56 protein-coding genes, 5 pseudogenes and 2 riboswitches (1 of these 63 running past the window's edge) are annotated in these 54,368 nt (G+C 60.1%); of the genes and pseudogenes, 39 read left to right on the forward strand and 22 right to left on the reverse strand.

Annotation, left to right across the window (positions count from 1 at the left end; all coding sequences use genetic code 11):
* From AC1RKI_RS26355 to AC1RKI_RS26440, 18 genes and pseudogenes are all read left to right on the forward strand, one after another.
* Positions 1-186, forward strand: a pseudogene (locus tag AC1RKI_RS26355) (hypothetical protein); the annotation flags it as partial.
* Position 187: 1 nt separating this feature from the next.
* A complete protein-coding gene (locus tag AC1RKI_RS26360) occupies positions 188-517 on the forward strand; it encodes a conjugal transfer protein (RefSeq protein ID WP_008649455.1) in 330 nt (109 codons plus the stop codon).
* Positions 511-2,967 (forward strand): VirB4 family type IV secretion system protein, encoded by a 2,457-nt coding sequence (locus AC1RKI_RS26365; protein WP_008649457.1) that lies wholly within the window; start codon positions 511-513, stop codon positions 2,965-2,967. The genes AC1RKI_RS26360 and AC1RKI_RS26365 overlap by 7 nt, the downstream gene beginning before the upstream one ends.
* A gap of 16 nt (positions 2,968-2,983) precedes the next feature.
* Positions 2,984-3,742, forward strand: a complete 759-nt coding sequence (locus tag AC1RKI_RS26370; RefSeq protein ID WP_008649459.1) for a TrbJ/VirB5 family protein — start codon at positions 2,984-2,986, stop codon at positions 3,740-3,742.
* A 12-nt stretch (positions 3,743-3,754) separates the two neighbouring features.
* On the forward strand, positions 3,755-4,807 hold the full coding sequence (locus AC1RKI_RS26375; protein WP_008649461.1) for a TrbL/VirB6 family protein: 1,053 nt from the start codon (positions 3,755-3,757) through the stop codon (positions 4,805-4,807).
* Complete coding sequence (locus tag AC1RKI_RS26380) at positions 4,807-6,048, forward strand: TraI domain-containing protein (RefSeq protein ID WP_008649463.1); 1,242 nt, start codon at positions 4,807-4,809, stop codon at positions 6,046-6,048. The genes AC1RKI_RS26375 and AC1RKI_RS26380 overlap by 1 nt, the downstream gene beginning before the upstream one ends.
* Positions 6,048-7,913, forward strand: coding sequence for a conjugative transfer system coupling protein TraD (gene traD, locus AC1RKI_RS26385; protein WP_008649464.1), 1,866 nt, complete (start codon positions 6,048-6,050; stop codon positions 7,911-7,913). Before AC1RKI_RS26380 ends, traD begins: the two co-directional genes overlap by 1 nt.
* Positions 7,914-7,919: 6 nt before the next feature.
* Complete coding sequence (locus AC1RKI_RS26390) at positions 7,920-8,426, forward strand: hypothetical protein (RefSeq protein WP_008649465.1); 507 nt, start codon at positions 7,920-7,922, stop codon at positions 8,424-8,426.
* Entirely contained in the window at positions 8,401-8,697 is a 297-nt protein-coding gene (locus AC1RKI_RS26395; protein ID WP_150982632.1) for a hypothetical protein, read from the forward strand. The genes AC1RKI_RS26390 and AC1RKI_RS26395 overlap by 26 nt, the downstream gene beginning before the upstream one ends.
* A gap of 3 nt (positions 8,698-8,700) precedes the next feature.
* Positions 8,701-9,318 (forward strand): DUF4400 domain-containing protein, encoded by a 618-nt coding sequence (locus tag AC1RKI_RS26400; protein WP_008649469.1) that lies wholly within the window; start codon positions 8,701-8,703, stop codon positions 9,316-9,318.
* A 55-nt stretch (positions 9,319-9,373) separates the two neighbouring features.
* The gene (locus tag AC1RKI_RS26405; RefSeq protein ID WP_008649471.1) at positions 9,374-10,207 is read left to right on the forward strand and encodes a hypothetical protein; all 834 of its coding nucleotides are present in this window, start codon (positions 9,374-9,376) and stop codon (positions 10,205-10,207) included.
* A 278-nt stretch (positions 10,208-10,485) separates the two neighbouring features.
* Positions 10,486-12,225 carry an ATP-dependent helicase gene (locus AC1RKI_RS26410; protein WP_008649473.1) on the forward strand — a complete coding sequence of 580 codons (1,740 nt, stop codon included), beginning with the start codon at positions 10,486-10,488 and terminating at the stop codon, positions 12,223-12,225.
* A 246-nt stretch (positions 12,226-12,471) separates the two neighbouring features.
* Positions 12,472-13,662: a ParA family protein gene (locus AC1RKI_RS26415; protein ID WP_008649475.1), complete on the forward strand. Its 1,191-nt coding sequence runs from the start codon at positions 12,472-12,474 to the stop codon at positions 13,660-13,662.
* Complete coding sequence (locus AC1RKI_RS26420) at positions 13,659-14,657, forward strand: ParB/RepB/Spo0J family partition protein (protein WP_008649477.1); 999 nt, start codon at positions 13,659-13,661, stop codon at positions 14,655-14,657. The genes AC1RKI_RS26415 and AC1RKI_RS26420 overlap by 4 nt, the downstream gene beginning before the upstream one ends.
* 238 nt (positions 14,658-14,895) lie before the next feature.
* Positions 14,896-16,074 carry a helix-turn-helix domain-containing protein gene (locus AC1RKI_RS26425; RefSeq protein WP_008649479.1) on the forward strand — a complete coding sequence of 393 codons (1,179 nt, stop codon included), beginning with the start codon at positions 14,896-14,898 and terminating at the stop codon, positions 16,072-16,074.
* Positions 16,075-16,188: 114 nt separating this feature from the next.
* Positions 16,189-16,380: a hypothetical protein gene (locus tag AC1RKI_RS26430; RefSeq protein WP_080710358.1), complete on the forward strand. Its 192-nt coding sequence runs from the start codon at positions 16,189-16,191 to the stop codon at positions 16,378-16,380.
* Between the two features lie 867 nt (positions 16,381-17,247).
* Positions 17,248-17,955, forward strand: a complete 708-nt coding sequence (locus AC1RKI_RS26435; RefSeq protein WP_008649482.1) for a hypothetical protein — start codon at positions 17,248-17,250, stop codon at positions 17,953-17,955.
* Positions 17,955-18,611: an RES family NAD+ phosphorylase gene (locus AC1RKI_RS26440; RefSeq protein ID WP_008649485.1), complete on the forward strand. Its 657-nt coding sequence runs from the start codon at positions 17,955-17,957 to the stop codon at positions 18,609-18,611. The genes AC1RKI_RS26435 and AC1RKI_RS26440 overlap by 1 nt, the downstream gene beginning before the upstream one ends.
* Before the next feature lie 30 nt (positions 18,612-18,641).
* Here the strand turns inward: AC1RKI_RS26440 and AC1RKI_RS26445 are convergent, their stop codons facing one another.
* Positions 18,642-19,838, reverse strand: coding sequence for a tyrosine-type recombinase/integrase (locus AC1RKI_RS26445; protein WP_008649488.1), 1,197 nt, complete (start codon positions 19,836-19,838; stop codon positions 18,642-18,644).
* Positions 19,839-20,063: 225 nt separating this feature from the next.
* Here AC1RKI_RS26445 and AC1RKI_RS26450 point away from each other — a divergent pair, with 225 nt between their 5' ends.
* The 5 genes from AC1RKI_RS26450 (at position 20,064) to AC1RKI_RS26470 (ending at position 24,091) form a co-directional block, all read left to right on the forward strand.
* Positions 20,064-20,894, forward strand: coding sequence for a hypothetical protein (locus AC1RKI_RS26450; RefSeq protein WP_011239987.1), 831 nt, complete (start codon positions 20,064-20,066; stop codon positions 20,892-20,894).
* Between the two features lie 487 nt (positions 20,895-21,381).
* Positions 21,382-22,020 carry a hypothetical protein gene (locus AC1RKI_RS26455; protein WP_227461529.1) on the forward strand — a complete coding sequence of 213 codons (639 nt, stop codon included), beginning with the start codon at positions 21,382-21,384 and terminating at the stop codon, positions 22,018-22,020.
* A gap of 441 nt (positions 22,021-22,461) precedes the next feature.
* Positions 22,462-22,629, forward strand: coding sequence for a hypothetical protein (locus tag AC1RKI_RS26460; RefSeq protein ID WP_227461530.1), 168 nt, complete (start codon positions 22,462-22,464; stop codon positions 22,627-22,629).
* A 13-nt stretch (positions 22,630-22,642) separates the two neighbouring features.
* A complete protein-coding gene (gene istB / locus AC1RKI_RS26465) occupies positions 22,643-23,275 on the forward strand; it encodes an IS21-like element helper ATPase IstB (protein WP_238487049.1) in 633 nt (210 codons plus the stop codon).
* Positions 23,276-23,431: 156 nt separating this feature from the next.
* A complete protein-coding gene (locus tag AC1RKI_RS26470) occupies positions 23,432-24,091 on the forward strand; it encodes a phosphopyruvate hydratase family protein (protein WP_227461531.1) in 660 nt (219 codons plus the stop codon).
* Between the two features lie 65 nt (positions 24,092-24,156).
* Here AC1RKI_RS26470 and AC1RKI_RS26475 read toward each other — a convergent pair whose 3' ends face one another.
* The 9 genes from AC1RKI_RS26475 to AC1RKI_RS26515 form a co-directional block, all read right to left on the reverse strand.
* On the reverse strand, positions 24,157-24,507 hold the full coding sequence (locus AC1RKI_RS26475) for a DUF190 domain-containing protein (protein ID WP_227461532.1): 351 nt from the start codon (positions 24,505-24,507) through the stop codon (positions 24,157-24,159).
* A 46-nt stretch (positions 24,508-24,553) separates the two neighbouring features.
* Positions 24,554-25,600, reverse strand: coding sequence for an MFS transporter (locus AC1RKI_RS26480; protein ID WP_227461607.1), 1,047 nt, complete (start codon positions 25,598-25,600; stop codon positions 24,554-24,556).
* A gap of 210 nt (positions 25,601-25,810) precedes the next feature.
* Complete coding sequence (locus AC1RKI_RS26485; protein WP_227461533.1) at positions 25,811-26,281, reverse strand: HAD family hydrolase; 471 nt, start codon at positions 26,279-26,281, stop codon at positions 25,811-25,813.
* Positions 26,282-26,296: 15 nt separating this feature from the next.
* The gene (locus tag AC1RKI_RS26490; protein WP_227461534.1) at positions 26,297-26,716 is read right to left on the reverse strand and encodes a universal stress protein; all 420 of its coding nucleotides are present in this window, start codon (positions 26,714-26,716) and stop codon (positions 26,297-26,299) included.
* A 14-nt stretch (positions 26,717-26,730) separates the two neighbouring features.
* Positions 26,731-27,930 (reverse strand): cation:proton antiporter, encoded by a 1,200-nt coding sequence (locus tag AC1RKI_RS26495; protein WP_227461535.1) that lies wholly within the window; start codon positions 27,928-27,930, stop codon positions 26,731-26,733.
* Between the two features lie 131 nt (positions 27,931-28,061).
* Positions 28,062-28,122: riboswitch (Fluoride riboswitch) on the reverse strand.
* Positions 28,123-28,170: 48 nt separating this feature from the next.
* Complete coding sequence (locus tag AC1RKI_RS26500; RefSeq protein ID WP_227461536.1) at positions 28,171-28,503, reverse strand: DUF190 domain-containing protein; 333 nt, start codon at positions 28,501-28,503, stop codon at positions 28,171-28,173.
* Positions 28,504-28,511: 8 nt separating this feature from the next.
* Positions 28,512-28,895 carry a fluoride efflux transporter CrcB gene (crcB, locus tag AC1RKI_RS26505; protein WP_227461537.1) on the reverse strand — a complete coding sequence of 128 codons (384 nt, stop codon included), beginning with the start codon at positions 28,893-28,895 and terminating at the stop codon, positions 28,512-28,514.
* Positions 28,896-29,013: 118 nt separating this feature from the next.
* Positions 29,014-29,379, reverse strand: a complete 366-nt coding sequence (locus tag AC1RKI_RS26510; protein ID WP_227461538.1) for a DUF190 domain-containing protein — start codon at positions 29,377-29,379, stop codon at positions 29,014-29,016.
* A complete protein-coding gene (locus tag AC1RKI_RS26515) occupies positions 29,376-30,707 on the reverse strand; it encodes a voltage-gated chloride channel family protein (protein ID WP_227461539.1) in 1,332 nt (443 codons plus the stop codon). The genes AC1RKI_RS26510 and AC1RKI_RS26515 overlap by 4 nt, the downstream gene beginning before the upstream one ends.
* 76 nt (positions 30,708-30,783) lie before the next feature.
* A riboswitch (Fluoride riboswitch) is annotated at positions 30,784-30,850 on the reverse strand.
* A gap of 145 nt (positions 30,851-30,995) precedes the next feature.
* Here AC1RKI_RS26515 and AC1RKI_RS26520 point away from each other — a divergent pair.
* Positions 30,996-31,298 (forward strand): transposase, encoded by a 303-nt coding sequence (locus tag AC1RKI_RS26520; RefSeq protein ID WP_477147881.1) that lies wholly within the window; start codon positions 30,996-30,998, stop codon positions 31,296-31,298.
* Here AC1RKI_RS26520 and AC1RKI_RS26525 read toward each other — a convergent pair.
* Positions 31,189-31,968 (reverse strand): hypothetical protein, encoded by a 780-nt coding sequence (locus tag AC1RKI_RS26525; protein WP_227461540.1) that lies wholly within the window; start codon positions 31,966-31,968, stop codon positions 31,189-31,191. The genes AC1RKI_RS26520 and AC1RKI_RS26525 overlap by 110 nt on opposite strands.
* Positions 31,969-32,440: 472 nt before the next feature.
* Positions 32,441-32,999: pseudogene (locus tag AC1RKI_RS26530) on the reverse strand (ATP-binding protein); the annotation flags it as partial.
* Positions 33,000-33,892: 893 nt separating this feature from the next.
* Between AC1RKI_RS26530 and AC1RKI_RS26535 the strand changes: the two are divergent.
* Positions 33,893-34,078 carry a hypothetical protein gene (locus tag AC1RKI_RS26535; protein WP_227461541.1) on the forward strand — a complete coding sequence of 62 codons (186 nt, stop codon included), beginning with the start codon at positions 33,893-33,895 and terminating at the stop codon, positions 34,076-34,078.
* 415 nt (positions 34,079-34,493) lie between these two features.
* Complete coding sequence (locus AC1RKI_RS26540; protein ID WP_227461542.1) at positions 34,494-34,721, forward strand: hypothetical protein; 228 nt, start codon at positions 34,494-34,496, stop codon at positions 34,719-34,721.
* Positions 34,722-34,891: 170 nt separating this feature from the next.
* Here AC1RKI_RS26540 and AC1RKI_RS26545 read toward each other — a convergent pair whose 3' ends face one another.
* The 3 genes from AC1RKI_RS26545 to AC1RKI_RS26555 are packed head-to-tail and all read right to left on the reverse strand — an operon-like array spanning position 34,892 to position 37,150.
* Positions 34,892-35,803 (reverse strand): LysR family transcriptional regulator, encoded by a 912-nt coding sequence (locus tag AC1RKI_RS26545; RefSeq protein WP_227461543.1) that lies wholly within the window; start codon positions 35,801-35,803, stop codon positions 34,892-34,894.
* A gap of 20 nt (positions 35,804-35,823) precedes the next feature.
* The gene (locus AC1RKI_RS26550; protein WP_227461544.1) at positions 35,824-36,120 is read right to left on the reverse strand and encodes a YciI family protein; all 297 of its coding nucleotides are present in this window, start codon (positions 36,118-36,120) and stop codon (positions 35,824-35,826) included.
* A gap of 10 nt (positions 36,121-36,130) precedes the next feature.
* A complete protein-coding gene (locus tag AC1RKI_RS26555; RefSeq protein ID WP_227461545.1) occupies positions 36,131-37,150 on the reverse strand; it encodes an alcohol dehydrogenase catalytic domain-containing protein in 1,020 nt (339 codons plus the stop codon).
* Positions 37,151-37,499: 349 nt separating this feature from the next.
* On the opposite strand from AC1RKI_RS26555, the gene AC1RKI_RS26560 reads away from it, so the two are divergent.
* The 4 genes and pseudogenes from AC1RKI_RS26560 to AC1RKI_RS26575 form a co-directional block, all read left to right on the forward strand.
* A complete protein-coding gene (locus AC1RKI_RS26560) occupies positions 37,500-37,745 on the forward strand; it encodes an antibiotic biosynthesis monooxygenase (protein ID WP_227461546.1) in 246 nt (81 codons plus the stop codon).
* Positions 37,746-37,843: 98 nt separating this feature from the next.
* Positions 37,844-38,155, forward strand: a complete 312-nt coding sequence (locus tag AC1RKI_RS26565) for a cupin domain-containing protein (protein WP_227461547.1) — start codon at positions 37,844-37,846, stop codon at positions 38,153-38,155.
* A gap of 242 nt (positions 38,156-38,397) precedes the next feature.
* On the forward strand, positions 38,398-38,808 hold the full coding sequence (locus AC1RKI_RS26570) for a GFA family protein (protein WP_227461548.1): 411 nt from the start codon (positions 38,398-38,400) through the stop codon (positions 38,806-38,808).
* Between the two features lie 93 nt (positions 38,809-38,901).
* Positions 38,902-39,367, forward strand: a pseudogene (locus tag AC1RKI_RS26575) (transposase); the annotation flags it as partial.
* 22 nt (positions 39,368-39,389) lie between these two features.
* Here AC1RKI_RS26575 and AC1RKI_RS26580 read toward each other — a convergent pair.
* Together AC1RKI_RS26580 and AC1RKI_RS26585 are read right to left on the reverse strand one after the other, a co-directional pair.
* Positions 39,390-40,361 (reverse strand): quinone oxidoreductase family protein, encoded by a 972-nt coding sequence (locus tag AC1RKI_RS26580; protein WP_227461549.1) that lies wholly within the window; start codon positions 40,359-40,361, stop codon positions 39,390-39,392.
* 625 nt (positions 40,362-40,986) lie between these two features.
* Positions 40,987-42,261: an MFS transporter gene (locus AC1RKI_RS26585; protein ID WP_227461550.1), complete on the reverse strand. Its 1,275-nt coding sequence runs from the start codon at positions 42,259-42,261 to the stop codon at positions 40,987-40,989.
* A gap of 74 nt (positions 42,262-42,335) precedes the next feature.
* On the opposite strand from AC1RKI_RS26585, the gene AC1RKI_RS26590 reads away from it, so the two are divergent.
* Positions 42,336-42,914 (forward strand): TetR/AcrR family transcriptional regulator, encoded by a 579-nt coding sequence (locus AC1RKI_RS26590; protein ID WP_227461551.1) that lies wholly within the window; start codon positions 42,336-42,338, stop codon positions 42,912-42,914.
* Between the two features lie 136 nt (positions 42,915-43,050).
* Here the strand turns inward: AC1RKI_RS26590 and AC1RKI_RS26595 are convergent.
* Positions 43,051-44,170, reverse strand: a pseudogene (locus AC1RKI_RS26595) (ISL3 family transposase); the annotation flags it as partial.
* 543 nt (positions 44,171-44,713) lie between these two features.
* On the opposite strand from AC1RKI_RS26595, the gene AC1RKI_RS26600 reads away from it, so the two are divergent.
* Both AC1RKI_RS26600 and AC1RKI_RS26605 read left to right on the forward strand, forming a co-directional pair.
* Complete coding sequence (locus AC1RKI_RS26600) at positions 44,714-45,004, forward strand: H-NS histone family protein (RefSeq protein WP_227461552.1); 291 nt, start codon at positions 44,714-44,716, stop codon at positions 45,002-45,004.
* A gap of 74 nt (positions 45,005-45,078) precedes the next feature.
* Positions 45,079-45,349 (forward strand): annotated as a pseudogene (locus tag AC1RKI_RS26605) (H-NS histone family protein).
* 838 nt (positions 45,350-46,187) lie between these two features.
* On the opposite strand, the gene AC1RKI_RS26610 reads toward AC1RKI_RS26605, so the two are convergent.
* Positions 46,188-46,697, reverse strand: coding sequence for a hypothetical protein (locus AC1RKI_RS26610; RefSeq protein WP_251165292.1), 510 nt, complete (start codon positions 46,695-46,697; stop codon positions 46,188-46,190).
* Positions 46,698-47,329: 632 nt separating this feature from the next.
* On the opposite strand from AC1RKI_RS26610, the gene AC1RKI_RS26615 reads away from it, so the two are divergent.
* The 5 genes from AC1RKI_RS26615 (at position 47,330) to AC1RKI_RS26635 (ending at position 50,420) form a co-directional block, all read left to right on the forward strand.
* On the forward strand, positions 47,330-47,776 hold the full coding sequence (locus AC1RKI_RS26615; protein WP_251165291.1) for a universal stress protein: 447 nt from the start codon (positions 47,330-47,332) through the stop codon (positions 47,774-47,776).
* 195 nt (positions 47,777-47,971) lie between these two features.
* The gene (locus AC1RKI_RS26620) at positions 47,972-48,406 is read left to right on the forward strand and encodes a YeeE/YedE family protein (RefSeq protein ID WP_251165290.1); all 435 of its coding nucleotides are present in this window, start codon (positions 47,972-47,974) and stop codon (positions 48,404-48,406) included.
* Position 48,407: 1 nt separating this feature from the next.
* Entirely contained in the window at positions 48,408-48,839 is a 432-nt protein-coding gene (locus AC1RKI_RS26625; protein WP_251165289.1) for a YeeE/YedE family protein, read from the forward strand.
* A gap of 175 nt (positions 48,840-49,014) precedes the next feature.
* Positions 49,015-49,779, forward strand: a complete 765-nt coding sequence (locus AC1RKI_RS26630) for a sulfurtransferase (RefSeq protein WP_251165288.1) — start codon at positions 49,015-49,017, stop codon at positions 49,777-49,779.
* A gap of 86 nt (positions 49,780-49,865) precedes the next feature.
* Positions 49,866-50,420 (forward strand): Spy/CpxP family protein refolding chaperone, encoded by a 555-nt coding sequence (locus tag AC1RKI_RS26635; RefSeq protein WP_251165287.1) that lies wholly within the window; start codon positions 49,866-49,868, stop codon positions 50,418-50,420.
* Between the two features lie 35 nt (positions 50,421-50,455).
* Here AC1RKI_RS26635 and AC1RKI_RS26640 read toward each other — a convergent pair whose 3' ends face one another.
* Positions 50,456-50,764, reverse strand: coding sequence for a hypothetical protein (locus AC1RKI_RS26640; protein WP_251165286.1), 309 nt, complete (start codon positions 50,762-50,764; stop codon positions 50,456-50,458).
* Positions 50,765-51,077: 313 nt separating this feature from the next.
* Between AC1RKI_RS26640 and AC1RKI_RS26645 the strand changes: the two genes are divergently transcribed.
* Complete coding sequence (locus AC1RKI_RS26645; protein ID WP_492797965.1) at positions 51,078-52,946, forward strand: lactonase family protein; 1,869 nt, start codon at positions 51,078-51,080, stop codon at positions 52,944-52,946.
* 70 nt (positions 52,947-53,016) lie between these two features.
* Here AC1RKI_RS26645 and AC1RKI_RS26650 read toward each other — a convergent pair whose 3' ends face one another.
* A complete protein-coding gene (locus AC1RKI_RS26650; protein WP_061959616.1) occupies positions 53,017-53,820 on the reverse strand; it encodes a sulfite exporter TauE/SafE family protein in 804 nt (267 codons plus the stop codon).
* A 3-nt stretch (positions 53,821-53,823) separates the two neighbouring features.
* On the reverse strand, positions 53,824-54,368 hold the final stretch of the coding sequence (locus AC1RKI_RS26655) for an ABC transporter ATP-binding protein (protein WP_099047648.1). Its footprint extends 580 nt past the window's final position; the window shows 545 of its 1,125 coding nt (coding positions 581-1,125); the start codon falls outside the window, past its right edge; it ends in the stop codon at positions 53,824-53,826.

Below are 54,368 nucleotides of genomic sequence, written 5' to 3' on the forward strand. Positions count from 1 at the left end.
CAGGCATTGGAACACGTGGGTCAAATTTCGATGAAAACTACGTACGGCAGTGGGTCAGTTTTGCGTGCACATCAACAGTCCCTCTCCAAATTTATCTCCGGCGCCTGCGTCGGCGTGGGTCTAGCGGCCGCTGCCCCTTCCATCCTGAAGTCGCTAGGCCTGATCGCCTCCTGTGTCGGTTTCTGACATGCGCAAGCACCACGTAAGCATCGGCCTGTCCATGCCGCGCCTGATCGCTGGCGCAGTACGAAGTCTGGCTATCGCCAATGGGACGATTGTCGCGCTCCTGATCTACGTCACATATCGGAGCGGCTGGCAAATCCCGCTGGCAGTTTTCGTCTATGGCCTGTGCAGCCACGCACTGCTGGCGTGGCTGACGAGTCGTGATCCGTGGTGGAACCAGATCCTGAACGTCTACAACCAGTACGGAGACCTGTACGAGTCGCTGCCATGGCACGGCAAGTCTCACGCGGTGTTCCGCCGCCCCTATGGCTTTGACAGCGACCTGCCATGCTGAAGCTGAAACGACGGCCGCTGGCGGAAATCGCGCCGTGGCTCACCTCGATTACTCCCGAGCTCATCCTGAACAAGGACGGATCACTGCTCGCTAACTACGAATTCCGTGGTGTGGATGCCGATAGCGCGGACGCGAGCGACATCACCTCCGCGCGAGACCAGCTCGACCAAGCGTGCCGCTCCTTTGACAACCGCATCACAGCTTGGTGGCGCCTGACGCACCGACGTACCAAGGGATACGTCGACGGCGAGTTCAGCAACGGAACGGATGCACGTCTCGACGCGCTCAACCGCGCCCACATGACCACGGGCAGGTATTACCGCAATGCGCATTCGCTGAGCATCGCCTATACCCCCGAGACGGGCGTGGCCAAGTTCTTCGAGAAGATTGGGCATCACATGACCGTGGGCGGTAAGCCGATTTTCGCCGCCCTGCTCGAAGCGACCAAGGATACGGTCCTTGCCCGCAGCGCGTTCGCCTTCGACATGGAGAAAATCCGCTCCGACACGCGGCGCTTCGAAGCCATGCTGGACGCATTTACCGGTGGGATTCCGCGCATCAAGCCAACGCGCCTTGCGATGCAGGACAGCTACGCCGCGCTCCACCAGGTCGCCAACCCCAGTGTGCCGAAGCGTCGCATCCGTTTCCCGGTAACGATGCTCGACACCCATCTGAGTGAGTCGGAAATTACGGTTGGCTCCGAGCGCCTTCTGTTCGAATCCGCACATGGCAAACGCTATGCCGCTATCGTTGCCGTCAAGGAATGGATGAGCTTCCAGGAAGCGGCGCTCGACACTCTGCTGCAAGTCGACGCCGAGCTGGATATCTGCATCATGTACCGCTTTCTGGACACCGCCCGGGCAACGGCCTATATCGAGAAGGTGCGCCGCTTCTACAAGATGGCGGCGGTCAACCTCCGTTCGATGGTCCAGCAATATATGTCGAAGGAGGAGAACGAGAATGACGAGGGGCGGGAGGAACTCGCCAAGGAAGCGGGCAAGGCACTAAAGCGACTGACCGCTGAAGGCGTACAGCACGGATTCGCCAACATCTCCATAGTCGTCTACGCCGACACCGAGGCGGAATGCGAGGATGCCGTCAGCGAGGTGGTAGGAACACTGACGAACGCTGGCTTTGGCGCGATTCGGGAGAAGACCAATCTGATGGCGGCGTGGAACAGCACGCTGCCCGGCCGCTGGGACCGCCAGCGACGCTTGCAGTTTGTCGAGACACCCGCGGTTTCCGACATTGCTCCTGTACGGTCGGTGCTCGAGGGTCCGACGCGCAACGACTGGCTGTCGGAGAAGACAGGCACGGAAGTGCCGCCACTCACCTGCCTGCCCACCCGTCATCGGACTGGCCAGCGCGTCGATATGCATCAACCAGGCGGCAATGGACACCTGTTTGTAATCGGGCCCATCGGCGCGGGGAAGTCAGTTTTCCTCAACTTCCTAGTGTCGCAGGCGGATCGGCACAAGGCGCGTCGCATCCGTTTCGACAAAGACCGCTCCACGCGTATCCCCACGCTGCTGAGCGGGGGGGCATTCATCGACGTAACCGGCAAGTTCCAGGCGAGCACACCGGTCAATCCGCTGTCTCTGCTCGCCGACCCGGGCAGCTTTACCTACGTCACCGAATGGCTAACGCTGGCCCTCGAAGACGACGATTTCTCCCTTTCTCCGCAACAGAGTCAGGACATGTTCGAGGCAGTGAAGCTGCTCGCGAGCTATCCCCGCGAGCGGTGGACCCTCAGTGCCCTCTCCACGATGCTCCATGCCGATCTGCGCGAGCGGCTTCAGATCTGGCTGGTGGGCGGGCAGTACGGCCACTTCTTTGATCACGTCGAGGATGCGTTCGCAGTGAGCGACAACCTCTGCATCGAGTGCGGCGAACTGTTCCAGAAGTTTCCTCGGGCGGCAGCTCTCTTCACCGACTATGCGTTCTACCGGATTAGCCAGTCGATGGACGGCATCCGCTACACCGTCATCGAAGTGGAGGAATGCGGCTTCTTCTTTCAGAACGAGCGCTTCTATAAGCGTTTCGAAGACTGGATCACCACCATCCGGAAGCTCAACGGAGCCATCTGGGCGGCGACGCAGTCCCTGCGGCAAATCGCGCGTGTGGCGAATTTTGAAATCCTCAAGGAAAACATCGCCAACTGGATCTATCTGCCGAACAGCCAGGCAAAGACGAGCACGGACCTTTACGGAGACATGTTTGGCCTGACCAAAGACCAGATCCAGATGATCTCCGATGCGGTACCGAACCGTGACTACCTCTGGATCACCAACGTCCAGACCCGCATGCTCCAGACCGCTTTCAACGACGAGATGGTGGCGATGCTGCGCTCGGACGGTGTGGCGCAATCCATCTGCGACACCCATTACGCGTCGGGCGAGCCCGACTGGCAAGACCGCTACGTGCGCGAAATGCTCGCGCGCGCAGCCTAAACAGGGAGATATAAGAGTGAAGAAGTGGATCGCCAACCTTGCCGTCGCCGCGTCCGTGCTCGGCGCCGCCCCCGCTCACGCCGCCCTACCCGTCACCGACTGGGTGGGTCTGGTGCAAACCACGATCTCGGCGTTGCAGTCCATCAAGTCCGAGGTGTACGAGAACACCAACATCGTCTACCAGTACCAGATGATGGCGAATCAGTTGCTGCAAGCTACAGGTCTGGATGCAGAGGCCATCACCGAGCAGTTCAACAGCATCAAAGACGAGATCGGAAAGTACGAGGTGTACGGCACCACGCTCAAGGACCTCTATGGCACCGTCTCCGACAACGCCGACTATCTGAAGAAGATTCAGAGCATGGTCGTCTCGTCCGGCAAGACGAAGGAACAGTGGTTCGAAGATCAGCGCTCCCTCCTGACCAACGGCGACAAAACTGCCAAGGCGCTCTTCAGCCTGGGCGAGCAGATCTTCAAGAACACACAATCGGTCGCCAAGCGCCGCCAGAAGATCCAGTCGCAAATCAAGCTTTCGGCAACCGCGCAAGCTGCCGCGCAAACCACGAACCAGATGCTCGACGTATTGGCGAGCCAGAACTCCGATTTGCTACAGCTCATGAGTGTGCGTGCCCAGGCCGACGCCGATCGGGACCAACAGACCGTTGCCAAGGAGACCCAGAGCGCAGAAGCGATGCGATCACTGGCAGCCGCTCAAGATGAAGAGCTCAAGAACCTCCGGGCCCGCGTCTTCTCCCGCAAGCTGCAGTCCAACTGACCGTCACACACTATGCAGATCGCCCGCTTCATCGTCTTGCTTCTGACGGCCCTTCTATTGCATTCGCCGCCGGCTTTCGCACAAGCGTCCGCCCCTGAAGCGGGCACCGACACCGCACAGCAAACTGCCCCGAACAAGGGTGGCAAGCCCGGGCTATTCGCGCAGCCGGGATCGATTGGTGAATCGCTCAAGAGCTGGCTCAGCCAGTTCGAATCGTTCCGTACCGGTCTGATCGGGGGCGCCACCACATTGAGCAAGACCCTCACTCCGGACGCGGACAAGATCGCCTTCGGGCTTGCCGTCATTTCGCTGACGTTGGCTGGAATTCGTTTCGCCGCGGCGTCGCAACCTGTCGCGGCCTGGACCGAGGTCTTCGAGACGCTCCTTATGCTTGGCATCTTCGCGTCCCTCTACACCGGATATGACAAGTTCGGGCCTGGCATTTACGAATACTTCCAGCATCTCGCCGACAAAATCGCAGGCACACAAGCGATGTCACCTGCGATGACGCTCGCTTCCGTCGGCGCCGGATTCATTGATTCCTATATTGAGTCTATGAAGGCGGCAAGCGGTATCTCAGACGTCTTGATGATAGCGTTTGCTGGAATGCTGTTGCTGGCTGCGTTCGTTTTTTGCGCCCTCGCAGCTCTTCTCTACACGTTTTTCATATCCCTGGGCGAGATTGCGGCAGCCATCGGAATTGTAATTGGACCTATCGCAGTCGCCCTCGGATTCTCCGACTATAGCCGTCGCTACTTCTCTTCGTGGCTGGACTATATGATCGGCGCATCGATGTATTCGGTCGTTGCCGCTGTGATGGCTCGCCTCGTCTCGAGTGCACTGGTGTCCACGCTTATCGATCAGAAGAGCGCCGGCACAGCGACGCTGGCTGGTGCCGTGTATGCCATGAGCATTGCGCTGTTCATGATTCTTGTCGCCTTCGAGCTTCCTAAAATCGCCGGTGCGATCTTCGGCTCCGGTGGTGGCATCAGCGGCGGTGGGGCCATGCGGGTTGGCCTCAAGGCCGCCGGCGGCATCGGCAAGTTCCTTGCGAAGTTGAAATAATGAGTACGCACACCCATTCCTCGATGCCGGCAGCAGCGCTTTTGTCAGCTCACGAGAGCCGGATCGCGTTGATTCGGCAGTATGCAAACGAGGTGTCCGGCGACTTGTTCGCCGTAAAGTGGCTGAGCATTCTGACGCGGTGCGCGGACTGGTTTTCCAGTATGCCCCTGCGCTTCGCTGAACATGCGGAACCGGGCGGTGCATTCCGCGCTACGGTCGAAGCGGCGTACTTTGCGATGCGCCTGTCCGGCGCGCAGAAGTTCGGTGCAGACCAGCCGTCTGAGCGCCGGCGCATGCTCGAGCCTCAGTATCTCTACGCCCTTTTCCTTGCAGCGTGCTGCTCGCGGCTCGACGAGCCGTGCCGTCACTTTCAGTTCTATCGCGACAGCGATGGTGCAGAGTGGATCCCCGCTGCCCACGGCGCCTTCGGTCCCTGGGTCGGCACAAGCAATTACCGTGTCACGAGACGCGAGGCTATCCAGCCCATTGAGCGTATGCGCACCGCACTTCTCGCGCGCGAGATTCTTGGTAGCGAACGATTAAGTGCCTTCGACAGCCAGGTGCTCACCGAGCTTTTCGGTGCGATCAATCCGGATCCTCGACCGACCGGACTCGAAACGCTGCTGCATAAGGTTGTACGGCAATCCATCGACACACTGACCCAGTTCGAGATCAAGGCCAGAAAAGCAGAATTCCCCCCGGACTCGACGCCCGTTCCGACAGCCGAGAGGCTGGAGAAGGCTGTCAATCCGTCCTTGGCTCAGGCTGACGCACCGGTGCCGGCGCCGCCGCCGGCCACTTCCACGCAGCACGCCGACGGAAAGGGTAACGTCTCGCCAGCGGAATCCGCGGGCCTTGGTTCGCAGGCTCAGGTCGAATCGCCGGATGCCACGGCCTCGGATGCCTCGGCGGCGCGAAATGTGGTTCAGCTCGACGGAGCGCGTTCGTTGCGCAAGGAGTTATCCGCCGACGATCCCTTCAAGGCTTTGGCCGGCAGCTCTAACTTGATGCGGGAGTTCTTCAAGGCGCTGGCCCAGGACGTTGCCAGCGGCAAAGCCAAGGTCGCGCGGATCGACGGCAAAGTCTCGATTAGCAAGCGCTCGCTCGGCAACTTTGGCCTGGCGTCCGACACCCTTGTCGAGCATCTGCGAAAGGGCAAGCACCTATACAAGGTCGATGGCCAGAATATTCTGTTGGTCGACGAAGTAGGACGTCTCATCGCGCCGGAGACTGCATCATGATGAATCACTACATCAACCATTTCCGGCCCATTTACGAATTTCGCGCGGCCGTTGGCTGGACCGTCGCAGCTTTGTTGATTCTGTTGAGCGGCATGCCGCACGCTGGCTATTTCGCGCTCTTGTGCCTATGTGCCCTACTGCTACGGTCCGCGCAGGTTTGGCGCGCCCTCAGATTCCGACTCGCCATTTCCACCAAGTGGCTTACCGTGGTCAAGATCGATGATCTTCTCGATGCCAGCCGCGGTCTCCGCTCGAAGGACAAAGACGTGGACGCCATGTACCTCGGCACCGGCTACGAATGGACCCAGAAGCACTGTCAACTTGCGCACGATATTCTGCGCATGCCGTCCACCGATATTCCCGGCTTGCCAAAATGGTTGCCGAACGAAACGGTACGTGCCATCGAAAAGGCCTTTGCTCCCGCCAACAGCATTGCGGACCATTCGCCTCAAGGCAAACCTTGGATTGCGGGTCTGGAGACCAAGAAGCAGCCAGTGCCGTTTCACTACAAGGCGATGGGCGGCCACACGTCCATCAGCGGCACCACCGGTGCGGGCAAGACGCGCACATTCGAACTGATTTCCACGCAGGTTATTCATAACCCTAATGACGTTTTGATCGTGATCGATCCGAAGAACGACGTCGAGTGGGTCGCAAGATGCCGGCGAGAATGCGAGCGTACGGGTCGGAAGTTTCTGTATTGGAAGCAGGCGGCGCCGTCCCAATCCATCCGTTTGAATCCACTGGAAAACTGGTCGCAACCGTCGGAGATACCCACGCGCGTCGCCCAGCTCATGGAGGAAGGCCCGTTCCGGCAGTTTGCGTTCCTGTTCATCGATCGTTCTGTCAAAGGCGAGCTCTACGTCGGCGACAAGCCCAACCTGCGCTCCATCCTCCAATACGCACAGAACGGTATCAACAACCTGCTCGAGCGTGCGCTTCAGCGCTTTTTCCCCGAAGCCGGCATGACGGACTGGGAAGACGAGGTCGCCGGATACATGCAGCAAGTCGGTCAGAAAGGTGGCGGTACCCGTCTGGACGCTATGGTTCGACTGTATATCGACCGCTTCTCGAATCTGGGCAAGGGCCACGAGTCGATCGACGGTCTCATCTCGACGTTTCAACACGATCGAGACCACTACGGCCGTATCATCGCCTCTGCCCTGCCCCTCCTGCAGATGCTGGCCACCGGCGAGACCGGCCTCATGCTAGCGCCCAAAGCGGATGACTTCGAGGACGATAGAGAAATCTGGGATATCGACAAGGTCATCAAACAGAAGGCCGTGCTCTACGTCGGTGCGGACTCCCTGTCGAACTCCATGGTCGCGCAAGCGGTGATGTCCATGCTGCTCGCGGACATCGCTTCGGTCGCTGGCGCGATCTACAACTTCTACGCGAAGCCTCCCGAGATCGTCCTTCAAGTTGACGAAACGGCTGAGGCCATCAACGAGCAGTTGCTCCAGCTTCTCAACAAGGGGCGTGGTGCAGGCTTCAAGGCGTTCGTTGCTTACCAGACGCGTTCCGATTTCACGGCAAAACTTGGAAACGTGGCCAAAATGCAGCAGGTTTTGGGCAATCTGAACAACCAGATCGTTCTACGCTTGGAAGACATCGACACCGCGCAGTGGTTCGCCGAGAAGGCCGGGACGACGGCTATCCGCAACCTGGTGATCTCCAGCAGCACGAGTACCGGCACGGAAGCGCACGTAGGTGAATTTAGTGGCTCCGTTTCGCGATCCGCACAGCTTGAAAAGGTACCCCTGATTCCGCATGACCTGGTCATGCAACTGCCGAACCTCCAGTACTTCCTACGGATATCCGGCGGCGCCGTCTACCAAGGTCGTATTCCAATTATTCAGGACTAACCATCCATGCGCAGCAGCCTGTTCCGCGAAGTTATCAAGCAACACAATTTGTCGGCGAAGCTCTCCCCGGTGTTCACCCTCTCTCCGGACCTCGATGAGATCTGTGCCCGCGTGGTCGACTACATCGGCACGAACTACCGTGTGCGGGAAGAGCCTTTGATCAAAGAAATGCTGACGGACGGCATCGCAGCATGGCGCGCCGCGCGCAAGCATGGTGATCCGTCTGTCGCGTTCATGAAGGGCCTCTTCTCGCGCGCGCATGACCTGTACAACAAGCGCTATGCCGCATTCAAGGGCGAAAAGTACAACGTCTGGTACCCGTTCCACGAATCGATCCCGGCATTCGAGCAACGGCAGCTGGCGGGCTACGTCTGCCAAGTCGTTGACGAGCCGGTCCCCGGCGAGGTTTCCCAGCGCTGTGCTGCGTTTCAACTCGCGGCCCGGGTGCTGACCGGATACGCCTTCTCCCGTTACTTCGAGAGCTACGATGTCGCTGGCAACTTTGCACACTGACGCCCGCTGGGTCGGGCAGCGGCTTCGCCGTATTCCGGCTATGGTGGCCGCACGCATCTGTAACGTCGACCCGGCCCTGGCGCTGGCCATGCAAGATTGGTTGGTCTCGCATGCTTACCCGGACGAGACGCCGCCTGAGGCGTTCACAGCCACCAAGGCCGCACCTTGCTTCGCGCTTGTGAACATCTCTCTCGCCAAGCCGGGTGTGTTCTGGGCCGCGCTTGTTGCGATCCCCAGCTTCCCCGTCCTGCTGCTACTGCGGTGGATCTGAACCATGGCAAGTAGCCGATTCGCATCCCACGTCCGTCTTTGGCTGATTATTTCGCCACTCATGATCTGCACGCTGGCGCCATTCATTCAGGACCAGACAGCGTTCGAAATCAGTCGTTCCGAAAGGGCGTCTGTGGAAGGGGTCCTTGGGACGGAGAAGGCCGATATCGCGGTGGCATCGGCAAACGCTCGCTTTCGCGAGTGGTTCATCGACTCTGGGGCGGTGAAAGCATCCTTCGCCGGTTCCGATGCCCCAACTGCTTTCTCGGACGGGGGCGCGTCAACGTTCGGCCGCGGCTGGATGCAGCACTTCTGGCTGACCATCTATCGGGCGCTATACCGTTCCGCGGTTGCCCACCACTGGCTCTTGGGCGCGACAGTGTTGATTCTGGCGATTTTCAATGACGGATCGGTATCGCGAAAGATCCACGCTGCAAGCGCGGGATTCGCCAATCCCGTGTCATTCCATGTCGCAGCCCACGGCCTGATGCTTTGCTTCGGGATTGGAGCCTCCGCTTTGCTTCTCCCGATTTCCCTGCTCGCCAATTGGTGGACCTATGTGGTGTGCCTGGTGGGCCTGCTTTGCTGGCGCCTCGCGGCGTCGTTCCATGTCGGCAAATAGTCCGGCCACTCAATTACGACGAGGCCATGTGGATGGCCTTCCAAACGGAGAAATCATGACCACGACCGACCTGATCCCCGCCGATGAGAGCAGCCTTGACGCTTCGGTAGCGGCTTCCCCTACCCCGAGCACGCTCGGAACCATCGACAGCACCGGGGACGTCGAGCACGAGCTCAACGAGATGGACGCGTCCGCCGATGCGCTGCGCAATGAGGGGCTGCTCTCGCCGGCCGATCATGAGCAACGCAAGGCTGAGGTCGAGCGAACCCGGAAGCTCTTTCGCGAACTTCAGCCGGAACAGCGCCAGGCAATCATCCGCCGGCGTCGCGAGCTGGGCCTGCAGATCCTGGACCGCGAACTCGCGGGCGCTGCCGTCGTGTCTGTCGCCCTGAAGCTGAATCACACGCGCCTGCGACCCCTGTTCGAACAATGGTGGCCCTACATGAACAGGATGTCGCTGAATCTCCAGCGCTTCGGCCAGAGCACCTTCACGCGAACGGAGTTGTCCACACTGGAGACGTTCCTGGAACGCGAACTGTCGAAGCTCGAGGACTATGTGGACGAGCAGGTGCGAGTGGCCAGCGCATACCGAGAGCAACGCGAAACCGAGATGCGGGGGGCCGGGGATATCGTATTTGTACCTACGATCCAGCGCCCGTCGGTCTCCCTTGAGGTCCAGGCGTACTCCCGGTTCGCGGTGCGGGCGTTGCAGGTGCTGATCAAATTCGACCAGACGATGGACCAGTTCGACTTCATGGTGTGGAACGGCATCCGCGACCAGAGCGACGTCAATGAAGAGGTGTCGCGGTTCTTGCGTAAGTTCCAGCCTTTGGGCCTGCGCAGCTACACGACGCACCTGAAGCTCATGACAACCGTGCGCGGCATCTAGTGCTTCCGGCGCGACTATGGTCGCACCAAGTCCGTCGCCATCCGACATGGTTGGACGTGGTGCCATTAGGTGCCAGATGACGGATCGGAGTTACCCACAGCGTAAGTCGGACATTGTGTCAGCACGTGCCACCAATTGGGGCTAAGTCTTACATGGTGCCTGTTTGCATAACGGCACAAGTCAAGCAACAGGCAGTTGGTGGCACTTCCTCTTCGTTGCTGGCACCAAGTCCGACCAAGTCGGTCAATGACCATCCCAGGCATTCGCCACACCGAGTTATGTCTCTCGCAGAAGTTCTCGAAAAGCTGAATCCGTCCCAGCGGGAAGTCGTTGACTGCCGCGACCATTGCGTGGCCGTCGCTGTGCCTGGTGCAGGGAAGACAGCGACGATTGCCGCCAAAGCCGCGTTGCTTCTGAGCAACCCAGCCCTTACCGTAGGTGCGGTCACTTTTAGCAAGGATGCTGCGATTGAGCTTCGCGATCGGATTCTCAAATTGGCGGGTCCTACGGCAAAAAAGCGGCTGGTCGCAGGCACCTTTCACTCACTCGCATACAAGCAATTGGGCAAGAATGGAGGCAAGTTGAACGACATCGTCACCGACGGTGTCCGCGCAGCGATCGTTGGCCAGATCCTTCAGGAGCGCGGCATCGATTGGAAGGTGGAGGATGCGCTGGCCTCCATAGAACGTTCGAAGCATCATTTGGACGATCCGAAGCCCGGTACTGTAGACGCACAGATCTTCGAGGCATACCAAGCCGCTTTGTCACGAAACGGGAAGATCGACTTTCAGGACATGCTGCGCATGGCGGTGGCCGGCATGCTAACGGGTGGCATCCGGCCCTACTCCGTTCACCACCTGCTGGTCGACGAATATCAAGATTGCGATAGCCTGCAATCGCGGTGGACTTCATTGCATGCGGCGGCCGGCTCTGTTGTGTGTGTCGTCGGGGACGATGATCAAACCATCTTTGGCTTTCGTGACGCCCTCGGCTATCAGGGCATGGAGGCGTTCATCAAGGAGTTTGATGCTCGCGCTATCGTGCTCGGCAAGAACTATCGCTCTCATTCCGAGATTCTGAGTGCCGCTGACAAAATTATCCGTAACAACGCGCAGCGGATTTCGAAGGACCTGTTGGCACATCGGGGCTCCGGCGGCTCAGTCGAATTCAAGAGATTCGACGACGAGTACAAGGAAGCGGTTGCCGTAGTTGAAACGCTGGCGCCGGCGATTCGTGCTGGGAAGACCGCCGCGGTGCTCGCTCGGACTAATCGCATTCTTGATCCCATAGAGGCGGTGTGTAGATCCCATGGAGTGAAGTACTACCGTGCCGCCGGCAAATCGATCCTCGATCGTCCCGAGGCAGCACTGATGGGAGATATGTTGGAGCTTATACAGCGAGCAAAGTTGACTGGTGTCGATGCTCTACTTGGATACTCTGGCATCGGAACCCTTGAGCTTCAACAGCTTCACGCCCAGGAAGCCGCCGAGGGTGAGTTGATCTCTGCCCCGCGCAAAAAGGACCTGGTCGAATCGGGAATATCAGAGGAGACGGCCGAGAAGTACAGGGATTTCTTGAAACGACTCGCCGAATGGCGTGCCCTATACGATCGCGAATTCCATGCGCTGACGTTGGATGGGGTCCGCGAATGGATGCTCAAGTATGTGACTGAGGACGCCGGCAAGCGTGCCATCAACACCTGCTACGACGTCCTCAGCCAGCTCAACGGACCATTCGTGGCCCGCCTTGAGTATCTTCGACGGAGAAACAACGAACCCGCCGCCGACGCCCTCGTGCTAACCACCATGCACGCCTCAAAAGGACGGGAGTGGGACAGCGTAGCCATAGTCCGAGCCGAAGAGACAATCGTTCCCGACAGCGAAAGCCCAGAAAGCGAAGAAAGGCGCCTCTTCTACGTCGCCGTCACGCGCGCCAGGGATTGCCTGTTTATCTCAACGGCGAAGAAGAACCCGACCTCGCGCTTCGTCCTTGAGGCTGGCCTAAGCCTTACTTCCTGAGGCGCGCATTCTTTGTGCGTTATATGGCACTTTCGTAGAATTCCTCGCCTTTTACTTTAACAACGACCCGTAAGTACCGGGGGAACAGCTCGATCTCTCGGGTACAACAGGCACAAAGTTAACTTGCGTATACGTCTAAGGGCCGCTAACCTTCACGGCAACGCAACCGCGGACGTCATTTTTGCCGAAAACGGTTGCACGATCCACCGGCGGTTCCGGTGAACAGCTTAAAGGTTTTTGAACCGAATGGATATCAAGCTAGCCCACCCCAGCAAGACGACGCCTGAGGATTTGAAGCAGTTGGCAAATCTCTCCGCGGTGATGCTGCAGAAAATTCGGGATGAGATGCTGGAGCCATTTCCTCGGAAGGAAGCCCCGCTGATCCCGTCTGGCCGCCTACAAGAATTGTGTGGCATCGACAAAACGCGGATGAACCGGTCCCTCAAAAAGGGGGATCTCCCTCAGGGCCAGCAATCGCGACCCGGTGCAGTGCGCTATTTCAGCCTCAGCGAGGCAATGCAATGGATCCGAGCGGAACTTAAGCCTGTCCCGCGAAGGGGACCAGGTAAAGTCATTGCAGTTGCGAACTTCAAGGGCGGTGTCACGAAGACCACTATGTCCACCCTCCTCTGCCAGGGCTTGAGTCTGCGGCGAGGTCGGAAGGTGTGCCACGTTGATCTGGATCCGCAGGGAAGCGCAACCACGCTGTATGGCATCAATCCACATGCCGAGGTGTCGTCCGAAAACACCATTATGCCGCTCATCGAGGCGTATTTGGCGGGCGAGTCCTTCGATATGCGAGGGCTTCCTCAGGAGACTTACTGGCCTAACCTGGATTTGATTCCTTCGTCTACTGAGCTTTTCAACGCGGAGTTTATGCTTCCGGCTCGGGCGACGGCAGAGGAAGGCCATATTCCGTTCGAGCGCGTGTTAAGTAACGGCCTCGATTCGTTGAAAGACGAATATGACTACATCATCCTCGACACGGCTCCTACCCTCAGCTACCTGACCATCAACGCGATTTTCGCTGCCGATGGCGTCATCGTACCGGTGGTCCCGGACACCTTGGCTTTCGCGTCTATGGTCCAGTTCTGGCAACTCTTCTCGGACCTAGTAACAGGCATGGAAGAGCAGAGCGAGGGATCTAAAAAGGAGTTCGACTTTCTCGATGTTCTCATGACACGCATGGAGAAAAAGAACGCTCCTCGCCTGGTGGCAGACTGGATTCGCGGCGTCTATGGGTCGCGCGTGCTGCCGATTGAGATCCCTGAGACGGACCTCGCCCGTAACAGCAGCATTCAATTTCGCACGGTCTATGACCTCTCCTCTAGCGAGGCGAACACCGAGACGATGCGACGCATTCGCCAACCCTGCGATGAGTTTGTCGACTATGTGGACGACAAGGTCAGCGCGCTTTGGCAAGGAATTGAAGAATGAGTTTGAGAGAAAAGCTTGCCGCAAAGGCTGGGAACATCAAGGTCACGGCGGAAGACTTGGAGAAAGCCGCTGCGCGCGGTCCGCAAGCGCCGCGAACTGCGCCCGGTCAGTTAATGCATATGCAAGGGAAGGTTGAGCGACAGGCTAACGAGATCGCGCAACTAAGAGCAGAACTTGAGTCGGCCCGCGTCAGCGGCGGCGCAGTGGATGTGCCTATCGACCAACTGCATGAGGTCCCAGGCCGCAGACGCTTCATGCCTCCCGAGAAGTATGTCGAATTGAGGGAAAACCTCAGGCACAACAAGCTCGTTCATCCTGTGATTGTATGCCCTCGGCCTGCGGGAGGCTTCGAGATTGTCTCCGGGCATCACCGGACAGACGCGTACCGCGAGCTTGGGCGCGATCACATACGCTGCGTGCTCGGCGAACTTAGTTCAGACGAGGCTGACACGGGCGCGTTCTACGCGAACCTTATGCAGTCAGATTTAACGGATTTCGAGAAGTTTCGGAAGTTCGACGAACTGCTGCTTCGCAGCCCAGACAAGACTCAAGCCGCAATAGCTGAACAGGCTGGTGTACCTGTCTCGACTCTCTCAGAGATTTTGTCGTTCCGGAACTTGCCTCCCGAGGTCCTAAGCCTTCTCGATAGCCGCCCAGACCTGCTCGGGTCGAATGCTGGCGCCGAGTTGGCAAGGGCGACCAAAGACGGTCGCGGGGATCGGGTCGTCGAAGCGGTTAAGTTGTTGGCCGAGAAGAAGATCGATCAACAGCAGGCCGTACGGATGACTAAGGCCGAGCAGGTTAAGACCAGGCCTGCCGCATCTACCGGCTTCAAAATCAAGGCGGGAAAGGCGACTTGGTGCGATGTTCGTATCGCAAAGAAAGTCATGCGCATTGAGTTCCGCAGCGAGGAAGAAGCGGAAGCGGCCCAATCGGCCATTCGCGAACATCTGGAAGGGTTAGCTAAAGCTGCGTCGGAAGACGCAAAAAGCTAAGTGCTTGTTTTTTAAGGACTTCGTACTACGAATCGAGGTTTTAAGCCATGTCTAGACTGTAATCCTACAAAAACAAAAGCCCACGGCGGCAACCGTGGGCTTTTGAGAACTTCAAGCTGACCAGTTTCCCGGCCGCTACACACCGAAGCCACTCGACATGGATTCGTTAGTCGGAGTGTAGCGGAACGCGAACCTGAGTCAAGCGACTTCAACCATTTTTTACGAATGGGAAGGTCATATGACTTTCGCGCAACGCTCCGTTGCTGGCGAGGATGTTGCTCGCCCACAAAAACACCTTAACCAGACAGACGCTCTGATTGCTCCGGCGCCCAAGCGCCTCAAACGCAAGACTATCGAAGCAGTCGAGCGCGCAACTCGAATCGTCGGGATCGGGCGTAGCGCCCGATCAGCTCTTGCCGCCCTCGCCCGCACGGCGAATAACGATGACCCCACCGGTAAGATCTTTAAGCACCGGGAAACGCTTTGTGCCGAAACCGGAATGTCGCCGGCTACTTGGTACCGTGCTCAACGAGAACTGCTCGACTTGGGCCTAATTACCGTCGACGTTCAAGTTCGGAAGCGATTTGGCCGATTCGCAGGAGCCTACATTTACCTGACGGAAAAAGCGACGGAGATGCTCGGCTTAAGCTCGCGAAAAGAAGAAGAAACCACGGGTACGGGCGAGGACGACACAGCGCAGCTCGGCGAGCCGGCCGTTCCACCACCCTCTTCTATGGCGCAACCGTCTCTCAAAACGAGAGTCCTGTTTACAGAAGATCGTGTCCCATACTCCTTTCAAAAAAGACAGCAGGATCGGCTCCCCCAGGACCTGACACGTCTGCGCGGCCTGGGTCTTGATGTAAATTTAATTTTTTGGTTGATGCGAAAGGCTAAAGAGCAAGGCCACTTTCTCTCAGATGTCGTAAGCGCGACATGGGAGAGTCTTGCGAAAGCACGCGTGCCAAAAGCGTATCTGCTTGCCCTACTCACCGCCCGCACCGATTTCAGTGCTGTCTGCAAAGCAAAGGCACTCAAAGAAGACAAAGCCCGAATCCAAGTGCAGGACCGCGATTTCGTGCGTTCGATACTCGCAGGGGCAGCGCGGCAGTGTTTCGTGGACGAAAAAGGCAACCATTTCGAAGTCGAAAGCGACGGAAGCTCAGTGCTTGTCACCGAGGTCCAAAGTGCGGTCACTTCCCGCTTGGTAGGAACTTCCCTCGCCGAATTTGCAAGGCGACTACACGCTGGTGCGTACCAGAAAGCTGAGGTCTACGCTGCTCCCCAGAGAGCAAGCGGCCGGCTCGAGAAACGGGGAAAGGAGGCGGCTTCGACGTTATCGGCGTTGCGAGCGATGCTGCGCGACCGCAGGTCAGCCAACGCGGCAAACACGACGAACAATGCTCATGCCATGGCCTAGGGTGTGTTTTGCGCTGAAAGAATCTCCGAACGAACACGGAGCCCGTCCTTCGACCAGGCCCCGCCTGAAAAGCAGTAAGCTGCATAACTTGTGACGACTTCGAATGGAAGCTTCATGCCCGACCAAGTCTTGTACGTCTACCGTTGCTCTGCCTGCGACCATCGCGGCCAGGTTCATTTTGACGATGACACCCACGATGGCGACGCCGGGCACTGCAGCACTTGCCATGCCACGGTTACGCTCGAATGGGACGGCGGCGTGACGCTCGATTTCGAACCTTCCAAACCGGGAAGCCCACGTGCCTGAGATCGATCCCACTGTCACCGTTACCCTGGAACTTGCCTACCACTAGGCATTTTCGCGGCCCGCTTCGACATTCGCGAGTGGGCCTAGATCACGACGAGGCTTCCGTGAAGATCGAAGCCATAGGGAGTCCGGCAAGCCTTGGCAGATCAAGGCTTCACGCCTTGTTGAATGCCGATCCGGGCGTTTCTGTCGCCCGGAAATCAATGCAAATTATTTAAGCGCGGCCGCATGAGACGGGCATATGTCCGATTTGACAGATTACGTAGTCGTCCTGCCCACCGTGGCGAACATGGTCATGGGCTTCTTGGGATTCCAGCTCACCAATCAGATCAAGAGGACAGACCTGCTGCTAAAACTGCGCAAAGGCCATGGAGAAGCTCGTTTCGCCCTACCGTGCGCTACGCGGCCTAGCTGATCACGGCAGTCGTTCCAAGTGAGCAGTGATAGCAGCTATCGGCAATAGGGCAGGGCAAGAGGTACGCTGGCGACAACAGGTAAAGACCGACCAAGCAAACATAGGCGAATTCGCGGCTGCTATTCGTATTGACATGCAGACGTCACCCAGCCCGCGTCCGAAGCACTCGGACCAGAATTCGTCGCAGCGCGACGGATAGGAACTGCGTTAGATGATCGAGCGATGAGGTATCGCCGAATTGGCAACGGATCACCGGACGCGCGAGCGCAATTGGTCATGACACCACGGAGCGGCCCACAGCAACGGGGCTACCGTTGCCCGAAGCGTCTCATGCCATTGCGATGAACCTTCCTCGTACGATGCGCTGCGCCGAGAGGGCGAGGGCAAACAGTATTTATATACTGAACGAAGCGCAATACGCCCACGAAAATCGGCAGGCAAGAATTGCTTTCATGAAATTCATGAACTATCATGTTCGCATGGAAACGAAAAACCGACCCGTTCCGAATCGCAGGATCACTTACAAAGCCGCTGGCTCGAGTGGCGTAGCGAGAACTACCGTCGTGCCAACGGACGCCGGGCGCAGGATATTTGCCGACAAGCTTCTAGAGCGAGTCGTGGAGCTGGCAGGGGACGAGGTGCACAGTCAAAAGATGACGGTCGCGTTCCTGGACCGGTTGATCTTGGGCGCGGCGGAAGCTTTGGGCGAAGTTGGCACGAAGCCGACCACCCAGAATGGCCCTGTCGATGCGCTTCAAGCTGCTCGGGAGCGCGGCCGCCAATACGCGTTGGAGGAGCTGCAGCAGCCGGAAAACCTATCCTTACGCGATGCGGCAGCGTACGCGGGTCGCTCCGACCGCGCGATCAACGAAGCCCGCTTGAGCGGGCAGCTGTATGCACTGGTGCCCCCAGGCAAGCAACGCGGCCTGCGCTACCCCCAATGGCAGTTTGATGCCGAGGCTAGCCGACTGGCAGCCGTGCTCGCCCCGTTTATCGCGGCCAAGGCCAGTTGCTGGGTGGTCCATCACTTCATGCAGCGCCCGCTGGAAGTTCTTGACGGTGCACGGCCGATGGACTGGGTGATGGACGCCGCGCGGCCCATCGCGCCACTCGTCGAGGTCATCAACGCCCGGTACGCCGGCGAGCAGGGAGCTGCTTGATGCCGGTGCTGACAGCGGAGGCGCTGGGTTGCCCGGTGCCTCCGCAGGATTTGGCTGCCCGCGTCATGCCGGTGAAGGAACTCGACCCGGGGGTAACTAAGTTGTGGCGGATCCATCGCGGCGTCTACGGGCCGATCCACTACAACCGCCGCTCCACGGGAGGGCAACCCTACCGCTTTGACGCACCCGACGATACGTTTGGCGTCCTGTATGCGTCCCCGAGTTTTGCGGCATGTATGGCCGAAGCGGTGGTCCGGGACCGATTTCAGGGCGAGTCGTTACCTTTGCTGCTCGACGAAGCGGAGCTGACGCTGCGCTGCGTAAGCCGACTGGGCACCGCAACGAATCGCCCGCTGCGCCTGGCCGACCTCACGCAGCCCCACTTTCACCTTGGAATGGACAACCGCATTCTGTCGACGGCAGACTACCGCGGTCCGAACCTGTGGAGCGCCGCCATCCACGCGGCTTACCCGGACATTGACGGGCTGTATTTCACGTCCCGCTTTGCCAATGAAGCTAGCGTGGCGATTTTCGATCGGGTCCGCATCGTGGCGCAAGGAGAGCCAATTCCGCTAGCGCAGTTCCCCTTGCTGCCGGCTTTTCTGGAAGCCTACGATATCGGCATCGCGCCCGCCCAAGACCCTTGGAACTCGTGAAGGGGGAGGGCACAGCGAAGTCGGCCGACCCTACACCGCCGGTAATTTGCCGCCGATGCTGCGCGCGACATCCTCCAGCGCCTCATGGGTGTAGCGTCGCGTCGTGTTGATATCGCGGTGACGCAGCGTGCGTTGCACGTCGGTTACCGGCACGCCGGCCCGCAGCAGGTGCGTGGCGTGTGAGTGGCGCAGCCAGTGCGTGGACGCTGCCCGCAGGTTTGCCGCGCCTTCGGCGTATCCAGATGCTTCTAGCCGAACAGCTGCGGCCTCGAACACCTGCCGCACGATCGTGTAGAGGCCTTGGCGCGTGCGTACCGGACGGCTAAGCCGGCGCTGAAGCGCGAGCGTGTCGGTGAGCGGGGCCAGGCGCTGCCGGCCTCCGGCCATGGCTGGGACGACGGCCATCGTGTCGGTGGCACGCGGCTCGGGCGAGAGCCCCACCAGCTGGCGAAAGCGGGCCAGTTCCGCCATGACGTTATCACAGGGCACGAGCTGGTCACTGCCGCCCTTGGCCTCGCGGATGCGCACCGTCCAGAAATCCCCATGCCTGCCGCGCTGACGCTCGAAGTCCGGCCACGTAAGCGCCGTCACCTCGGAGGCGCGCAACCCGGTGTGGAACAGCAGGGCGAGCAGCAGGCGGTCACGTGCCTTGTGCAGTTGCGCCCATAGCGTGGGCGCCGGTCGCGCCTCGACGGCGTCGAACACGGCCGCTAGCTGCTCGGCCTCTAGGAAGCGGCGCTGCGAGCCTGGCCCGCGCGCCGACCGAGCGCGCGGCACCGCCTGGAACGGATTCACGCGCAGCGCCTCCACCCCGACCAGCCACTCGAACAGGCCCCCCACGATGGTGGCAGTCTGACGCCGCGACGCCTCAGAGAGCGGGCCGCGCAAGGGCCGCCAAGCCGGGCTGTCCTGCCGCACACGGCCGTCCCCGACCGCGTGCGCTGGCGGATCGGCTAAGAAGGCAAGGTAACCATTAGCGTCCGCTACCTGCCAGCTGGCCAGCGGCCGGCCGAGCGCGTGGGCGTACCACAGCAGGCGGTGCGCCTCGAGTGCGTACTGGGCGCGGGTGCTGGCGCGAATGCCGAGGCCCGCCGCGTACTTGGTGTCGAGCCAGGTGCGCACCAACTGGGCATCGCTTTGGCCGGCTGGCAGTACGGGGCTGGCCAGGGCGTTAGGTAGTGCGTCGCGGTGGTCCAGCGAGGGGAGCGTAGGCAGGAGATCTTCCATCAGGCGGCAACGGCGGCGAAATCGGCGGGCAAAAGCGGCGGCAGGTGCCCGCCAGCCAAGGCGGGAGGCGGCTTCGCCTCACGGCAGGTGCAGTATAGCCTTTGTGGGCATCCATTTGTCATTATTAGGATAATGACAAATCGTAGAGGTATAGGATACTGCTAATCGTATTAGTAAAGGGTAGACTATCAGCCGTCCGTCTCGACGCCGTTTGATAGTTCGCCCATGCCCCGCACCCCCACCGCCTTTGCCGACGCCGAACTGCTCGCCATCACCCGCGCGCTGCAGCAACTCGACGTCGCCCACGCCGACAACCGCGCCTTCCTGCGCCGCGCCTTCGATGCGATTGATCGCATCACCGGGCGCACGTTCGGGGCGTCCGTCTACCGGCGCCTGCTCGCCGCCGCCGGCGTCGCCCGGTCGCCGAGCGGCCAGACCGTGGCGGCGGTGATTGCCGAGCGCAAGGCCCAGCCGACCGACGCGGTAGAAGCCGAGCGGCGCGGCATCCTGGACGACGGCCTGCGGGCTTTCCTGCACAAGGAGATCCGGGTCGCGCTGGACGAAACCGGCGCGGGCGCGCCGCGCTTGGCCGTGCCGGCAACCGCGGCGTTGTCAGCGACGGGCGGCAATACGGTGGGGGAGGGCGCCGCGTCGGGAATCCTGGCGGCGCTGCTCACTCAGCGTGTGGCCACGCTCGAGGAAGAAAATCGGCAGTTGCGGGAGCGTGCGGCCACCGCCGAGGCATCCAGCCGGGCGGCGCAGGACGAAGCGGCATCCGCGCAGGCGGCGCTTGCCGCCGCGCGGGCGGCCCTGGCCGACAAGGAGGCGGGCCTGGTGGCGGCGCTCCAGGCGGCCACCGAGGAACTGGCGCGCATGGGCGAGCGGCAGGCCGCGGCCGAGCGCCGGCGGGCGCTGGAGACCGACGCCGTGCGGCAGGCCTACCGGGCCGAGCGCGACACGCTGGCGGGGCGGGTAAGTTTTCTGGAGGAGGAGCTCAAGACAGCGCGTGCTGGCGTGGACGCATATCGACAGGCGCTGCGCGGTCGTCCAAGCTAACTTCTCGATCTGCCGTGGAGGTGAAGGCGTAATCGAGGCTTCCGCAGAGACGACCAACTCTGGGGCAGTCTGCTGGTTCCTGGGCGGCAGCCGCCAGGATTCGCTTCTTGATAAGAAAGATTATCAAGAAGCTAAGAAATGGGTGGTCAACTTAGAAAGTCTGCCAAAAAGTGATTTGTTAAATACTTTTAAGCGGGTTCCCGACGCGCGGAGGGAAGAGATAACGAGCGCCCATGCAGGCGGCAAAGCAGTGAAGTGCGAACCTTCCAGATGATGGCCGGATACGGGTTGTGCGTATATAGATGGCGTCAACCACGAGCCAAGCTGCGCTGAATGGAACTCGCGTTTGCCTTTGCTATGATCCCGGCGAGCCCGATTGCCGAGGAGACGTATGCGAATCCTGCGACTTGCTGCACTGGCGGTTGCCAGTGCGCTGGTAGTTCGCGCCTGGCTCCGCTCCAGTGACGGCGCTGCCCGACGAAGAAAAATGACCGATCCGATTACCCGCAGGTATTTCACTGGCGCCTCGAACGTTCACATGGATGAAGAGGCGGAACACTTGCTCCCAGTCCCCAGGGGAAGGGTGCCATGGTTCGTGGGCGCCATCGATGGAAGTGAAATACACGTCATGCTGGACCGGGAGGGTAATTCGTTCTTCTTCAGCATCGAGCACGAACTGCTCGAGCAGCCAATGGAGCGGGTGTTGTGGCAGGATCCGGATTCAGGCAATCTCTACCTGATGTGGAATCAGCTTTTCGAGTTGCGGGCTACGGCCCAGCGCCACGGTCTTGGAACACGCAGCCTAGCCGTCGAGCTCCACGAGGTCGCGCGTTTTGGCGTGGCAGTCGTGGGATGTCAAGCGGCGGGTCCGGCCGGTGGACGTAACGGGTACTATACTTGGCCACTGCTAGGATTTGACGCGAAGCTGTCCGCAGAGGACGCCGAGAGGCTTCCGGAGGACTTGGCGCATTGTTCCACCTTGAACGAGTTGTTCATGGAAGACGGTGGGGATGAACATTGGCGTCAGCACGGTCGGGCCATGGACGTCTACTTCGATCTTCAGCCCGACAGTACATCGTGGGTTATACTGAATTCCTATATGGAAGAACGAGGCATCACATTATGACTACCAAGTCCAAACCGGCTGTGCCTCCTCCGCGGGCCCTGAAGGATGTGGCCGCGGTGCTGGCTCGTCATTCCGCAAAACGTGTGATCCACGGGGACGACGCCGTATCGGCAGAGGTTGCCCGTGGTGGCTCCTCGCATCTCAAGACTGCGCGCGAGCGATTTCACGCCACCGTTAAAGTAAGACGCAAGGTCATCGCCGCCTGACACTGGATCACACATATAAGCCGCCTTCGGGCGGTTTTTCTTTTGGCGCATTCACAACACGTGTGGGCGGTATGCAGAACTTCGGCTACCAACGGTTCAACTGCGGGTATGTGGACAGGATCGGTCCGCTGATGAGTGAGGTGTTGGAAACGGCGTACAGGCCCCACGTCCACTATAAGGATCGAACGAGTGGCAGTTCACATAGATTGAATCCCTCGTTACTCGGAGAGAACGTATGTCTGGTCAGGTGTTGTTCCATATGTGGGATCCATATCGCCAGTCTCTGATCGAAGGGCATCGGTTTTACGTCGAGCAGGCGCGCAAGCGACTCTTGTCCCAGTTCGGAGACATCGAACGCGAGGCCAGTGCCGCAGCGGACGCATGGCTAGATAAAGCTGCGTAACAACCGCCGTCTGATGGCAGCAATGCATTCTTCCCGGCTCCCGGCTATCAAGACCCTGGAGGATTTCGATTTCGCCTTTCAGCCATCGATCAAGCGCGAACAAATCGAGAGCTTGCACGAACTCGGCTTTGTCGAGCGCAGGGAGAACGTCGTCCTGCTCGGCCCGCCTGGCGTTGGCAAAAGCCACCTCGCGATCAGCCTGGCCGTCGCCGCAGCCAAGCGGGGCCGCCGCGTCTACTACGGTACCTTGATCGACTTGATTTCGTCACTTGAGGAAGCGCAGGCGACGGGACAACTGCTTCGTCGTCTCACGGTGCTAACCCATCCAGCGTTGCTGGTCGTCGACGAGATTGGCTACCTGCCGATCACGCACGGCGGCGCTGTGCTGTTTTTCCAGCTTATCAGCCGACGCTATGAACACGCTTCCACCGTACTGACTTCCAACAAGGGATTCGAAGAATGGGGAGCTGTTTTCGGGGATGAAGTGATGGCTGCCGCGCTCATCGACCGAGTGCTGCATCACTGCCATCTCGTGAACATCAAGGGGAACAGCTATCGCATGCGGGAGCACGCAGAGCTCTCCCGGGAGCTTAACCGTGAGTCACGCGCCCGACGCACACGCGCGGAAATAACGGGCACCGCGTAGTCCCGAATTCGTTTGAACTGCTATCGCCTCCAATCGGCGATTCCCAACCCATGGCTGCCACTCGTCAGGAGGCGTCGCCCTTTTTTGAAGGCCTGCGTTACGCCGCGGAAACCTTTGCGTTGGGGAAGGTGCTGCGCGCAGGGCTACACCGTAAGCGTGGGCGATGAGGGCGGCTATGCGCCGCTGCTCAAGAACAACGAGGACGCGTGCGAGCTTATTCTCGAAGCTGTCATGGCCGCCGGCTATGAACCCGGACGGGACATTGCGATTGCGATCGATGCCGCAGCGACGTCCTTCTACCAAGGAGATCGCTATCGTCTGTCGCGTACCAGTTACCGTGTCATGACGAGCGACGAGATGACGTCCCTCTATGAGCAATGGCTCCACAAGTATCCCATTGTCTCGATGGAGGACGGCTTGGCGGAAACCGACTGGGATGGATTCCGGCAGCACACGGCGGCCCTCGGCAGCCGAGTTCAGATTGTCGGCGACGATCTCCTGGTCACCAATGCGAAGTTCATTGCTTGCGCCATTGAGGAGAAGTCCTGTAACACGGCGCTCATCAAGCTCAATCAGATCGGGACCGTCACCGAGACCATCGCCGCAGTGGACCTCTGCCGCAAGGCCGGCTGGGGCTATGTTATCTCCCACTGGTCCGGCGAAACCGAGGACACGTTCATGTCGGACTTCGCGGTGGCGATTGGAGGCGGCCAGATCAAGGCCGGATCGGTTTGCCGTGGCGAGCGCATCGCCAAATACAACCGGCTGCTCGAAATCGAGTTGGAGTTGGGCGAGCGCGCAGCGTTTGGACCATAGTGGGAGCGATAGCACCCCGCAGGCATCCAATCGGTCTGTTCACAGCGAGAGACGTCGCGGCACGGTTAGGCGCCAACTCCTTCAGCTTCGGGGGCCGGGGCACTCTTGCCGAGGAAGCCAAACTCGACCGGGAACTTCGCGTAGAACACCTTCACATCCTCTTTGGCCAGGCGCTCGAACAGGGTCTGCATCTCGGCTTCGGTGGCGATCATGGTGATCTCCTCCGGGCGGTCGGCCAGCTCCACGAAATGCCAGCTATGGAAGCGATGGTCGTGGCCGATGCCTTCTGCCGCAACGACATGCGTGGCACCACGGAACTTCAGCTCACGCATCAGTTCTATTAGCCAATGCGACAGCTGTTTGCCGTGGTAGCGCCGATTTTCGACCGTGTAGAGGGTGACTTGGTAACCGTGCACGATGGACTCCCTGGGTCTGCTGCCCGTTGTAGCGGGACCTATGCGATCAGTGTAGGTCACCCGCAGGATTGCGCATGCCCTTGCCCGCCAGCGCGAACAGCGGTATCGACAGCAACTGGGTGACCACGCAGAAGGCCAGCGCCCATGTGACGTGATGCTCATATGCGACGCCGATAACGACGCTGCCAAGGAACCAACAAATACCATAGCCGGCAGTGAACAGCCCGAAAGCGGAGGCACGCTTGTTGCGGGCAACCAGCGGTGTGACGGCTGCGGGAATGACCGACTCATGCACGCCGATGCCCACCCCCCACAAGACGGCGCCAAAGACTGCCGACACAAAGCCGCCGAGCCAGACCAGCGGTGCATAAAGCCAGGTAACCACCGCCAGCCACAGCACGACGCGGAATCCGAACCTGTCGAACAGGCGCCCAAACAAAAGCGACGCGCCACCACTACAGGCCATGGCGATGACGTAGAGCAAGGGTACCCATTCAGCGCCAAAGAGGTGCTTCTTGGCGAAGTGGAATGCGATGAGGGGATAGTCGGCAAAGCCTGCTGCCACCAAGCCGGCCGCCGCCAGATAAATCCAGAAGGCTTGCGGCAGGTTCGATGGGCCGGCGACTGTCTCGGCAGATTTGGACGCGAACCGTTCAGGATGGGGGTACACCAGCCGCGCTGCGGCCACGCACAGCAGATTGAGTGCGGCAGGAATGGCCAACGCGCTGAACGCTAGCCGGTAGTCGCCTCGAGCCGCCACGAGTGCCGCCACCACCAGGGGCCCGAACATTGCACCAAACTGGTCCAGCGCCTCGTGTAGACCAAATGCCCAGCCGTAACCGCCGAGCTGGTCACCGGCGTGCGAGAGCATCACATCGCGCGGCGGGTTGCGAATCGCCTTGCCAATCCGTTCCAAGATGAACAGACCGGCCGCCGTTCGCCAATTCGGCGCGAACGCCAGCAACGGCACCGAGACCATCTGCACGATGTAGCCCACGATGGTGGTAGGCCACAGTAGCCCAGTGGCGTCTGCGAATCGGCCGGTGACCAACCTCAGGCTATACCCGAGCAACTCGCCCAGGCCAACAATCACCCCCAAGCAGGCCAGCGCCAACGCCCAGTGAGGCGAGGAACGGCCCCGCCACGCTGCGAGCGCCTTCGTAGGTGAAGTCTGCGAAGAAACTGAGCACGCCAACTAGGACCACAAAGACCATGGTCGAGCGGTACGCCGGGCCTCTCTGCCGTAGTGGATGGCTTATATCGAACATGGCTCTCTCCGAGTGTGGGCGCGTCAACCTGACAATCAGGCCCGCAGGCCTGCAAGCAAGCGTCGGGGGTGCAGCAGCAAATCGAATGCGGCATGGATGTCGGTGACCACGAGATCCGCTGCCACCATGATCTCGGTCGCCATGCCTTCCGATCCCATCACGGCAATTGCTAACTGAGCGCATTGCAGCATGTGAAGGTCGTTTCGGCCGTTGCCGATCGCCGCGACCCCATCGAGCGGCAGGCGGCCATGGAAGGCCTGCTTGGCCTTGGCCTGGCCCTCCGCCTGCAAGATTTCGGCCTTGCAGGGCAACGACTGCAACTGCTTTGTCGCCGTCCCATGGGTGTCCCCGGTGACCACGTAGATGTCAAGCTGGTCCGCCAATCGGTGCATGCGCTCGGCCACGCCGGGCAGCAGTTCGCCATCCAGTGCTAGCGTGCCGTTGAAGTCGAACACTGCGGCATGCAGCTTCAGCCAGCCAAAGCCCGGGATTGCAAGGTCGATCATCGGTAGCGTCTCCTGTCATCGGACCACAAGTACCGGGCAATTGGCATGGTCAATCACGGCTCGCGCGACCGACCCCACGAGCCAGCGTTCAATCGCGCTGCGCCCACGGTGTCCCATCACGATGAGTTCGACGCCCAGTTCTTCCGCAAAATCTACAATCTGGCCGGCAGGATGCCCCGCCCGCAGATGAAAGGTCGCTTCAATGCCGATCGTCTTGGCCCGCCGTGCGAGTGCCCCGAAATTACCGGAGTAGTAGGCACGCGCGTGCTCAAGTTCGGCCTCGGTCCCCACGTCATCTGCAATCTCCGGGGTGCGTGCTACCGACAGGACGTGCAGGGTCGCGTCGGGCTTGTCCGTCAGGAGTTTGAGCGCCATGTCGAACGCCTTTTCCGAGGAGGACGACACGTCGAATGGAACAAGGATCTTTGAGAACATTGCGACCTCCTAAGTCATTCACTGGTCGTCACTTCAGCCACCTGCGGAGACGGCTTTCCGTCCTCTTGCGGCAGCAAGTGATGCGGCAGGAAGAAGGCATTGCCGATGAGCGTCGGCACCACGGCGCTGCCGATGACGGTGGCGACCAGATACGAGTACTGCGCGCGATCAATGATGCCGTGCGTCAGCCCGAACAGCGCCGAGATACTGCCGAACGTCAGCCCGGTCGACATGAGCATTGTCGTGTACCAGGCCTCCTGGTTCGGTGACCCATATAGCCGGGCGACCGGATAGACGCCGACGCTCTTAGTGGCAACCTTGGCCGCGAGCAAGATCACGAATGCCGCCGGTGCGGCGATCAGCGCGTCGACCGACACGAACGAGCCAGCCCGGATGAAGTAGAACGGGGTTAGCAGTCCGAACGTCAACGTGCGCAGGCGCCGAATTAGCGCGTGATCCTTGCCGACGGTGCCCGCCAGCACCATACCCACCAAGTAGGCGGGCAATACCGCTTCGCTCCCAGCCCACGTGGCGAGCGCGCCCAGCGCGAATAGCACCAGCAAGAGGAACTTCGCCTCCAACTCTGAGGGGCGCCCTCCATACCAGCGGAAAAAGCGCGGCGTGAGCCACGGCAGGATCAGGAACGCGACAACAATGCCGCCAAAGAACACGGCGGTCTTCCAGGTGAACGGCGAGAAGATAAAGCCCAGCGCGAGCACCGTGCCCAGATCGTTGACGAAACAGGCCGCGAGCAGCGTCTTGCCGTAAGTCGTCTTGTTAAGCCCGAACTCGAGCATGACGGCGTAGACCACTGCCACTGATGTCGTCGACAGCGCCACGCCCGCGAGCCAACTCGATAGCGTCGACCAGCCGAGAATCCACTTCGCGGCGGCAAAGCAGCCGAGAAATGGCAGGAAGAAGCCGACCAGCCCAATGCCCGATGCCTCGCGCCATCGAAGGCGGAAGACGGCTGGGTCAAGCTCGGCACCCGCCAGGAACGTCAGCACGATGGCGCCCGTACCGGACAGAAACTGGATCCATGACGCGTCGGCCTGCAGCAGGCTTCGGCCGATGAATGCGCCGATGACCAGCTGCGCCACGGTACCGACGACGATCTCAGACAGGGCCGTCGCCACAGGCAGCCAGATCGACAGCAGTGTCGCCAGCAGCGCGAGGCCGAGCCACAGAGAGGCAACAGGCCAGATTTCAGCCATGATGACCTCCGTCTGAACTGACGGACGGGGCAAAAACGACGTGGGAGCAAATCATGGTGCATATCCCTCGCAAAACAAGGGGCATGCACGGGGATAGGGCGTCAATCCGTCTGCATGCCCATAGGTTCTTGGGCTTGGCAGACATCATTAGCCTTGCGGCGGTTCGAGGAGGATGTCATCTCCCTGCAGCTAAGAATACAAGCCGATACTTCAGTCTGCAAGCGAGAAAGGCCACTCCCGTCAGGTGCCCGGACCGCCGCCTGCCTCACCGAATTCCACGGGCGTGCGCGCATAGAAGAGCGCCAATCCTGCCTCCTCATTGAGCCGGGCGAACACCCGCTCGCAGTCCCCTGCCGTGACGACCATCGAGACCTCGACAGGCTGATCGTGTTTCGAGAATAGGTGGTAGGCGTGGAGGTGATGGTGGTGCCCAATGCCTTCTGTGCAGACCATCATGGTGGCACCTTGAATGCCCATCGATGCCAGCAGTTCCATCAGCCATTCAGCCGCCGGCCTGTCGCCGTGCACGTGGCTCTGCTGCGCGAAGAAAGTGACTTGATATCCTTTTTTCATGATCGATCCTATTCACCCCACGCCCGCATGCCAATCGCCATGCCGAGTGCGGCAAGCACGAGCCCGCTACCCAGGTGCAGAGCGAGCGTGCCCACGGCGGCAAGCAATCGTCCCTCCTGCAACATCGTGAGCACCTCCAGCGTGAAGGTCGAGAAGGTCGTGTAACCGCCAAGGATACCGGTGATGATGCCAAGCCGCCATTCCGGTGCCAACGCGGCGTGCGACGAAAAAAACGCGCTGGACAGCCCAATGCAGAAGCAACCGGAGACATTGGCGAAGGCGGTTCCCAGCGGGACAGCCGCCCACAAGGGGTTGAGCCATGAGCCGATCATCCATCGGAGGATGGAGCCGAAGGCTCCACCCATGCCGACAGCCGCAGCAAATGACAGCATTTCGCAGCCTCCGTTGTTTTTGTTAGCGCGTTGAGGGCCCGGAATGGGCCGAGAATGCCTCAACGCGTTCTTACTGCTATCAGGATAGAGCCCGCGCCGTCGGACGCCAGGGGCTTGCTCAAGCCATGGCCGGTTTGGCGGGCGCTGGCTCGTGCACCTCGCACGGCATGAACACGGCCCTAACATCGCGTAGGTGCACCGCGTGGTGTTCCAGGAAGCGGCGCAGCTTCGGTTCCAGGTCGATCAGCTCCAGGCAGTGTGGCAGGTGCCCGTGCGAAGCGTCGACGTGGTGATGACGGAGCTTGCCGCCTCGCAGATAGCCGGCATGCACCTTGTGCAGGATGGCCTGTTCGATGCCGGCCTTGTTAGCGTGCAAGAGCAAGTGGCGTGCGAGCGTGGGGCGCAGCAGTCGGCGCCAGCCACCCGGGTGGTGGGTACGGGCCGCGTGATGGAAATACAGACGCAGGGAAACGATCTTGCTCATGGTTGGCGCGAAGCATCTTCAGGTTGCGCAGCCAGCGCGGCTGCGGTGGACGTTTGCTGGAATGCTGGAACCTCGGACAGACGCAGCCCCTCCGGGACGAACGCGCGCTTGGCCTGACCGACACGCTGTGCGTGATAGATGCCGGTGTGCCCGGAGAAGAGGTAGCTCACCACGCAGGCGATGCCGGCAAAGGTGCCGACTTCCGGCCCAAACAGCTCGATCGCCATGATGGTCGATGCGATTGGCGTGTTAGCCGCACCCGCGAACACAGCGACGAAGCCCAGGCCGGCGAGCAGCGGGAACGGCAGCGGCAGCACATAGCCGAGCGCATTGCCGAGGGCCGCTCCGATGTAGAAGAGCGGCGTGACTTCGCCACCCTTGAAGCCGGAGGCCAGCGTCACGACTGTGAAGGCGATCTTGCCGGCAAAGTCGCATGCGGGCAGCGGGTTGTGAAATGCATCCACGATAGTCGGGATGCCCAAGCCCAGATATTTGTCCGTGCCGAGCGCCATGGCGGCTGCAGCCACCACGCAGCCGCCCAGAAACGGGCGCAGCGGGCCAAACGGAATACGCTTCTTCAAGGCACGGGAGAGTCGATGCGTCAACTCGGAGAAGGTCATGCCCGCCAAGCCGAAAACGATGCCGGCGATCACCACCGCTCCGATCGCCAGCGGCGTGAGATGCGGCACGAGCGGGATCGCGTACGGCGTGTGGTGGACACCGAGCAGCGGCGGCACCAGGTCGCCGACGATGGCCGCGACGAAGCACGGCAGGATCGCGTCGTAGCGCAAGCGTCCGATGGCGAGCACTTCCAGCCCGAACACCGCACCCGCCAGCGGGGTACCGAACACCGACGCAAAGCCTGCGCTGATGCCCGACATCAGCAGGATGCGGCGCTCGTCCTTGTCGAGCCGGAACAGCCGGGTCAGATAATCCGCAAAGCTGCCGCCCATCTGCACGGCGGTGCCTTCGCGTCCGGCCGAGCCGCCAAAGAGATGCGTTACGATCGTGCCGAGCAGGATCAGCGGCGCCATGCGCTTGGGCACGATGCGCTTCGGGTCGTGAATCTCGTCGATCAGCAGGTTGTTGCCGCCTTCGACCGAGCGCCCGGTGTAGTGGTAGAGCAGGCCGACGGCCAAGCCCGCCAGGGGCAGGAAACAGAGCAGCCATGGATGCGACGTGCGCGTGCCAGTTGCCCAATCCAGCGCCAGTAGGAGCGCAGCTGAGCCGAGACCGGCCAGGATGCCAATCAGCGAGCCCAAGAACAGCCAGCGGACCAGATACGGCAGCATGGCCAATTGCTCCGGGGGAGCGTACTTTTTCTTCATGAGGACCAGATTCGAAGAACTCAAACCTGGACGGCAGGACGCCGTATGGGCGTGTGCCTACAACTTCCCTGTCCAGGAACCTGTAGGCATCATCAGCCGATGGGATCGGCGGTTAAGGGAGGTATGCCATCTCCGCAAGCCGCCGATTCTGCCCGAAGGCTCGCCGCACCGCAACACCCGGGGGCGCATTTCCTCCCTGTTTCTGCCACGAATGGCATTAAAACAATGCGCGAGTCATCGCATTGCGGATGTGCGTTGTCATAGGTACCCAAGATCCGCGGTCCGGTGATGAAGCGACAGATCAGTTGTGCGGAAGCCGAAAGCCATGGCAAGAAGCGGGTAACACGCCGTCAGCGCTTTCTGGCGGAAATGGAAAGCGCGGCGCCGAGGTCGCGGCTGATAGCGGCAGTCGAGCCGTACTACCCCAAGGGCAAACGCGGGCGGCCGCCGATCGGACTGGAGCGGATGCTGTGCATCTATTTCACGGGGGGCATCCCATCAATACTGCGCCGCACAATGAGCGCAGGAACATTGGCTCAGCTCTTTGCAAGTATCGGCCGCCCCGAGCGTGCAAATTTCGATTGGCGTTGACATCTAGGCGCAACTTCTGGTTCACGAGCGGTCGATCCTCGGTTAGCGGTGGCTCTCGCAGGATGAATCGCGCCTCTCCCTCTGGTTGCCAAGCTTTGCGCTTCCGCAGGGCGGTCATGTCCAGGGACGCGAAGCCATTGTCATCTACCAAGTCCAACAGCGGAACGTTATCGCTGTACTTCACGTGATAGGCGGTCGCTACGAGCTGAGTGATATTGAGTTGGATACAAACGCCGGTGTAATCCGCCGCATACGCGCTCCAAAGGTGACCATTTAAAGGCGATAGCGCCATGCTGAGGATCCGGTACTGCTCATCTATTGCCATATGGTATAGACCGGCGGTCGCGCCAGCCATCTGCGCCAGTTTCCCGGGCGTCAGTTGGGCGAGTTCATTCTGAATCTCTGCCTCGGTTGGCTGAGTGTCTCGATGTGCGATGCAACGCCGTGCCCACGCTTCGATTTTGGCCTTGTACGCTCGATCGCTCAGGTCTCCGATTACTAGGTCAGGCCGGCATTCCTCCGGATCGTTAAGCTGGCGCGGAGTCGGGCAGAAAATTTTATTGTCCCGCAGTATCTCCAGCGTGTGCTCGAAGTTTGCACCGCTCAACGACTTGTACTTGTATAACGGGCCTCTGTGAATGCTGATCTGGTCGTTAATGATGAGAGGCATCGACTGTCGGGCGAGTTGGGCTGGCTCCCATTTTAGCTGGAGCCCCGCGCGCGCTGAGACGAAGCGCTGAGCGGCTGGTGTACGTCGAAAGCTGACTCCAGAACCGTGCTGGAGCGAATGCCGGTAGCGGGTTGGAGCCTGCCTCTGACGCCGGCAAGCTCCTCCAGGCGGCTCGATCAACAATCGCTGGATGAGTCCGATCGGCTACTTAGCGAGGGGAAGAACCGGCTCGCAGTGCAGGAGATACTCTGGCTGCTAGAAACAATTTCGGCGGCGTTCCAGGGTTCTCAGCACGACGACGGCACGGTGACGGGAAAGTACTTTAACAAGATCGTTTGCGACCTCAGTCGTTTGAACAAGGGCAGGGTGCTGGGGGAGGTTACAGGTCGGGTGGAGAAGTTGCACGGTGCTGATGTCCATCGAATACTGACCCGCCGTTTTCATCTAAATTTGACCCACCCTCGCTTCATAGTCACAGCTCCTCTGGTGTAGATTCTGGCACTGCAGTTGTCGTTTTCTGGCTGTTCTTCCGGGTCTGGGGCTTCTTCTTTTCTGCTGCACTGCTATGCCTGATTCGCCATGAATCGTTCCCTGTTTCGACGATGTAGCAGTGATGCGTCAATCGGTCTAACAGTGCGGTGGTCATCTTTGCGTCACCAAACACACTTTCCCCTTCTATGAAGCTGAGATTGGTCGTGATGATTGATGATGCTAGTACGCTCATACAGTTTCGAGAACAGGTGGAACAGCAGCGCGCCGCCAGTTTGGGTGAAGGGTAGATAGCCCAACTCGTCGAGGACGACCGCGTCCACATACATGAGACGATGTGCGAGCTGCCCCGGCTTGCCTATCGCTTTCTCCGCCTCCCGGAGATTGACCAACTCCACCGTGGAGAAGAAGCGCACTCGTTTCGTGTGCTGCTGGATGGCCTCAATCCCTATCGAGCTCGCCAGATGGGTCTTGCCTGTTCCGGGGCCACCGATGAATACGACGTTTTGCGCTGACTCACAGAACTTCAGCGTATGAAGTTCGCCGCCTATTCGACGCACTATCACCGGCTCGACATGCTGGCACACGTCGCCATGAGGCAAGGCGCCGGCCACTGGCTGGACAGCAATGAAGCGCTGTCACGACAGGCGCTGCTGCGTTCCGAGTTTTATACGGACCCTCGCGTGCCCGACTCACAGGCCCACTCACGAGGCACGTTTCCGGTTGTGTCACCGCAACACGATTTGTAAACGTGTCTGATGGAGTACTTTTCTTGACAGCGAAACGTGTTTGCCTTGTGCTGCAATCTGTAGAGTCCTTCTTTTGCGCGGTTCACATGCGCTGAAGAAATGCACGGCATAGCGAGGCAGTCGCGCAGAATGGCAGGATGCCGAGGGGCGATGCGAACTGCGTCGGGAATTGGCTGGGCAATCGGCTAGTGAAGCGCTCTCGCTCGAACGGGGAGCGCGCGAGTTTTTGTCCGATTTCCAGGCGGGATGTCGCCGACGCTGATAAATGGATCATGAGTCGGTTCGTGCCCGGATGGTCGTGGGAACATGAACTGACGCGGGCGCGGCGCCGGCCGCGCCGCGTGGAAGCGGCGATCTATGCGGAAGTACAGGATGGGTCGCCGGTTCTTTGCGCGCTGACTTCTGGGTCGCATCAGCAATGGGCATGTTGTTGTCTCCATTCACCTGCTCAGCCGAGCGCCAGAACCCAACCATTTGAAGGGGCAGGTTGCAAAAGTGGCGATTCGGCATCTCAAATTCTTCGCCGCCGCGTTTGGCTGCACTGTGGCTTCACTGCAGCGTCCTATCCCGGAACTGGTTTCCTACTAGAAGGAACTTGGCCTTCATCGCGAAGTTAAGAAAAATAGTAAAATCGAGAGCCGGAACCTGTGCGACGAATTGTCGGCAGCAGCCGAGGGAGCCGAACCATGAAAGCCAACACCACACGCCTTGTTCGCAAGAACGGGCAGTTTGAATCGCCGGAAGCCATTCGTGCGCGATTGGCAGCGTTCGCACTGGCGACGAGCACTGCGGCGGCTCGTCGCAGCAAGATTGAAGAGCCAACGGTGCACGGATCCGTGCTGGCAGGCCGTCGCATTCGCGTCGCTAGTTAATTTCGAACCAGTTTGTCGGAAGCCTCCTTCGGGAGGCTTTTCTTTTGGGTGTTTGCCTGGAAACTGTATGGAGACGTGCGATCCCGATAAGCTCAAGGAAAACGCGGTGTCTCCGCCACTCAGCGCATCCTGGCCCAGCGCTATGGTATGCATCTTCCCGATGGCTTCACGTTTGTTCGTCCACACATGCGCGGTGCATTGGCTGAGGCCGACCGGGTACGAGTTTAACCTACGTTGAAAATGTCTCGGTTAAGGAAATCGGAACGGTGCCGATATTGAGCATATCAAAATCCCCGATGTCCAGGCGGTGCCAGAGCAAAATCATCACGTGGATGATTCTCTCACTTGGTGGGAGAAGACCGTTGAATATGCATTCGTTTAACAGGCGCTGCCACCAATGTCCGTGGCAATGCCGATGGATGGCAAGCCCGAAGAGGCTTCGGCCGACCTCTTTTTCGCGGAAGGCGCGAAATTCCGTCTCATTGAGTTCAAGGCTCGTGCAGCCAACATCAATTCGGAAAAGCGGAAGTTTCCTGAGCTACACGATTTCAGGGGAACGTTGCGCGAAGGCCTGCTGAATCAGTCCGCGGTCCTCACGGCACACGGAGGTGCTGCCGCCCACTGGCCGTCTTTGGGGCAGTAGTCGATGGCGAGTTCGTTCTCCAAGCAAGGCAATATTGTGAGGACCATGACTATCGAGTGGGCAATACCACGCTTGCACACCTAGCAGGAAGGGAAAGGGACACAATGGCCGACTATCTTGAGTGAAAGTTCGGATTGTCGCGTGTGGCGATGAGGCTGGCTTCTCGGTCATCAGATGAGCAGGGCCGCGGTGTGATGCTGCACGTATTCGATGAAAGCGTGCACCTTGCGCGACTGCCGCCGATTGAGTGCGTAGACAAAGTGAATCCCGGCGTCCTGCAGCGTGCTAATCAATGGAAAGTCCGGCAGCAACTGAACCAGCCGCCCCGCAACCAGCGCTTCGCGAGCCAACCAGTAAGGCACCAGGGCGATGCCCATCCCGGCCAGAGCCGCTTCTAGCAACACCTCAACATCGTTGGCTACCAGATCGCCTTGTGGCACCACTTCGACACAGCCTTCGCCGTCGGGATTCGCGAAGCTCCAGGCAACCCGCTCGCCGGAGCGGCGGTAACGCAAGCAATTGTGGTGAAGCAGGTCCGCAGTGGATTGTGGAATTTCTCGCCCGCTCAGAAAATCGGGGTGACAAACGAGCAACCGCCGATAACGGCCTAGCGATCTGCAGACGAGACTGGAATCGCCAAGCTTACCGATTCGTATGGCCAGGTCAGTGTCAGTCTCGACTAGGTCGACATAGTCATCGGTGAACGACAACTCCAGCGTGATCTTGGGAAATGCTGCGAGAAACGAAGGAACCAGCGGCGTCAACAAGCGCTTGCCAAAGACCCGTGGAGAACTGACTTTAAGCCGCCCGCGAGGTTCGTCGGCAAACGACGCAATGCTCTCGTTAACAGCATCCAGCTCGGCCAACAAGGCATCCAACTGTTCCTTATAGGTACAGCCGGGCTCCGTCAGCGCCAGCCGGCGGGTGCTGCGGGTCAAGAGCTTGACGCCCAGGTATTCTTCGAGCGAATCAACTTGACGGGAAACGCTGGAAGCAGCGATACCCAGTAGCTCGCCAGCGTCGGTGAAGCTCAGTGTCGAGGCCACCTTCTGGAAGACTCGCATCGCCGCCAGCATGTCCATGCTTGTGTTTCCGTTGGTTGTCAGTTGGTCGGTGCGAGCAGTTGCCGGGCTCCGTCAGCAAATTTGTTGGGACTGAACTCGATGATTTCGTATCGCGCCAGCCGTTCGCGGTAGAAGGGGTCCTCCGCCACCACTGCATCCAACTGCTGACGATCCAGATTTCGTACAAGAATAACACCGCCGACGCGCGGCACTTGGGGGCCCGACAACACGAAGTGACCAGCGCGATAGTGCCGGTCGAGAAATTCACGATGCTGCTCGATGAACGATTCGATTGCCGACAGGGGTTGAACGTAGTGCAGCAGAACAATGAACATGACGTCCTCCTCAGACAGTCAGAATGATTTTTCCAAGACGCACACCGGATTCCAGATCCCGATGTGCCTGTGCCGCCTGCTCCAGGGGCATCACCTGCTGAATGTGCGGCTTGACTTTATCGCGTGCCACGAGATCTAACACTTGCTCCAGGTCCCGGCGACCGCTGCCCCGGCAACCCAGGACCTCCAAGCGGCGTGCAAACAGTGCCTTCAGGTCCATCGGTGCCTCCGTGCCAGTCGTCACACCGCCCAGAACCAGTCGGCCGTCCATTGCGAGTGAAGCCACCGATTGCTCGAAAGTGGCCGCACCCACGTGCTCGAAAACGAGATCGACACCACGGCCGCCCGTCAGCTCAATCACCTGATCTGCCATGCGGGGTCCGGCCAGCACCACTGAGGCAGCACCAGCGCCGCGCAGCGCTTCGTCAGTATCGGCGGTGCGGCCGATTGCAATAACGTCGGCACCCATGGCGCTGGCCAGCTCTACGGCGGCGTAGCCGAGGCCGCCATTGGCGCCCAGGATCATCACCCATTCACCCTCTGCGAGCCGGCCGCGCCGCAACATTGCGGCAGCCGTCGCATAGGTGAGGGCGAAGCTCGCACCCCGGATGTAGTCCATCTGGGCGGGCAGTTCAATGGCATTGCGGGCCGGGACGCGAGCAAACTGCGCATAGCCTCCATCGATGGTCGAACCGACCGTACCGAACTTGCTGCAGAGGTTATCGTCGCCACGCAGACAGTGTTCACACTGACCACACGACAGGATCGGGGCAGCGAACACGCGCTGGCCTACCCGACTACTGTTGACATTTGTTCCGACTTCGACGATCTCTCCGGCGAAATCCGTGCCGGGAATGCGTGGCAGCGGGACTTGGAATACGCTCCCTTCGCGAAGAAGAAGGTCGAGGCGATTGACGCCGACAGCATGGACGCGAATGACGACGTCGTCCGGCCCGGGCACGGGCATGTCGACGTCGGTGATGGCAAGAGATTCTGCAGGGCCGTACTTCTGGATTTGTACTGCTTTCATGTGAGCTCCGATCTGTGGTGATGAGACAGCGGAACCACTGTACGGCGCGCCTCGCCGGGCAAAAAAGCGGATCGGCTGCAGAAGAGAACTCGGTTGCGCGCAAAAGTCGGCCGGGTGGACCGAGGACGTGGATTCAAGCGCGGCGTGCAAGACGTATTTCTGGGCAGGCTGATTTGAAACAATGCTCCCTTGTGGGGACGGTGAGTAGCGCCAGGATGTTAGGGATCCGAACCACACTCTTCCCATTCACGCAATTGCACAGGAGGTGATTTGTACGCACTGATCTGAGCTCGAAGTTCGGCCGCGAACATATGGATGCCTTGCGTGAGGCACTTGAGCGCTCTTAGCCATGGCTGCGACCGAGCCCGGAACGCTCCTGTATGCGGTGCCAGGCTGCGCCACCGACCCGAACTCCTTGCGCCTGTACGAGCTCTATGCCAACGAGTCCGCGTTCCAGGCGCACCTCGCCAAGCCTCCGACGCGCAGCTTGGTTGATAGCCTGGACCAATGGCTGTCCACGCCTCCTCGCGTGATGGCCAGCCCGCTCCTGTGCCTGAGGCATCAGCTCGTGAATGTTCTGCCCAGGTTCGGTTGAACCTCCGGAAGAAACGGCTTTCTTTCTTGTTGTTGCCATGCTCCAGGCATGGCTGTATGCGTTGATACGTAGTGACATCATTTTCCAAGGAGAAACGAATGAGGTTTGTTCGAAGCAACGAATATACGGCTGCTCGTGCGTGGGGAGCTTTGGACCTGGCGAACATGACCGGGACCACGGTCCGCCTGCATTGGACTGACCAGCCGTATGAGTGGCATGTCATCGATGGGGAGGAGGTGTTTGCTGTTCTTGACGACACAGTGCACATGCGATATCGGGAGGCGGGCGCCGAGCAAGTTGTTATCCGTGAGGACGGTGATATCTTTCTCGCCGGAATAGGTTTTGAGCATGTTGCGCATCCCGACGGCGTGGCGCGAATCCTGGTCATCGAACGCGAAGGTGGCGTCTGAACCGCGGTTCGAATCTGCCCTGCCACAGGCTTGTCAGGCGGGAGGGCTATCGTCCTGCTGCTTGCCGCAACAAGAGCGGAGAATGCGAAATCGGGCGAACCAATTGGGATGTCCGGTCGCTCCTCGATCGCTGGCTTGCATATATGCCTGCGCCAGTGGTCGCTTCAGCCGGCCTGGGGCATTTGTCCGCTGAGAAGCCGCAACGGCCTCTGAACGTTCCCATTGCGGACGTTGCGCCAAGTATGGAATTGACATTGGACGCCAAGTGCCAGTGCGGGCAGCTTTCCGTGAATTTGCCGGGGCCGAGTTCATCGGTTGTCGCTTGTCATTGCAGCTACTGCCAGCGGCGAAGCGGGTCGCCGTTCGGCGTATTGGCCTACTACTCGGAGGATTGCGGCATAATAACGGGCAACGCGACCTGCTTTGAAAGGCCCACCGAAACAGGGGGTACGTTCGAGGCTTTCTTCTGTCCAATTTGCGGGTCTAATGTTTATGCCCGCGCAGGGAAACATCCCGCCTTGATTGGGATCGCTGTCGGGGCAATCTGCGATCCAACATACCCAGCTCCCGTTCGTTCGGTTTGGGAGGAAGGCAAGCACGATTGGGTTGTAATACCAGAGCCCGCTCAACACTTTTCACGAGGACAGCCCTAAGAGCAGGCAACGCTCTATTGCAAGGACGGATGTCCCCCCGTGGTTGTCATAAGGCGATCGGAGGGGACGGGCGCGGTTCGCGCCATGCGGCGGAAGAAAGCCGGCTCGAACCCAACGGACCGGCGCAAGCTCGGCAGCAAGCATCACCTCATCGTCGACGCCCAAGGCATCCCACTCGCGGTTATCCTAAGCGGAGCGAACAGCAACGACTTCATGGAACTCGATCCGTTGGTTGAGGCGATTCCTCCCATTCGCGAAAAGCGCGACGTCCTTCGCGCAAGCCGAAAATCGTCCAAGGCGACAGGCGCTACAGAGTTCCGAGCCACACCTACAGCGCTTGCGCAAGTGCGGCATCACCCCCGTGCTTGCCAAGATCGGTTCGGCTCACGGCAGCAGACTCGGCAAAACTTGCTGGGTCGCGGAGCGCTCGATTGCTTAGCTCCACTCGTTCAGACGCCTGAAGATTTGGCACGAACGATATGCCCCTGTCCACGAAGCCTTCCTGTCACTTGCCTGTTCATTGATTTGCTGGGGCAGGCTAAAGCCCTGCATGAACTAACTTCGCAACAGCTCAACAATTTCTAAGGGATTAGCAACAAGCTGCCCGCAGTCTGGCCAGATTCCAGCATTGCATGTGCCGACCTGGCGTCGGCTAGTGCAAAAGATCGATCGACCGTCACGTTTACCTTACCTGAGGCGATCATGTTCATCACGGCTAAGGCCGCGTCGTGATATTTTGACAAGTCACTCGCATAGGCCATCACGCTGGGACACGCCAGCGATAACGACCTGGCGGGTCCCAACGCATCCATGCTCAGCGGAGGGATGGGGCCTGCGGCTCGGCCGATACTTGCGACCACGCCGAACTTTCGTACGCAGCCTAACGTACGCGCCAGCGTTTGGCCGCCGATGCCGTCGATCGCGTAGTCCACTCCCCGCCCGGAAGTGATGGCGGCAACCTCACGCTCAAGGTCGGCATTGCGTCCAACAATGACGTGATCGGCTCCGGCTGCGCGCGCAATCTCGGCCTTTGCGTTGTCTCCGGTGACGCCAATAACTGTTGCGCCCAGATGCTTAGCCCATCGCGTCAGCGTTTGTCCCATCCCGCCTGCCGCTGCGTGTACAAGTAGCACTGTATTTGACTCTACGTGGACCAAGTGTATCAGTAGCATATGAGCAGTCAGTCCCTTGAAAAAGGAAGCTGCCGCGGCAAGCGAGCGAATACCATCCGGAATGCGAATGGCGATCTGCGCCGGCAGCAAACGAGTACTGGCGTAAGCGCCGACATGCCCGCCATACACAACGCGATCTCCGACGTGCAACCCTCTAACTTCTACGCCTACGGCCTCCACCACTCCTGCTGCAGCTACGCCTGGCACATGAGGTGACGGCAATGGATACAAGCCAGAGCGGTGATAGATGTCGATGAAGTTAACATCGATGGCCGTATGGCGGATGCGTATCAGACCCGGTCCGGGATCCTCCGCTGCATAGGGAACGGTGAAAAGTGCCGTCGAATTCCCGGGATCGGGAGCAGTAATTCTAAGGTCCATATATGAAAATATTTAAAGCCATGTCAAGGGATGAAGGTTAATTTCTCTCAGTCATTAAGCGAAATACTATTGCTCGACCTATCACTGTCGCTAGGATAATAAGAGAAAGTGAAGTAATTGATGCGTTGAAATCCTCTTTTACGGTACAACCCTTGCGCGACCAAGTTATCCAAACTTTTTTTCAAGTTTACCCATGCTGCCCTCACTTCACGGGCCTGATTCAGGGCATGTTACAAGAGGGCGGCTCCAATCCCTTGTGGGCGCACTTCGGGTGTGACGTGTAGATCGTCCAGGATCTATGCACGTTTTTCGGAGAGAGGCGAGAACGTGGGATATTTTTGTACAAAGCCAGATAGTCGATCTTCGCCGACTGCAACAAAGATTACGGAATCATGGCGTTGAAGTCGTTTAGTCAAGAAGTGTCTGGTGAGCTTAGAATCTTCGCGATTATGGTGTAACGAGCGGTACTGATTGAAAAGATTCGATAGCTTATCCATGTCTTAAAGGGTCGAAGATCTTATCTGAAAATAGATGAAATGGTTATTATCAATGTTTTTCTTTTTATATAAAAACAGCTATAATATTGCACGTAGACAGTAACAATGTTCACGCTTCCAAGGAAGCCTCACTTTTTAAGAGAACCACGGCCAGCAAGCTTTGTCGGGGCCAACGATACCGCCACTAAGGCGGCGAGAGCGACCATAGCCCACGTCGCTTGCCATGACGCTTTGGCGATGGTGAGAGAGATCAGTGCCGGGGTGATGGAGGCGGACGCAAAAATGGTCATGCCGATGATGCCCAGAGCCGTACCGGAGCGCTTCGCTCCAGCCATCACTGCGATCTCCGTATAGGCAACGCCATGCCATGCGCTGGCCAGCACGCCGCACAAGCAAACCAGAGGCAGGACCCAAAGCATGGGTGCATTGGTCAATGTCGCCAGAGCCCCTGCAGCGAGCGCTGTCAGCACGCCCGTATCACGAACCAGTTTGCGCCTGTCGCTTCCCCTGTCAGCCCTCATGCCGAGTGCGATGCGAGCAATTGACCCGACGATTTGAACCACGATGATTGCCGCCGAGATCGTGACTAGGTCAGCAGCCTTTGTGTCGTGGAGAAAAATACCCCCAAAGGTAAGTACGGCGATTTGTGGGACAGTAAGCAAACCACTTGCGATGGCCAGCCGCCAAATGTCGAGGCGCTTCAAAGGCGATCGGTCTTGGGCCGGAACCGAGGTGGATGAGGCCGTTGCAGCAGGCGCTTCGTGCTCATGCAGCCAGAGCCAGGTCAGTAGTGCACTCAACGCGTAAATGGCTGCAAACACCGCAAAAACTGCCTTGAAACCGAAGGAATGCGCCAGCCATGGCGTCAATGCCGCGCCGATGGCGCCGCCTGCCGGGATCGCGGTCTGCCGAATGCTCATGGCCAATCCGCGCTTTTCGTCGGTGAACCAGCCCATGATCGCTCGTCCCGACGATGAGTTAACACTGCCGCTAAGGACTCCCACTAATACTAGGCAGGCGCCCAGCAGCAAATAACCCGGTGCCGCCCCGTCGCTTGGCACCATGAACATGGCCATTGCCAGCAACACTACGCACGTCGATAACAATCCGGTCAGCAGTACCCTTCGATCGCCGAACACGTCCGTGATTAGCCCCCAGACAATTTCCGAGAATGTGACGCCCAGTGCCATGCACCCAAGTACAAAGCCGAGTTGCTCGGTGGACATCTGGTAGGCGCTGCGCATCAGAACGCCCGCAACCGGTAATCCGGTGAAGGCTACGGAGAAACTCGCCTGCGCTGCGCCACCTACTGCCAGAACAATCCAGCGGTGATGCGACGCATTACGACGGGGGATGGTAGAGATTTTGGGTGCTGACGGGCTAGAAGCGCGACCTGTGTACATTACGAATGCTCCGTTTATACGTACTAGTAGGTACACATTCTACATAAAAACGAACTAGTAGGTACAATGCGGCCATGAATTCATCTATCGAGAAACTGATCGAAACGACCCAGTGCCTGCTGTGGGAGCGTGGCTATGTCGGCACGAGCCCGCGGGCGATTCAGGATCGAGCCGGTATCGGGCAAGGAAGCATGTACCACCACTTTAGGTCCAAAGCTGCTTTGGCCCAGGCGGCGGAGGAACGCACTGCTGCAGAACTCGTGGCCGAGGCGGAAAAGGCGCTTTCTACCCTGCCCGGTGATCCGCTCGAGCGGCTGTGTGCGTTTCTGCGTCTGGAGCGCGACGTGCTAAAGGGCTGCCGGATTGGTGGCCTTGCGGTAGACCCCGAAGTAGTAGCAAACGAAGCGCTTCGCAAGCCCATCGAACAGGCGTTCATCTGGATGACGGAACGTTTTGCCGCGATGTTGCGTGAGGCGCAGGCTGCGGGGCGTCTCCTGCCATCCTTGGATGCCGGCACAGTGGCCACGACAATATTGGCCGTGCGCCAGGGCAGCTATATACTGGCTCGCGCTGCTGGTTCCACTGAACCGTATGAGCGAGCAATCGATGGGCTAATTGAATTATTGACGCAGCAGGCTGCTGGGCAGAAGTAGGCTCGTGTGTGCCGTGTGCTACACAGGCATAGGGCTTATTTGAGTGTCACCACCTCGGCCAGCGCAGTTACATTAGACAGCGCGCCATTGGATGAAATATTCTCTTCCGCCGGGTCTTCACGGCCTTATTTTTGGTTCAACGAGGAATTCCGGGGAAGGCTGCCTTGATCTTCAGGAAGAAGTATTCCTCGTCACGGTAGCCGTAGGCCCGACGCTTGATGACCTTGATGTGTTGTTGATTCCCTCTACGACGCTCGTGTTCAGCGGGTGCCGACAGCGGGCGATGATGCCGTGCCAGTAGGCTTTCAGGCGCTGGGCGAACAGTTCAAGAGCAGGAATCCGGCTCTGGCTTGCCTGTTCACACCAATGCTCCCACGCCTTCTGCGCCCATCCCGGGCGGCGGTAGAACCACAGCTGCTTGAGTTCGTCTCTCAGGACGTAGACCGTCAGCAACGGCTGATTGGCCCGCAGCACCTTGTTCAGATGCACGGCTTGAGCGTCGCTCAGGTTCTCCTTGTTGCGCAGTAGGAGCCAGCGCGTGGACTTGAGCACTCGCCTGGCCGGGCGGTCGTGCCACAGGCGGTTGGCCTGATCCACGCGGACCGGTGGATCACCTCGCGCCCGTACTTGGCCACGACGTGGAAGAGGTCGAAGACCACCTCGGCCGGTGGGCAATGCTCGCGGATCTCCAGTTCATAGGCGCTGGTCATGTCGATGGCAACCGCCTCGATGCGCTCGGCCGCGCCTGGCGGGAGTTGCTCAAAGAAGGCGCGTGCCGTCTCGCGCGAGCGGCCCTGGCCGATCCAGAGCACCTGGCGTCCGATCGGATCGACCATCACCGTGGCATAGCGATGGCCCTTGTGCAGCGCAAATTCGTCCATGGCCAGGTAGCGGATGCTGGACCAATCTGGCTCGACGACGGCCTCGCGTAGACGCGCCTTGTCGATCGTCTTGACGGTATGCCAGCCCAGATCATAGAAAGCCGCCACAGCCTGCACCGTGCAGCTACGCAACAATTGCCCACTGGCTGTGACTCGCTGGTAGCGTCCCAGCCATTCAAGCCGCTCCAGGCGCGGACCACCGCATTGATCGCACCATACGCGCCTGCGGGGAACATGGAGCACTACCCGGTACTCGAACGGCGGAAGATCGCGCACGCGCCGCACTACCGTTTCATGGACCTGCCGGCACTTCGATCCGCACTCCTCGCAGTACATGACCTTGCTGACCGGCTTCAAGTACAGCGCCAGCGCTTTTTAGCCGTTCCGAGTGGGTGTGGAGTGTGTGGAGCGTGGCGGCATCGAGCTTCCTCTTGTCGTCATCCCGTCGGAGGTGAGGACACCGGTCGCAGTCAAGGGGGGAGGATGTGCGAGGTACAACTGGCTCGATTCCTGAATTGGGAGCATAACCTGATGCACGGGGGTGATTTGGAATCCCAGGAGCGAAGGGCGTTGGCTGACCGCCTCGACAAACTGGACGCATTCAATTCACTTGCAACCAAGGTCCGCGGTGAAATGGAAGAACGCTTTACTACAATTCCCGCGTTTGATTTTTCGGACGAGAAATAACCGTCACAATCGCGCATTTGACAATCAGGAGTGACGAATTGCTTCGATTGAGCACGGTAGGGCAACGCCTTGGCGCGCTGCGAAGGGGATTTCCTAATGCGCACAAGCTGCAAGAGTATTCTCCTCCCAAAAAACGAAACGCCGAGCTAAAATTGGGGGATACGATGTCCTTTAGAGTCGTTGTCCTGCTGGGTTCATCGTAGCGCCTTATCATCTGGTCGGCATTCCCGAATGCAACTTTCCCTTCTTCAAAACTCTGAAATGCATGCGCTGCGTGAGCGTGCGGAAGCCATTGTGTGGATAAGAACGCAGATGGCTCGTTTCGGTATCCACTTCGAAAACCTGCAGGAAGCTGGTTGCTTCCAGCCGCGGCAAGACAACCAGTCAGCAGCAAGCGCAACTCTCTACCGCGACGCTCAGGGCCAGACCTGGGACGGGCGTGGGGACCTTCCGAGCTGGTTGCAACGTGCTGTAAATGCGGGGCAATCAATCGAGCATTTTCGCGTGGAAGCTGCAAGTTGAGCCGGCCAAGTCGACCACTATGTATGCGCTCTGAGGAAGAGTTTGCGCTCCAGCAACTTTGTGAGGACGAAGACATGGCAACGTACAAACAACTTATTGCGCAAAAGGAAACTCTGGAAGCCAAGCTGGAAGAGGTAAGGGCCAACGAGGCGGCGAGCATCATTGCCCAAATCCAAGGTTTGATGGTCGAATATGGTCTGACGGTAGAGGAGATCGCCCCCAAACGCCGCTGCGGCCGACCAGTTTGGTAGCAAGGCAAACGGCGAAAAAGAACCGTTACCCCCGAAGTACCGCGACCCGAAGTCCGGTAGGACGTGGTCTAGGCGTGGAGGAGCACCCGCTTGAATTGGAAAGAACCGAACGCTCCCTTATCGCAGAAGCGTAGGCACAAGCGGAAGCCAGCGCACAGGCGATGAGCCCAGGAAGCGCGAAGGGGTGAACGCCGCCACAACTCCTTCCGTGGCTGCCCAACCGCGAAGTGGATTTGCCCCCGTATCCCTGGCCACGGTCACACCCTTCGGTGTGATAAGGCCATCGCACGCCTGAACTCAACTCCCAGAGTTGCGCGGATTTGTCTTCGCCTTCCCAAAAACCGCTCACCCGCTGCAACACCAATTCCTTATGTCGGCGATCGATTGTCACAAGCATTGCATCTGCCTTCCCATCGGATAGCTCAGCAACGTACTGCAGTTGCGGTGCGGCTCGCAATGCTGTCTGAGCCGCCCGAAGTTGATCTTGTAGCGAAGCCCGTTGATGCTGTGTGCTGACGCTTAGCCGCTGGTACGACCACAACCTCAGAGAAATCGCGGCCAACGTAGCAAGTCCGCCAGCCAGCGCGGCGCTGCGCCACCACGACAGCGCTCACGCGAGCGGCTTAGGATCCAACTCTTCGCGCTTCGCGACTTCCCTGGGACTGGCATTTTCGACTCCAAGCTGGTTGCTGATACGAATCCAGACTGACGGATCAGGCCGCACCGGAGGTTGTGCTTCGGAGAAGGGAGACCAACGGCTCTGCCAAAGCAGCGCGGCGGCCTGCTTGCTAGAAGGCCGCTGGTTCATGCTCCGCATCTGAGCTGAGGCTGGCGCGCACGCTGCTGGCCCTGCCAGCGTTTGGCGCCGATTGCGCGCCCGCAACTCGTTCGCCGTATCCGAGCCGTCTCGCCGTCTTAAATGTGCCGCGCACTTAAGGGGCCATGCCTTCGCACAGGTCGGCCTGACGCTTGCAGTACCGCCAGGTGGCTTCCTCGCTATTCATCGTGAACGAGATGGTGAGGTCTAATGGCTTTCGGCCAACGCTCAGCGAGCGTTCCTGGATGATGCCCTGGTACACCGCCGCCAGATAGTATTGGCCGGGCGGCACCCGCATATACAACAGCGGCCCCTCGCTCACCACGCGCAGGACGCGTTCGTGTCGTGCATTGAGCAGCAGCACCTTGACGTCCGCAAGCGACGCGCCATCCGACCGATCCTGGAACCGCAGGTGCACATTGAACTGCGGCGCGAGCGAGCGCATGCGGGCCACATCGTCGGCGCCGATGCCGCCCGACAGGTACGGAATGCTGGTGGCGACCTGCTGCAAGGTGGCCTTGGGCGTGCTTGCAGACGCTTGGGCGCCGGCCGTGCTGGCCGATGCGGTGAAGGCGGCAAGGATCATGACATTGACCCAGGACCGAGGATTGCCGAGGAAGCTCATGATTGATTCCGCCGTGTGATTGCGGTGTTGGATTTCACTTTATGTCCGCATGGGAGGTGGCCGTTGACACAGCGCAAGGCGATTGCCGTGCAATGGTTATGGCGTCGATATCGCCTGCCACTGAGGCTCACAGCATTTTGCTGCACTGCGGGAATTCTCGATTTGGTGCAGGTGTTGACAAGACTTTGAACGCAGCGAGAATTGCGGCTAGACCGCACAGTGTGCGTGCCATGCCGGGCGTAGTGAAAAGAAATGGTTGATGATGAAAACGATCTGGGCCGGTCGCCGTGCCATTCTCATCCTATTGGCGAGGTCTTCGACGAACAAGGTATCCTGCGCCGGCATTCTCTGTCGGGATGAAGGACGACCCCGCTGCCCCTTGAATCTGGTCTCGGGCGCATCCGTTCCGGCGTGCCGATGATCCGATTATCGCAACCACGCCGCTACCCCAGACCCTACGAAAGACACGGCGTTTTCCTTGATCCAGCCCAAATGCAGGGAGGATTCGTCGCCTACCTTGTCAGCATGGGGCGGATACACCGGTTAAAGAATCGCCGTGTGGCGTTAGCGCCATTCCCAGTGCTGTGCAGCGCATAAGCGTTCGTTGCCGTCCTCGATTCAAGGAGCCTGTGATGCATGCCATCGTACTTGCCGCTGATGGGTCAACGTACAGTGATGCGGCGGCGCTCTTTGTAGCCACCGGAAAGTTGCTGAAGAGACCATTGATCGTCCATCTGGTCCATTGCATGGCGGACGTGTTGGGCGAGGTGAAGTCATACATCAGCGCCACCGACCTGGCAGCATGGCACGCGGACGAAAGCAGCCGGATACTGCGCTCGGCCGCCGAGATCGTGAACCTAGGCGGCGTGTCGTTCGAGCAGCACGCGCTGACCGGATTCGCGCCAGAACGCATCGTCGAATTTGCACGCTCCGTCGATGCGTCAGCGATTGATGTGATGGGTACTCACGGCCGGGGCGCATTCTTCGATGCCATCGTCGGCTCCGTGGCGGGCCGTGTCATCGCTCATGCGCCGTGCCCCGTCATTCTGGTGAAGCGTGAAGCCGTGCGTGGCCGATGACCTGGCATGCCTGATGCCGGGCAGTAAAGCCGGTTCTCGGTCCTGCCGGGCACATCGGGCAGCGGTAATTCGACGCTGCCGCATATTCTTGGCGGCTTGGGTCGGCCATCGTCGACACGAGCCGATTGCCTGCCGGACCCGCTCGCGCCTCTCGATGCGCCGCGGTTTAGGAGGAAATATCAATTCGGAAAACCCATGACGTTGGATCTTGATCACTTCACCCCGTCGCTTTCGTTCGGCGGCGGGCTTCTTATCGGCTTGGCGGCGGCCGTGCTGATTCTCTTCAACGGCCGCATTGCCGGCATCAGCGGCATCCTGGGCGGATTGCTGGGCGCGCCTCGCCGTGACATGGCGTGGCGCGTTGCCTTCCTTGCGGGGCTGCTCGCCGCACCGGTGCTGGGCCGCCTGGCGGGTCATCCTGCCGTTGCCAGCATCGAGGGGGGCTGGCCCCAGGTACTGGTGGCCGGCTTGCTCGTGGGCATTGGCACGCGATACGCAAGCGGATGTACCAGCGGTCATGGCGTGTGCGGAATCTCGCGCGGTTCGGTACGGTCGATTGCCGGCACGCTCACCTTCATGGCTGCGGGCTTCCTGACCGTCTTCGTACAACGTCATTTGCTGGGAGCGTGAGATGGGCGTGATCACTGCGTGGGTAGCTGGGCTGGTATTTGGGCTCGGCCTGATGGTGTCGGGCATGGCGAACCCTGCCAAGGTCCTGGGCTTCCTGGACCCTGCCGGCGTGTGGGACCCTTCGCTCGCTTTTGTCATGATCGGCGCGATCTTGCTGGCCGCACTCGGATTTCTAGTCGCCCGGCGCCGTGCACGTTCGTGGCTCGGATTGCCGATGCAGTGGCCCTCCAGCACGTCGATCACATGGCGCCTGATTCTCGGCAGTGCCACCTTCGGCATCGGCTGGGGGCTGGCGGGCTTCTGCCCGGGGCCCGCATTGGTCGCGTTGGGCGCGGGGTATCCGAAGGCCGCCGGTTTCGTTCTGGCCATGCTGGCGGGGATGATGGTGTTCGAACTGATCCAACAGGCGAAATCGCGTGCGGCGCGCGCTTGATCGTAGGTCGAACGTGGGTTGACACAAATCAACGCCAGGTTCGCCGGCTATCCCAGAATCGGAAATGAGAGGTCGTTACGCAAAGCACTGGCCGTCAGGCCAGTCCTACAGCGCACTGGCCACGACGATGCCGGCCGTCCGCGAGTCGCGACCCCACACCTAAACAGGGACCACCATGCGTGCCAGCGTACTCATATCGGCCGCCGAACTGGACGAAGCAATCCGTTCGGAAGAGGTCGTGCTGATCGATACGAGCGATGCGGCTCACTACGCAGAGGCGCATTTCCATGGCGCGGTGAGCATCCGCGAGATATTCACCTATCTTGCAACCACCACACCCCAGGGTCTCGGGGCGCTGCGCGCTACCTTTGCGGCGGCCTTTGGCAAGGCGGGCTTGTCAGTCAACGAAACAGCGGTCGTCTATGAGCAAGCGATGGCCCCGGGGTTCGCTCAATCGTGCCGGGGATACATCCTGCTCCGATACCTCGGTTATCCGCGCGACAAGGTCAAGGTCCTGCATGGGTGGTTACCAGGCGTGGAGTGCGGCCGCCTGCCGAGTACGACCGAGGTTTTCACACCTGCCTGCGCGACCTTTCCCACCACGGACGACGACAACGGCCTGCTGTTGGATCTGGTGGAAATGAAGCGCATCGCCGACGACCCGCGCATCGTCAAGCTCGACGTGCGTATTGTCGACGAGTGGATCGGCGCGAGCTCATCGCCGTACGGAGAGGACTTCTGTCCCCGCAAGGGCCGCATCCCGCATTCTGTCTGGATCGAGTGGGTACCGCATGATGAAGCCGTCTGCCACGGGGCAGCCCTTCAAGTCGGCCGAGAAAATCCTGGCGTGCGTCTAACACCTTCGTCGCTCTGGAAGAAGCCGGCATACAGGACGCACGCCTCTACCTTGGATCATGGAACGAGTGGTCGAGGGACGTGACTGCCCATCGAAGCGGGGCTGCCTTATGCGGACGCCGGCGCCGGGCGGCCAGTCGGTGACCGCAATTGCCAAAGCTAGGAGACGCCATGTCCAAGCATTACACATCGAAGCTCACCCTCCGCCAGGCCTTTGGGCTGTGTCTCACGTCAGTTGCCATCGTGGCGATGGCGGCGCCGCCTGCTCCCGCAGCGCGCGGCACGAACGACTGCGCGCGTGGGCCCGGCTATGGGATGTATGGCCGTTACGGCATGGGCCCCGACATGATGGGCGGAGGCATGGGCCCCGGCATGATGGGGGGAGGGGGCTATGGTGAGGGCCACGGGATAGGCATGGGTGCGCAGCACTGGGCGCGCATTCCGGGCATGAACCTGTCTGACGAACAACGCGCGAAGATCAATCGCATCGCCGACGACACGCGTAAGGCGTATTGGACCACCGTAGGCGCCATGATGGACCAGCAGGCGCGGCTGCGCGACCTCTACGGCGCGCAAAAGCCGGATGAGGCCGCCATCGACGACGCCTATAAGACCATCGGCAAGCTGCGCAGCCAAATGTATGACTCGACAGTCGATGCACACAAGCGCATGGAGGCGGTGCTGACGAAGGAGCAGCAAGACGTGCTCCACAGGTATTGGCGCTGAGTGTCGCCGAGGACCTAGCCCGCCAACATCCGGGCCTACCGAGCGCTTGCTTCACACCCCGTGGTCCGCCGGGTAAGCGCCGCTATTGCACGCGGAAATCGGCGGAATTCGACACAAGCCTTCAGCGGCGTGCTGGAAGTTTCTTCCAGATCGAACAGCGGCGGCACGCTGGCCAAATTGCTGGGCTTCGCCGCGGGTGCCGGTGCCGCAAAGGCATCGATATAAACGGTGCGGAAATAGCGTGCGCGCTCGTTCTTCGTAAATATCTGGCGGTACGCCTCCAGATATTTCTGGAGCGCTACCAACTTCTGCTCGGTCCACTCGCCGCCAAAGATATGGCTCATTGATTGACTCTCCACCTGAAGACGATCTACTTCCGATTGAAGGAATCCGCTGATGCAGAAGGCGTGGAGTACACGGATGATCACATAGATTCCTCGCGGATCGATAGTTGGATCGGCTGGCTCGATGGCATCGGAAACTCGAACCTGCAATGGCTTGCGCGCTGCATTGTAGATCGCTCACCCCCAAAGCGGGGATGTGCCGCAACCCTCACGCTGCTACATTCGCGCGTAAGACGCCCCGACGAGGGCGCCATTGGCCGCCAGCCCGGAAAGGGGGAGAGCGGCCCCTTCCACATAAATACGGGTTGGGTCCATGTTTCCACACGCTCTTGCCGGCGCGCGCGCTGCCGGCCTCGCCTTGCTGACCGCAGCGCTGCTCGCCGCCTGCGGTTCCGACGACAGTCCCCAGACGCCGACCACGACGCCGGCGGCCTCGCGCCTGGTGGTTGACGCCGGCACCGCCGCGCCCGTGGCCGGGGACACGCTGACGCTGAAGGCGACCTTGCTGGCCGTCGACGGCAGCGAGGTGAAGGGGGCCAGCTTTGCGTGGACATCCTCGGATCCGGCCGTGGCCACCGTGGTGTCCGCCTCGGACAAGGCGCCGGCCGCCGTGTCGGCCTCGGTCGTGGCGCCGGTCGGCACCTACGCGACGGTCCAGACCCTGGCCGCCGGCGCGGCCGACATCACGGCCACGGCGACACTTGCCGACGGCAGTCGCGTCACCAGCATGACGCACCTGGTGGTGCAGGCGGCGCCGGCCAAGTCCTACACCTTGGTGCTGACGCCCGCGACGCTGGCGGTGACAGCCGGCGGCGCTTCGCAGACCGTGACGGCCACCGTGCGCCGATCGGACGGCGTGGACGGGGTAGCCGATCTGGCCAACTGGACGTGGACCAGCGACGACGCGACCTTCGTGGCGACGCCGGCAGCGGACGGCCGCAGCGTACAGGTGGCCAGCCCCAACTCGGCCTCCGCCACCGGCACGGCCACACTGATCGCCTGTGCCGACGCGCCCACTCGGAACCGACTTTGTGCCAATGCCGCGCTCACGCGCAACGTGTCCCTGCCTCCGACTTACACGGTTGGCGGCACGGTCTCCGGTCTGGCCACCGGCAAGAGCGTGCAGCTTTCCGACACGAACGGCGACACCCAGGTAATCAGCGGCAATGGCGGTTTCACCATGCCGACTCCTCGGCTCGGCGCCACCGCGTACTCCGTCACGGTGGCAGCCCAGCCGGCCGGGCAGACCTGTACCGTGTCCAACAGCAGCGGCACGCTCGCGGCCGCAAACGTTACGAACATCGCCGTCACCTGCGTGCAGGCTCAGTTCGTGGTAGTGCCCAATCGGGCCGATAGGACCATTTCGGTGTATCGCGTGAATCCGCTTAATGGGGCGCTCGCATCCGTGCCGGGCAGTCCGTTCTCGTCTGGGGGCCAGGTCAACGATATGGCATTCCTGCCCTCTGGGCTTGTCGGGTTCGGGGTCTTGGTGGATTCCAGCACCATCGTAGGCTTCCAGCTGGATCCCGCATCCGGTGTCCTGAGCCCTGTCGCGGGGTCGGTTCCCACCCGGTTCCCATCACCGCAAGCGGTCACTATGCATCCGTCCGGCCAGTGGCTTTTTGTGGGTTCTGGTCCCGGCGTACAGGCATACAAGATTGCGTCAGACACATACACCCTCACAGATGAAGGAGGCACGTGGAATGGCGATGGGACAGGTCAGACCAACGGCGTGGCAGTAGCACCAAACGGCACTTCCCTCTATGGATCCAATGCGAGAGCCAACCAGGTGCTGGGGCTCAGATTTGACCAGTCCAGTGGGTTCGAAGTTGGGCAGGAATCGATTTTTACTGCAGGAGGCACGGGGTCGATTCGCCTGGTAGTCGCACCCAATGGCGGCCATTTGTACGTGGCGAACTTCGGAACGAACACCGTCGGCGTTGCTACGCTTGATGGGAGTGGGAATGCCGCTGCCGTGACCAGTTTTCCTACGAGCGCAGCCGCCCCGGTGGACGTTGCAATCACCCCCTCGGGAAATTTTGTGTATGTGTTAGGGACAACCAGCAATTCGATCGCAGGCTTTCGGCTGGATTCTGCTTCCTCCGACGGCCTGCCGGTCGGCGTGCTTCCGGGGTCATGCCAAGATACGGCCAATCCGCTATCACAAGTCCAGCAGTTATGATGAGATGTGAAATCTGCTTGTTTTTGATATAAGGGCGGCAGGCAGCCGGTCCGCCCCGATCTCAGGCGTTTTAGGGATACCGCCATGCCTTGACGGCGGAGACGATGAGGATCACGGCCAGGCCCGGCAGTAGCACATTCACGGGCACCGCGCCGAGGCACAAGCCGCCAATCGCCGCACCGAAGATCGAACCGGCAGCAATGGAGAGTACAAAAGCGCGGTTCGCACGCAGTACCGTAAAGCTACGGTCCCGGCTGTAGCGCGCAAAGCCCGCCACCATGGTGGGCAGGCTGACGGCCAGTGATAGGCTACCTGCCAATTTGATATCGACACCATATAGAAGCACCAGCGTCGGGATCAGTAGCTCACCACCGGCCACGCCCAGCAGGGACGCAACGGCGCCGATGAGCAGTCCAGCCGCCACGCCGGCGGCGATCAGCCACGCGCCTTCCAGCGCCGGATGTTTGGCGTCGGATTCGTGGCCGACCAGCAGCACCACGGCAACCACAAGCAGCAGGGCCGCGATCACCCGCTGTAGGGTCGCACCCTGCCAGCGCGTCGCCCAGCCTGCAGCGAACCAGGCGCCGATCAGGCTGCCGCCAAGCAGGTTGGCGACGGTCGTCCAATTCGACGCGACCTCGACGAGCGGGACGGCAGCGCTGCGGAAAACGAACGCCGCGGTGACGACCACCAGGCTCATCGCCTTGTTCAGTATCACCGCCTGCAAGGCCGCGAAGCCGAACACCATCAGCAACAGCGGCAGGCGGAACTCTGCGCCACCAAGCCCCACCAGCCCGCCGAGCACCCCGACCAGCGTGCCGCCAACGAATGCTGCAACGTGTCGGCGAGGGCCTTGGACATTGAGGCTAGCCATCAGTCAGCGCTGCCGCAGCGGCATTACGTGGACGAGATCCAGGTCCAGGCGTATGTACAGTATCTCGCCGACCGTGAATCGCAGGCGCTGCGGGCCGGACATGGTCAAACGCAACTGCGTCCCGCTCACGTCGGCAAGGGACAGCGTCGCCAGCGTGATCTCGCCCAGGTGGCGGGCCTCGGTCACTTTGGCACGAAACACGCCCGCAGCCTCCGCTTGGCGGTCGAGAACTGTGATGCCATCGCCTGGGATCACCCAGCTCACTGGCTGGCCCGTCGGGATCTTGCCCTTGTCGCGCACCTTGAGCAGCGGCGAACGGCTTGGATCGCTACCCTGCTGCGTCCAGCGCAGCAGACCCCAGCCGGCCTGCTCCGACGGACCCATCCACAGCCCCTGGAAGTGGTTGTGGATGCCTACCAGGTCGGCCACACGTGCGTTGCGGGGCGCGCGGTGGATGGCGTTGGGCGAGCCTTGCTGCAGCACTTGGCCAGCGTCCATCACGACGAGTCTGTCGGCCAGCATGCGCGCCTCATTCAGGTCGTGCGTGA

This window comes from Cupriavidus sp. GW822-FHT06G04, from assembly GCF_058799075.1.

Excerpts from the sequence above, each read along its gene's own strand:
- AC1RKI_RS26520 (WP_477147881.1), top strand. The coding sequence starts at position 30,996 with ATGAAGCGACAGATCAGTTGTGCGGAAGCCGAAAGCCATGGCAAGAAG.
- AC1RKI_RS26360 (WP_008649455.1), top strand. The coding sequence starts at position 188 with ATGCGCAAGCACCACGTAAGCATCGGCCTGTCCATGCCGCGCCTGATC.
- istB (WP_238487049.1), top strand. The coding sequence starts at position 22,643 with ATGGCAGCAATGCATTCTTCCCGGCTCCCGGCTATCAAGACCCTGGAG.
- AC1RKI_RS26590 (WP_227461551.1), top strand. The coding sequence starts at position 42,336 with ATGAATTCATCTATCGAGAAACTGATCGAAACGACCCAGTGCCTGCTG.
- AC1RKI_RS26625 (WP_251165289.1), top strand. The coding sequence starts at position 48,408 with ATGGGCGTGATCACTGCGTGGGTAGCTGGGCTGGTATTTGGGCTCGGC.
- AC1RKI_RS26560 (WP_227461546.1), top strand. The coding sequence starts at position 37,500 with ATGGCTGCGACCGAGCCCGGAACGCTCCTGTATGCGGTGCCAGGCTGC.
- AC1RKI_RS26375 (WP_008649461.1), top strand. The coding sequence starts at position 3,755 with ATGCAGATCGCCCGCTTCATCGTCTTGCTTCTGACGGCCCTTCTATTG.
- AC1RKI_RS26585 (WP_227461550.1), bottom strand. The coding sequence starts at position 42,261 with ATGTACACAGGTCGCGCTTCTAGCCCGTCAGCACCCAAAATCTCTACC.
- AC1RKI_RS26510 (WP_227461538.1), bottom strand. The coding sequence starts at position 29,379 with ATGAGCAAGATCGTTTCCCTGCGTCTGTATTTCCATCACGCGGCCCGT.
- AC1RKI_RS26525 (WP_227461540.1), bottom strand. The coding sequence starts at position 31,968 with ATGCCTCTCATCATTAACGACCAGATCAGCATTCACAGAGGCCCGTTA.
- AC1RKI_RS26645 (WP_492797965.1), top strand. The coding sequence starts at position 51,078 with ATGTTTCCACACGCTCTTGCCGGCGCGCGCGCTGCCGGCCTCGCCTTG.
- AC1RKI_RS26490 (WP_227461534.1), bottom strand. The coding sequence starts at position 26,716 with ATGTTCTCAAAGATCCTTGTTCCATTCGACGTGTCGTCCTCCTCGGAA.
- AC1RKI_RS26545 (WP_227461543.1), bottom strand. The coding sequence starts at position 35,803 with ATGGACATGCTGGCGGCGATGCGAGTCTTCCAGAAGGTGGCCTCGACA.
- AC1RKI_RS26395 (WP_150982632.1), top strand. The coding sequence starts at position 8,401 with ATGTCGCTGGCAACTTTGCACACTGACGCCCGCTGGGTCGGGCAGCGG.
- AC1RKI_RS26630 (WP_251165288.1), top strand. The coding sequence starts at position 49,015 with ATGCGTGCCAGCGTACTCATATCGGCCGCCGAACTGGACGAAGCAATC.
- AC1RKI_RS26415 (WP_008649475.1), top strand. The coding sequence starts at position 12,472 with ATGGATATCAAGCTAGCCCACCCCAGCAAGACGACGCCTGAGGATTTG.
- AC1RKI_RS26580 (WP_227461549.1), bottom strand. The coding sequence starts at position 40,361 with ATGGACCTTAGAATTACTGCTCCCGATCCCGGGAATTCGACGGCACTT.
- AC1RKI_RS26600 (WP_227461552.1), top strand. The coding sequence starts at position 44,714 with ATGCAACTTTCCCTTCTTCAAAACTCTGAAATGCATGCGCTGCGTGAG.
- AC1RKI_RS26610 (WP_251165292.1), bottom strand. The coding sequence starts at position 46,697 with ATGAGCTTCCTCGGCAATCCTCGGTCCTGGGTCAATGTCATGATCCTT.
- AC1RKI_RS26435 (WP_008649482.1), top strand. The coding sequence starts at position 17,248 with ATGAAATTCATGAACTATCATGTTCGCATGGAAACGAAAAACCGACCC.
- AC1RKI_RS26500 (WP_227461536.1), bottom strand. The coding sequence starts at position 28,503 with ATGAAAAAAGGATATCAAGTCACTTTCTTCGCGCAGCAGAGCCACGTG.
- AC1RKI_RS26405 (WP_008649471.1), top strand. The coding sequence starts at position 9,374 with ATGACCACGACCGACCTGATCCCCGCCGATGAGAGCAGCCTTGACGCT.
- AC1RKI_RS26535 (WP_227461541.1), top strand. The coding sequence starts at position 33,893 with ATGAAAGCCAACACCACACGCCTTGTTCGCAAGAACGGGCAGTTTGAA.
- AC1RKI_RS26615 (WP_251165291.1), top strand. The coding sequence starts at position 47,330 with ATGCATGCCATCGTACTTGCCGCTGATGGGTCAACGTACAGTGATGCG.
- AC1RKI_RS26495 (WP_227461535.1), bottom strand. The coding sequence starts at position 27,930 with ATGGCTGAAATCTGGCCTGTTGCCTCTCTGTGGCTCGGCCTCGCGCTG.
- AC1RKI_RS26565 (WP_227461547.1), top strand. The coding sequence starts at position 37,844 with ATGAGGTTTGTTCGAAGCAACGAATATACGGCTGCTCGTGCGTGGGGA.
- AC1RKI_RS26555 (WP_227461545.1), bottom strand. The coding sequence starts at position 37,150 with ATGAAAGCAGTACAAATCCAGAAGTACGGCCCTGCAGAATCTCTTGCC.
- AC1RKI_RS26570 (WP_227461548.1), top strand. The coding sequence starts at position 38,398 with ATGGAATTGACATTGGACGCCAAGTGCCAGTGCGGGCAGCTTTCCGTG.
- AC1RKI_RS26620 (WP_251165290.1), top strand. The coding sequence starts at position 47,972 with ATGACGTTGGATCTTGATCACTTCACCCCGTCGCTTTCGTTCGGCGGC.
- AC1RKI_RS26540 (WP_227461542.1), top strand. The coding sequence starts at position 34,494 with ATGGATGGCAAGCCCGAAGAGGCTTCGGCCGACCTCTTTTTCGCGGAA.
- AC1RKI_RS26640 (WP_251165286.1), bottom strand. The coding sequence starts at position 50,764 with ATGAGCCATATCTTTGGCGGCGAGTGGACCGAGCAGAAGTTGGTAGCG.
- AC1RKI_RS26635 (WP_251165287.1), top strand. The coding sequence starts at position 49,866 with ATGTCCAAGCATTACACATCGAAGCTCACCCTCCGCCAGGCCTTTGGG.
- AC1RKI_RS26445 (WP_008649488.1), bottom strand. The coding sequence starts at position 19,838 with ATGGAAGATCTCCTGCCTACGCTCCCCTCGCTGGACCACCGCGACGCA.
- AC1RKI_RS26650 (WP_061959616.1), bottom strand. The coding sequence starts at position 53,820 with ATGGCTAGCCTCAATGTCCAAGGCCCTCGCCGACACGTTGCAGCATTC.
- AC1RKI_RS26430 (WP_080710358.1), top strand. The coding sequence starts at position 16,189 with ATGCCCGACCAAGTCTTGTACGTCTACCGTTGCTCTGCCTGCGACCAT.
- AC1RKI_RS26410 (WP_008649473.1), top strand. The coding sequence starts at position 10,486 with ATGTCTCTCGCAGAAGTTCTCGAAAAGCTGAATCCGTCCCAGCGGGAA.
- AC1RKI_RS26380 (WP_008649463.1), top strand. The coding sequence starts at position 4,807 with ATGAGTACGCACACCCATTCCTCGATGCCGGCAGCAGCGCTTTTGTCA.
- AC1RKI_RS26455 (WP_227461529.1), top strand. The coding sequence starts at position 21,382 with ATGACCGATCCGATTACCCGCAGGTATTTCACTGGCGCCTCGAACGTT.
- AC1RKI_RS26425 (WP_008649479.1), top strand. The coding sequence starts at position 14,896 with ATGACTTTCGCGCAACGCTCCGTTGCTGGCGAGGATGTTGCTCGCCCA.
- traD (WP_008649464.1), top strand. The coding sequence starts at position 6,048 with ATGAATCACTACATCAACCATTTCCGGCCCATTTACGAATTTCGCGCG.
- crcB (WP_227461537.1), bottom strand. The coding sequence starts at position 28,895 with ATGCTGTCATTTGCTGCGGCTGTCGGCATGGGTGGAGCCTTCGGCTCC.
- AC1RKI_RS26440 (WP_008649485.1), top strand. The coding sequence starts at position 17,955 with ATGCCGGTGCTGACAGCGGAGGCGCTGGGTTGCCCGGTGCCTCCGCAG.
- AC1RKI_RS26460 (WP_227461530.1), top strand. The coding sequence starts at position 22,462 with ATGTCTGGTCAGGTGTTGTTCCATATGTGGGATCCATATCGCCAGTCT.
- AC1RKI_RS26450 (WP_011239987.1), top strand. The coding sequence starts at position 20,064 with ATGCCCCGCACCCCCACCGCCTTTGCCGACGCCGAACTGCTCGCCATC.
- AC1RKI_RS26485 (WP_227461533.1), bottom strand. The coding sequence starts at position 26,281 with ATGATCGACCTTGCAATCCCGGGCTTTGGCTGGCTGAAGCTGCATGCC.
- AC1RKI_RS26550 (WP_227461544.1), bottom strand. The coding sequence starts at position 36,120 with ATGTTCATTGTTCTGCTGCACTACGTTCAACCCCTGTCGGCAATCGAA.
- AC1RKI_RS26365 (WP_008649457.1), top strand. The coding sequence starts at position 511 with ATGCTGAAGCTGAAACGACGGCCGCTGGCGGAAATCGCGCCGTGGCTC.
- AC1RKI_RS26515 (WP_227461539.1), bottom strand. The coding sequence starts at position 30,707 with ATGAAGAAAAAGTACGCTCCCCCGGAGCAATTGGCCATGCTGCCGTAT.
- AC1RKI_RS26420 (WP_008649477.1), top strand. The coding sequence starts at position 13,659 with ATGAGTTTGAGAGAAAAGCTTGCCGCAAAGGCTGGGAACATCAAGGTC.
- AC1RKI_RS26400 (WP_008649469.1), top strand. The coding sequence starts at position 8,701 with ATGGCAAGTAGCCGATTCGCATCCCACGTCCGTCTTTGGCTGATTATT.
- AC1RKI_RS26390 (WP_008649465.1), top strand. The coding sequence starts at position 7,920 with ATGCGCAGCAGCCTGTTCCGCGAAGTTATCAAGCAACACAATTTGTCG.